This window comes from Nocardia sp., from assembly GCF_025465275.1.
In the GTDB taxonomy this organism is placed as follows: Bacteria; Actinomycetota; Actinomycetes; order Mycobacteriales; family Mycobacteriaceae; genus Nocardia.
The window spans coordinates 57,672-103,136 of the sequence record NZ_JAODNK010000144.1 but is presented as its reverse complement, the minus strand read 5'-3'; the positions used below and the strand labels follow the sequence as shown (position 1 = coordinate 103,136).

Annotated in this window: 46 protein-coding genes (1 of these 46 cut by a window edge); 15 read left to right on the top strand and 31 right to left on the bottom strand. The window is 67.1% G+C overall.

Annotation, left to right across the window (positions count from 1 at the left end; genetic code table 11):
- The 8 genes from JWN03_RS31570 to JWN03_RS31535 form a co-directional block, all read right to left on the bottom strand.
- Window positions 1-1,010, bottom strand: a 1,010-nt coding sequence (locus JWN03_RS31570; RefSeq protein ID WP_297622625.1) for an NAD-dependent epimerase/dehydratase family protein, incomplete at its 3' end; no start/stop codon positions are given.
- Between the two features lie 214 nt (window positions 1,011-1,224).
- Window positions 1,225-1,326 carry a 30S ribosomal protein bS22 gene (locus tag JWN03_RS31565; RefSeq protein WP_003402602.1) on the bottom strand — a complete coding sequence of 34 codons (102 nt, stop codon included), beginning with the start codon at window positions 1,324-1,326 and terminating at the stop codon, window positions 1,225-1,227.
- A gap of 329 nt (window positions 1,327-1,655) precedes the next feature.
- Complete coding sequence (locus tag JWN03_RS31560; RefSeq protein ID WP_405140104.1) at window positions 1,656-1,904, bottom strand: helix-turn-helix domain-containing protein; 249 nt, start codon at window positions 1,902-1,904, stop codon at window positions 1,656-1,658.
- Between the two features lie 175 nt (window positions 1,905-2,079).
- Window positions 2,080-2,901 carry a pyrroline-5-carboxylate reductase gene (gene proC / locus JWN03_RS31555; protein WP_297622597.1) on the bottom strand — a complete coding sequence of 274 codons (822 nt, stop codon included), beginning with the start codon at window positions 2,899-2,901 and terminating at the stop codon, window positions 2,080-2,082.
- Window positions 2,902-3,131: 230 nt separating this feature from the next.
- The gene (locus JWN03_RS31550; protein WP_297622593.1) at window positions 3,132-4,028 is read right to left on the bottom strand and encodes a thioesterase family protein; all 897 of its coding nucleotides are present in this window, start codon (window positions 4,026-4,028) and stop codon (window positions 3,132-3,134) included.
- A gap of 248 nt (window positions 4,029-4,276) precedes the next feature.
- Window positions 4,277-5,209, bottom strand: coding sequence for a sugar phosphate isomerase/epimerase family protein (locus JWN03_RS31545; protein ID WP_297622591.1), 933 nt, complete (start codon window positions 5,207-5,209; stop codon window positions 4,277-4,279).
- 13 nt (window positions 5,210-5,222) lie between these two features.
- Window positions 5,223-7,103 (bottom strand): hypothetical protein, encoded by a 1,881-nt coding sequence (locus JWN03_RS31540; protein WP_297622627.1) that lies wholly within the window; start codon window positions 7,101-7,103, stop codon window positions 5,223-5,225.
- Window positions 7,100-8,092 carry a Ppx/GppA phosphatase family protein gene (locus tag JWN03_RS31535; RefSeq protein WP_297622589.1) on the bottom strand — a complete coding sequence of 331 codons (993 nt, stop codon included), beginning with the start codon at window positions 8,090-8,092 and terminating at the stop codon, window positions 7,100-7,102. Before JWN03_RS31535 ends, JWN03_RS31540 begins: the two co-directional genes overlap by 4 nt.
- Before the next feature lie 65 nt (window positions 8,093-8,157).
- On the opposite strand from JWN03_RS31535, the gene JWN03_RS31530 reads away from it, so the two are divergent.
- From JWN03_RS31530 to JWN03_RS31505, 6 genes are all read left to right on the top strand, one after another.
- On the top strand, window positions 8,158-9,075 hold the full coding sequence (locus JWN03_RS31530) for a hypothetical protein (protein WP_297622587.1): 918 nt from the start codon (window positions 8,158-8,160) through the stop codon (window positions 9,073-9,075).
- Between the two features lie 102 nt (window positions 9,076-9,177).
- Window positions 9,178-9,795 (top strand): hypothetical protein, encoded by a 618-nt coding sequence (locus JWN03_RS31525; protein WP_297622585.1) that lies wholly within the window; start codon window positions 9,178-9,180, stop codon window positions 9,793-9,795.
- A 74-nt stretch (window positions 9,796-9,869) separates the two neighbouring features.
- Window positions 9,870-10,379, top strand: coding sequence for a hypothetical protein (locus JWN03_RS31520; protein ID WP_297622583.1), 510 nt, complete (start codon window positions 9,870-9,872; stop codon window positions 10,377-10,379).
- Between the two features lie 197 nt (window positions 10,380-10,576).
- A complete protein-coding gene (locus tag JWN03_RS31515; protein WP_297622582.1) occupies window positions 10,577-11,035 on the top strand; it encodes a hypothetical protein in 459 nt (152 codons plus the stop codon).
- A gap of 14 nt (window positions 11,036-11,049) precedes the next feature.
- The gene (locus JWN03_RS31510) at window positions 11,050-11,529 is read left to right on the top strand and encodes a hypothetical protein (protein ID WP_297622580.1); all 480 of its coding nucleotides are present in this window, start codon (window positions 11,050-11,052) and stop codon (window positions 11,527-11,529) included.
- Between the two features lie 280 nt (window positions 11,530-11,809).
- On the top strand, window positions 11,810-12,139 hold the full coding sequence (locus tag JWN03_RS31505; RefSeq protein ID WP_297622579.1) for a hypothetical protein: 330 nt from the start codon (window positions 11,810-11,812) through the stop codon (window positions 12,137-12,139).
- A 193-nt stretch (window positions 12,140-12,332) separates the two neighbouring features.
- Here the strand turns inward: JWN03_RS31505 and JWN03_RS31500 are convergent, their stop codons facing one another.
- The 10 genes from JWN03_RS31500 to JWN03_RS31455 form a co-directional block, all read right to left on the bottom strand.
- The gene (locus JWN03_RS31500; RefSeq protein ID WP_297622577.1) at window positions 12,333-13,022 is read right to left on the bottom strand and encodes a response regulator transcription factor; all 690 of its coding nucleotides are present in this window, start codon (window positions 13,020-13,022) and stop codon (window positions 12,333-12,335) included.
- Window positions 13,019-14,266 carry a sensor histidine kinase gene (locus tag JWN03_RS31495; RefSeq protein ID WP_297622621.1) on the bottom strand — a complete coding sequence of 416 codons (1,248 nt, stop codon included), beginning with the start codon at window positions 14,264-14,266 and terminating at the stop codon, window positions 13,019-13,021. The genes JWN03_RS31500 and JWN03_RS31495 overlap by 4 nt, the downstream gene beginning before the upstream one ends.
- 404 nt (window positions 14,267-14,670) lie before the next feature.
- A complete protein-coding gene (locus JWN03_RS31490; protein ID WP_297622575.1) occupies window positions 14,671-16,671 on the bottom strand; it encodes a CocE/NonD family hydrolase in 2,001 nt (666 codons plus the stop codon).
- A 195-nt stretch (window positions 16,672-16,866) separates the two neighbouring features.
- Window positions 16,867-18,918, bottom strand: a complete 2,052-nt coding sequence (locus tag JWN03_RS31485) for a CocE/NonD family hydrolase (RefSeq protein ID WP_297622573.1) — start codon at window positions 18,916-18,918, stop codon at window positions 16,867-16,869.
- 253 nt (window positions 18,919-19,171) lie between these two features.
- A complete protein-coding gene (locus tag JWN03_RS31480) occupies window positions 19,172-19,909 on the bottom strand; it encodes a phosphoglyceromutase (RefSeq protein ID WP_297622571.1) in 738 nt (245 codons plus the stop codon).
- Window positions 19,910-19,964: 55 nt separating this feature from the next.
- Window positions 19,965-20,144 carry a hypothetical protein gene (locus tag JWN03_RS31475; RefSeq protein WP_297622569.1) on the bottom strand — a complete coding sequence of 60 codons (180 nt, stop codon included), beginning with the start codon at window positions 20,142-20,144 and terminating at the stop codon, window positions 19,965-19,967.
- Between the two features lie 61 nt (window positions 20,145-20,205).
- Entirely contained in the window at window positions 20,206-21,090 is an 885-nt protein-coding gene (locus JWN03_RS31470) for an ROK family protein (protein WP_297622567.1), read from the bottom strand.
- Between the two features lie 56 nt (window positions 21,091-21,146).
- Window positions 21,147-21,668 carry a YbjN domain-containing protein gene (locus JWN03_RS31465; RefSeq protein WP_297622565.1) on the bottom strand — a complete coding sequence of 174 codons (522 nt, stop codon included), beginning with the start codon at window positions 21,666-21,668 and terminating at the stop codon, window positions 21,147-21,149.
- Window positions 21,665-23,080 (bottom strand): D-inositol-3-phosphate glycosyltransferase, encoded by a 1,416-nt coding sequence (gene mshA, locus JWN03_RS31460; protein WP_297622563.1) that lies wholly within the window; start codon window positions 23,078-23,080, stop codon window positions 21,665-21,667. The genes JWN03_RS31465 and mshA overlap by 4 nt, the downstream gene beginning before the upstream one ends.
- Before the next feature lie 81 nt (window positions 23,081-23,161).
- Window positions 23,162-23,986, bottom strand: a complete 825-nt coding sequence (locus tag JWN03_RS31455; protein WP_297622561.1) for an alpha/beta fold hydrolase — start codon at window positions 23,984-23,986, stop codon at window positions 23,162-23,164.
- Between the two features lie 156 nt (window positions 23,987-24,142).
- Here JWN03_RS31455 and JWN03_RS31450 point away from each other — a divergent pair, with 156 nt between their 5' ends.
- A complete protein-coding gene (locus tag JWN03_RS31450; RefSeq protein ID WP_297622559.1) occupies window positions 24,143-24,877 on the top strand; it encodes an SDR family NAD(P)-dependent oxidoreductase in 735 nt (244 codons plus the stop codon).
- Between the two features lie 86 nt (window positions 24,878-24,963).
- On the opposite strand, the gene JWN03_RS31445 is transcribed toward JWN03_RS31450, so the two are convergent.
- Window positions 24,964-26,184 (bottom strand): cytochrome P450, encoded by a 1,221-nt coding sequence (locus tag JWN03_RS31445; protein WP_297622557.1) that lies wholly within the window; start codon window positions 26,182-26,184, stop codon window positions 24,964-24,966.
- 127 nt (window positions 26,185-26,311) lie between these two features.
- On the opposite strand from JWN03_RS31445, the gene JWN03_RS31440 reads away from it, so the two are divergent.
- Together JWN03_RS31440 and JWN03_RS31435 are read left to right on the top strand one after the other, a co-directional pair.
- The gene (locus JWN03_RS31440; RefSeq protein ID WP_297622555.1) at window positions 26,312-27,064 is read left to right on the top strand and encodes a glycosyltransferase family 2 protein; all 753 of its coding nucleotides are present in this window, start codon (window positions 26,312-26,314) and stop codon (window positions 27,062-27,064) included.
- Window positions 27,061-28,593, top strand: coding sequence for a class I adenylate-forming enzyme family protein (locus JWN03_RS31435; RefSeq protein WP_297622553.1), 1,533 nt, complete (start codon window positions 27,061-27,063; stop codon window positions 28,591-28,593). Before JWN03_RS31440 ends, JWN03_RS31435 begins: the two co-directional genes overlap by 4 nt.
- A 16-nt stretch (window positions 28,594-28,609) precedes the next feature.
- Here JWN03_RS31435 and JWN03_RS31430 read toward each other — a convergent pair whose 3' ends face one another.
- The 3 genes from JWN03_RS31430 to JWN03_RS31420 all read right to left on the bottom strand — a co-directional run bounded on the left by JWN03_RS31430 (window position 28,610) and on the right by JWN03_RS31420 (window position 32,570).
- Window positions 28,610-29,992: a phthiocerol/phthiodiolone dimycocerosyl transferase family protein gene (locus JWN03_RS31430; RefSeq protein WP_297622551.1), complete on the bottom strand. Its 1,383-nt coding sequence runs from the start codon at window positions 29,990-29,992 to the stop codon at window positions 28,610-28,612.
- Between the two features lie 157 nt (window positions 29,993-30,149).
- Window positions 30,150-31,373, bottom strand: a complete 1,224-nt coding sequence (locus JWN03_RS31425; RefSeq protein ID WP_297622619.1) for a L,D-transpeptidase — start codon at window positions 31,371-31,373, stop codon at window positions 30,150-30,152.
- A gap of 105 nt (window positions 31,374-31,478) precedes the next feature.
- Window positions 31,479-32,570 carry a UDP-N-acetylmuramate dehydrogenase gene (locus JWN03_RS31420; protein ID WP_441343094.1) on the bottom strand — a complete coding sequence of 364 codons (1,092 nt, stop codon included), beginning with the start codon at window positions 32,568-32,570 and terminating at the stop codon, window positions 31,479-31,481.
- A 44-nt stretch (window positions 32,571-32,614) separates the two neighbouring features.
- Between JWN03_RS31420 and JWN03_RS31415 the strand changes: the two genes are divergently transcribed.
- Genes JWN03_RS31415 through JWN03_RS31405 form a run of 3 tightly spaced genes read left to right on the top strand, consistent with a single transcriptional unit; the run spans window position 32,615 to window position 34,420 of the window.
- Window positions 32,615-33,100, top strand: a complete 486-nt coding sequence (locus JWN03_RS31415; RefSeq protein WP_297622549.1) for a DUF2505 domain-containing protein — start codon at window positions 32,615-32,617, stop codon at window positions 33,098-33,100.
- 31 nt (window positions 33,101-33,131) lie between these two features.
- Complete coding sequence (locus JWN03_RS31410) at window positions 33,132-33,647, top strand: DUF2505 domain-containing protein (RefSeq protein WP_297622547.1); 516 nt, start codon at window positions 33,132-33,134, stop codon at window positions 33,645-33,647.
- Complete coding sequence (locus JWN03_RS31405; RefSeq protein ID WP_441343093.1) at window positions 33,644-34,420, top strand: class I SAM-dependent methyltransferase; 777 nt, start codon at window positions 33,644-33,646, stop codon at window positions 34,418-34,420. Before JWN03_RS31410 ends, JWN03_RS31405 begins: the two co-directional genes overlap by 4 nt.
- A 192-nt stretch (window positions 34,421-34,612) precedes the next feature.
- Here JWN03_RS31405 and JWN03_RS31400 read toward each other — a convergent pair whose 3' ends face one another.
- Both JWN03_RS31400 and JWN03_RS31395 read right to left on the bottom strand, forming a co-directional pair.
- Window positions 34,613-36,145 (bottom strand): hypothetical protein, encoded by a 1,533-nt coding sequence (locus JWN03_RS31400; protein ID WP_297622545.1) that lies wholly within the window; start codon window positions 36,143-36,145, stop codon window positions 34,613-34,615.
- An 87-nt stretch (window positions 36,146-36,232) separates the two neighbouring features.
- Entirely contained in the window at window positions 36,233-36,835 is a 603-nt protein-coding gene (locus tag JWN03_RS31395) for a type IV toxin-antitoxin system AbiEi family antitoxin domain-containing protein (RefSeq protein WP_297622543.1), read from the bottom strand.
- Between the two features lie 112 nt (window positions 36,836-36,947).
- On the opposite strand from JWN03_RS31395, the gene JWN03_RS45600 reads away from it, so the two are divergent.
- On the top strand, window positions 36,948-38,162 hold the full coding sequence (locus JWN03_RS45600) for an LmeA family phospholipid-binding protein (RefSeq protein WP_366914497.1): 1,215 nt from the start codon (window positions 36,948-36,950) through the stop codon (window positions 38,160-38,162).
- A 12-nt stretch (window positions 38,163-38,174) separates the two neighbouring features.
- Here JWN03_RS45600 and deoC read toward each other — a convergent pair whose 3' ends face one another.
- Complete coding sequence (gene deoC / locus JWN03_RS31385) at window positions 38,175-38,834, bottom strand: deoxyribose-phosphate aldolase (protein ID WP_297622541.1); 660 nt, start codon at window positions 38,832-38,834, stop codon at window positions 38,175-38,177.
- Window positions 38,835-38,906: 72 nt separating this feature from the next.
- Between deoC and JWN03_RS31380 the strand changes: the two genes are divergently transcribed.
- Together JWN03_RS31380 and purU are read left to right on the top strand one after the other, a co-directional pair.
- The gene (locus tag JWN03_RS31380) at window positions 38,907-39,470 is read left to right on the top strand and encodes a GNAT family N-acetyltransferase (protein ID WP_297622539.1); all 564 of its coding nucleotides are present in this window, start codon (window positions 38,907-38,909) and stop codon (window positions 39,468-39,470) included.
- 203 nt (window positions 39,471-39,673) lie between these two features.
- Window positions 39,674-40,564 (top strand): formyltetrahydrofolate deformylase, encoded by an 891-nt coding sequence (purU, locus tag JWN03_RS31375; RefSeq protein WP_297622537.1) that lies wholly within the window; start codon window positions 39,674-39,676, stop codon window positions 40,562-40,564.
- 79 nt (window positions 40,565-40,643) lie between these two features.
- Here purU and JWN03_RS31370 read toward each other — a convergent pair whose 3' ends face one another.
- The 6 genes from JWN03_RS31370 to JWN03_RS31345 all read right to left on the bottom strand — a co-directional run.
- Window positions 40,644-41,642: an alpha/beta fold hydrolase gene (locus JWN03_RS31370; protein ID WP_297622535.1), complete on the bottom strand. Its 999-nt coding sequence runs from the start codon at window positions 41,640-41,642 to the stop codon at window positions 40,644-40,646.
- A gap of 181 nt (window positions 41,643-41,823) precedes the next feature.
- Window positions 41,824-42,846 (bottom strand): alpha/beta fold hydrolase, encoded by a 1,023-nt coding sequence (locus JWN03_RS31365; protein ID WP_297622533.1) that lies wholly within the window; start codon window positions 42,844-42,846, stop codon window positions 41,824-41,826.
- Between the two features lie 185 nt (window positions 42,847-43,031).
- Complete coding sequence (locus JWN03_RS31360; RefSeq protein WP_297622611.1) at window positions 43,032-43,316, bottom strand: DUF2516 family protein; 285 nt, start codon at window positions 43,314-43,316, stop codon at window positions 43,032-43,034.
- A 248-nt stretch (window positions 43,317-43,564) separates the two neighbouring features.
- On the bottom strand, window positions 43,565-44,218 hold the full coding sequence (locus JWN03_RS31355) for a heparin-binding hemagglutinin (RefSeq protein WP_297622532.1): 654 nt from the start codon (window positions 44,216-44,218) through the stop codon (window positions 43,565-43,567).
- Window positions 44,215-44,772, bottom strand: a complete 558-nt coding sequence (locus JWN03_RS31350; RefSeq protein ID WP_297622531.1) for a helix-turn-helix domain-containing protein — start codon at window positions 44,770-44,772, stop codon at window positions 44,215-44,217. The genes JWN03_RS31355 and JWN03_RS31350 overlap by 4 nt, the downstream gene beginning before the upstream one ends.
- A 129-nt stretch (window positions 44,773-44,901) precedes the next feature.
- On the bottom strand, window positions 44,902-45,465 hold the final stretch of the coding sequence (locus tag JWN03_RS31345) for a DUF445 domain-containing protein (RefSeq protein WP_441343091.1). It continues 777 nt past the right edge of the window; 564 of the gene's 1,341 nt are visible here — the last part of the coding sequence; the start codon falls outside the window, past its right edge; it ends in the stop codon at window positions 44,902-44,904.

Below are 45,465 nucleotides of genomic sequence, written 5' to 3'. Positions count from 1 at the left end.
GCCCCGAGCAGGCCGAGAAGTTTGTTCTCTGCGGCGTCGATCCAGCGAGGATCGATCACGGGCCGCAACGCTGCGCCCCCTATGAAGTCGTCGAATGCCTGCACTGTGGTCCAGCGCGGCTGAAAACCCAGTTCGGTGCGCATCCTGGTGGTGTCCAGACCGCAACCGAAATGGAAATAGTCGATTTGTTCGGCGGTGAACTCCCGCATCACCGGACCCATCAGGGTGCGGCCGACAGTGCGGAACACGTTGTAGGGCACCGGCATTTCGATCCGGCCCGCCCGGCGGATCGCCTGCGACAATGCCATCGCGCCGTCACCCGCTACGTTGAACGTACCCCCTGGCGCCGCGATCGCGGCATGAGTCAGTGAAGCAATCGCATCTTCCTCGTGCAGCAGTTGCATTCGCGGATCCCGGCCCAAGATCGTCGGCGTCACCGGCGAACGGAAATACTGCACACCGCGATCGGCCAACTGCGGACCCACAATGGGCGGGAAACGCAATATCGCGGTACAGATATCGGGACGACGCCGCGCCAGGCCGCGCACAAATCCCTCCACCTCGATCATGTCGCGGGCGAACCAGCCCCGCGGCGGGGTACGCGCAGACATTTCCTCGGTGAATTTCACCGGATCCTTGGCGCTGCACCCGTAAACGGCGGAGGACGAACGCACCACCACGCGGCGCACGCTGGAAGCCTTGCGGCACACCGCGAACAACTGCATGGCGCCCAGCACGTTCATATCCTTCATCGCCGCCCGGCCCCCACCGGCCGGCGGCCGCGACAAAGCCGCGGGATGCACCACCGTGTCCACTTGATTGCCGTCGATAACTTTGCGTATCAACGGATTTCGAATGTCGGCGCGCACGAATTCGGCGCGGCCCATACGGCGCAGCAACTCCGGACTCGGTTGCTTCGCATCCACCGCGATGATGCGTTCGATGGCAGGGTCGGCTGCCAGCCTGGCCACTACATTGCCGCCGAAGAATCGGCTCGCGCCGGTCACCATCACGATCTTGGGCGCCGAACCGTCCCGGGCGCCTGAACCTGCCGCACCGGATCCCACTCGCAAGCCCCCATTTCTGTTATTCCCGCGTCCAGGGTAACCGGCGGACCAGTGCTCCCCGAAGGGTATTAACCAGGATCTAACGATGAGTTCTGTCACCCGTGACAAACAGAAAGCCCGCCACCGAGGTGACGGGCTTCCAGCTACGACGCAGCGCTTACTTGCCGAGTTTCCTGCGCTGAACGCGCGTGCGGCGAAGCAGCTTGCGGTGCTTCTTCTTCGACATGCGCTTGCGGCGCTTCTTGATCACAGAACCCATAGGGTTGTTCCTCGCGTTCTCTCGGGTCATCCCCGCCTTCGCGGAGAGCACACTTTCAACCCTGCACAGAGTCCTACCCGGTTCGGGCCGACATGGGCCCGGTTGCACCACCGGCCCGTACAGGATGCCGGTTCATGCTACCGGGCCACCGAGCAGCGAACGAAACGGGTGCGGCTGTACCGCCTCCCCGCACCTTCAGCGCCCGGCCAAGTGCCGCTGGCCGGCACGCATGCGTGCCGGCGGTCAGGCGCGACGACTATTTCGGCGGTACCCGGTGAGTTACCCGGACCGCACGAAATCAGTCGTCGCCCCTCGTACCTCGCGGGGTTTCACCCCGCGTCGAAGTAGGACGTCTCCAGGTAGTCGTGCACGGCTTTAGCGTGCACCCGGAACGAACGACCCACCCGCACTGCGGGCAGCTCTCCGGAATGCACCAACCGGTACACCGTCATTTTGGATACCCGCATCAGATTCGCCACCTCGGCGACGGTGAGGAACTGAGTTCCACCGCCGAGAACATTTCCGACTGCGCTGACTGGGGTGTTTGCGGACCTCGCTTGACTGTTTCCAGACATCATTGCGCCACTGACCTCCGGCACGCCCGCGCCGCCGGCTTCCCCACCGGCGGAACAGACACGCACGTGCTCCTTGAAGCTTAGCGGGACCAGTGGTGTTGCTGCGACGGGTGTGAGAAATCAGCCTTTGCTGTGGCGAGTCGGACCCCAGCAGCAAACAAGCTACTGGCGAGTTCGGCTAATCAGCGGTCCCGGCCAGCTCCACAGAACGGCGTTTAGCGGCGTTCAGCGCCTCGTGGAAAGCCGAGCGCACGGCGCCCCGCTCCAGTTCCCGCAATGCGGCCGCCGTGGTCCCGGCGGGCGAGGTGACGCCCGCGCGCAACTCCGCGGCACTCTGGCCCGATTCCTCCAGCAGCGCGGCCGAACCGAGCATGGTCTGCACCACCAGCGTGGTGGCCACGTCGCGCGAGAGTCCCAGGCCCACCGACGCATCGACCATGGCCTCGACCACGAGGAAGAAATACGCCGGACCGGAACCGGATACGGCGGTCACCGCATCCATCTGGGATTCGAGGACCGTCACGACCTTGCCGACCGACTCCAGCATCTCGGAGACCAGGGCCAGCTGCTCCTTGCGGGCATAGCGGCCGGGGGCGATGGCGCTCATGCCCTGGCCCACCAGCATCGGGGTGTTCGACATGACCCGCACCACCGGGAAACCGGCGGGCAGCTTCACCTCGATCCGGCCGGTCGGCACGCCCGCGGCCAGCGAGACCACCACGGCCTCCTGCTCCTGCTCGCCGAGCTCGGCCGTGGCCAGCTCGCTGACCACACCGTCCACATCCTGCGGCTTCACGGCGATCACGATCAGATCGGCGCCGACGGCGGCCTCGGCCACCGCATCGGTAACCCGCACCCCGAAACGCTGCGCCAGCAACTCCCCGCGGGCAGCTACCGGCTCGACCACCACCAGGTCCTTACTCGCCCGCCCGGATTCGAGAAGCCCTGCAATCAGCGCCTCCCCGATCCGGCCTCCACCGATCACCGCAATCCTCGTCATGGATTCAGGTTAGTAGGCCGGCCCACCGCCGAATAACTCCCACCGCCTCAAACTCCCGCCGCCTCGTCCCGCCCAGCTTTGCGAATTGGCGACAACTGATTTCGCAACTTTCGGGGTAACTCCCGGGGTACCCAGAAATGGTTCTGGCTCCCAACCGCCGGCACGCGTCGAGAACGGTCCACGGCCCCGATTGGGCGTTGAAGTTTCCGGGGAGGCGGGACAGCGCGCGGCTACTGCGCTTGCGGGATCAGGGCCAGTTGGCGGCTCTGGGCGACGATGGCTCCGGTGGAGTCGATGACCATTTGATCTTCGTCGAACATGCGGCCGCCTACTTCGCGGCTGTGCGCGATGACTCGGAGCCAGCCCGGGGCGGGGCGGCGGCGGAGGTAGGTGGTGAGTTGGACCGTTGGGGCCCAGCCGAATTGGCCGAGGTTCATCGGTACGGGCGGGGACATGTCGGCGGCCATGATGGCGAAGAAGGCGGCGACGTCCGGATCCTGCTCGTCACCGTCGAGGGGCCGAATCCACAGGCGCAGACGGGGTTCCGCGGTTTCACCGGCGAGGAAGCGGGCCCACTTCGGATCGATGGCCACCGAAGAGCCCTGTGCCACATGGACGATCTTGCCCATCGGGTTCCGGTCGTCGTAGGCGAGCGCGTCGGCCGGCGGCTCGGCGGGCATGTCCTGCGCGTGGTCGGCGGCATAGGCCGGTTCGGTGTCGTCGAGGTGCCCGAACGTGAATGCGGTGTGCACCAGAACGCGGCCGCCCTGGATGAGGCCGGCATCGATGAGGCAGATCTGGCGGCCGATCTTGCGGGTGCGGACCTCGTACTCGACCTCGCCCGGATCCGGGGCGCCGAGGAAGTCGGAGCTGGCGGCGATCGGGAACATATCCGCGCGCTCGGGGGCGGTGCGGCGCAGCCATTCGGTGGCGGCCGCGGCGCTGCCGGCGACCATGGTGCCGCCGTGCAGCTTCTTGCCGATGGTCCAGATGCGCTCGATGACACCGCGGTAGCGGCCGATGCCCGGGTCATCCGAGGGGAGCTCGGTCAGCGCACAGACGCGGCTGAAGGGCGCGTCGGCGGGGCTGCTCGCCTGTTCGGGTTCGACCGTCAACTCCGTTGTCATCTGATCCGCCTCCCCGGGACTTCAGCGCCCGGCTGAGTGCCGTCGCCGTTCTGCACGCGTACCAGCGATTGGGTTCCGAACCAATTTCGGAGGTACCCGGGGAGTTACCCCGAACCTCACGAAATCAGTTGCCGACTTACGAGACGCTGCTGGTCGCCCTGATTTTTATAGCGTACAAGCGAACGACTGGCGAACAAATGGCCGGTGGCATGGATCACCCCGGCGGGTGCAGACGTCTCCGACGCGCGTCAGCGGGTGCTGACGCCGGTGGGTGCGGGTTCCGGAACCGGCGGGGTGACGCCGTTGAGGTGGGTGCGGGCGAAGGTGAGGGCGCGATCGAGCATGGCCGCGCGGTCCATGGTGGTGCGGGCTGTCTGGGTATTGACCTCGATCACCGCCTGACCCTGGAAACCGTTGCCGACCAACATTTCACACAGTTCGGCGACCGGCTGGGTGCCCTCGCCGGGGATGAGGTGCTCATCGGTGGCGGCGCCGCGGCCGTCGGCGAGATGCAGGTGGGTGAGCCCGGATCCCATGCGGCGGGCCAGCAGCAGCGCATCCGTGCCCGCCGTCGCGGTGTGCGAGGTGTCGAGCGTGTAGTGGCGGTAACCGGTATCGGTCGGATCGAAGGACGGGCTGAAGGTGGTGATGGACGGACCCGGGCCGCCGCGCCGCTCCAGCCGCCGAATGGAACTGCCGCTGCGACCGAAGAGGGTGTCCACCCGCATGGGGAACATATTCTCCACCGCCACCGAAACCGGACTGTCGTTTTCCAATTCGGCCACCTGCTCGGCGAAACCGTCGGCATAGCGGCGCTGCCACCGGAACGGCGGATGCACCACCACGGTGGCCGCTCCGAGCGCCTCAGCGGTGTGCACGCTGCGTGTGAGCTTCGCGACGGGGTCCGACCCCCAGACCCGTTGCGAGATCAGCAGACACGGCGCATGGATCGCCAGTACCGGTATGTCGTATTTGTGCATGAAGGATTGCACGATGGAGATGCTCTGGCTGGCCGGTTCGGCCCACACCATCAATTCCACACCGTCGTAACCCAACTCGGCCGCATAGCGGAAAGCGGCCTCGGTGTTCTCCGGATACACGGACGCGGTGGACAGCCCGACTCGGACTTCCCTTCGCCCGACTCGATTTTCGATGTTCGCCCCCTGCGCGATATTCCCCACTGCCGCTCCCTGCTCAGTTCGTACTGAGTAGAAAGGCTAGCGGTCCGAGCGTCACAAAGACGCCTACGACGACGGCAATCACAGTGCTGAAAATATCGTCGGTCCGGCGCAGGACCCGGACAAGTGCCACCAAACCGAGAATCACGATCATCGCCAGGGCCAGGGCAACCCACGGGAGCATTTCCCACATGCGCTCGAAACCCTTGAACAGCAACATGCCCGCGACTGCTGCGCCGGCACTCTGCCCGGCCAGAATCAGCCATTGGCGGCGATTGTTCTCCTGCTCCGAGAGCTGCTTTCCACGCGACCGCGACGGTGCGGACACCCCGCGCGGGGCGGGCCGGGGTAATTTCGACGTGAGCGCCGAAAAACGTTCGGCCAGCGACATTCGCGGCTCGTCGTCGTAGTCGTCGTCATCGTCGTACTCGTCGTCATAGTCGTCGTCGAGCGGCTGGAAGACTTCGGTGAGGTGCTCGTCCGGATCGTGCTCCTCGACCGCACCGCGACGGCGCGAACCACCGGCGCGGCGTTTGCCACCGCGTCGCGAGTCCTGTTCCGCGCGTTGATCTTCGCGCTCGAGCGCGTTATGCAGCAGATCACCGGCAACCGTGCCGCCGGAGACCAGTTGCTGATCCTGGTCCGGAGAAGTCCAGGCGGCTGTCGGGATCGAACCTTGATCGCGGGAGTCCGGCTGCGGGGCGGACTCGGCGCCCGGACGTCTTCGCGCCGACCACGCGGGCAGACCGCCGACGGGGGCGCCGCGACCGGAATCGGGTTCCGGCCCACGGCGATTGTCGCGGCGCGGATCGTCCTGCCGCAGCGCAGCGGGCGGCCGCTGGCCGTCGAGTTGCCACTGGGGTTCGGGCTGGCGCTGCGCGTCCGGCTGCCAGGCCTGTGGCTGCCGCTGCGCCTCGTTCTGCCATTGGGGTTCGGGCTGCTGCGGCCAGGAGGGGGCGGCGGGCCGGCGCTCGGCCTCCGCCTCGCGCTGGGCCTCCGCATGCCTGCGGGCCGAACGCGACAGGGGCGGGGCGGCGGGCGCGGCCGCCTGCGCGGGGTCGAATCCGGGGGCGCGGTCCGCGCTCGGATTCCGCGGTAGGGGTTCCGGCGACCAGGTCGGGCCGTTGTCGAGATGTCGGGTGCGCGCGCCGTTTTCGAGGCCGCCCATAGCACTGTCGAGGCCGGCGTATCCGTTGCCCGGCTCGGGGGCCCGGCTGCCGCGGAAGGGCCGCACCTCGGTGGTCTCGTCGTCCGGATCGAAGCGGCGCCGGCGGCGGCCGGTCTCCCCGCGCAGCGGTGGCGGGGCGGACGGGTCTTCCAGCTCGGCCAGCGAGACGTCCGCGTCCAGCGGGTCGGGTTTCCGACGGCGCCCGCTGCGCGGCTGATCCGGACCGGGGGCGCTGTGGCCGCTGTACCGGTCGGAGCCGTCCGACCACTGGTAGCCGGACGGCTCGGGTAGCGAGGGCGCTCCGCCGGGGCGCTCGGTGGGCGCCAGCGGGTCGTAGAAGGAGATGGGCCCGGAGAGCGGGGAGTAGGCGGGCTCCGGATCGGGTACCGAGTACGGGGAGTAACCCGGCTGCGGTTCGGGCGAACTTGTGTAATCGGGAAAATTCGAATAGTTCGAAAAGTTTGAATAGTCCGTTTCGCCCGAATTAGGCTGGGGCGCTGCGGCGGCCGCGTGGTCGTCGTATGCCGTCTCGTCCGGCGCCGCCTCGTCGGAGGCCGCGTGCGAGGACGAGCCGTTCCGGACCATCGGTATATCGCCGGTCAGATCCGCGACCGACAGGCCACGACCGCTCCGGCGCCTGCGCCCGCCACCACCGGCGGAGGGCGCGCCCTGCTGCCCATTGCGCGCCAGAAGTTCGGCGACGGACAGTTGACTTACATCCTCGGTCATCGAGACACCGTTTCGATCGTGCCCGGCTGGCCACCGTTCGGTCCGCCAGTAATCGGTTCGCTATCCAGGTCGGTATCAAGTTTTCGCAGGATCAATCCCTCACGCAGTGCCCAGGGACAGATTTCCAGCGTATCCAGTGACAATGCCCGCATACTCGCCTCCGCGACCAGCGCGCCGGCCACCAATTGCTGTGACCGATCGGAACTTACGCCTTCCAATTCTGCCCGGTCCGCGGCTGTCATTCTCGAGATGAACGCAATCAACTGCCGCAGGCCGGAACTGGTGAGGGTACGCCGCACACGCACTCCCGCAACAGAGGGGGCCGCACCCGTCAATCGGGCCAATGATCGGAAAGTCTTCGATGTGCCAACGGCGAGATCGGGCTTGCCGACCTCGAGCAGCTGCTTCGACGGCACCACCAACTCGGCGTCCAGCCAATCGCGCAACACCGCCACCCGGCGCTTGCCCGGCGGATCGTGATGCAGCCAATCCCGGGTGAGTCGCCCCGCGCCCAATTGCAGCGACAGCGCCACATCCGGCTGTTCGTCGGCGCCGTTGCTCATCTCCAGCGAGCCACCGCCGATATCGAGATTGAGAATTCGCCCCGCGCTCCAGCCGTACCAGCGCCGCACCGCGAGGAAGGTGTGCCGGGCTTCTTCGGCTCCTGTCAAGACCTGGAGATTCACCCCGGTCTGGGAGCGCACCCGCGCCAGCACCTGTTCCGAATTGGTCGCCTCACGCACCGCGGAAGTAGCAAACGCCATCAACTCCACACATCCGGAAGTTTTTGCGATGCTTGCGAATTCGGCGACCGTGGTGGTCAGCCGAGCCGCGCCCGCGGGCGTGATGCGCCCCTGGTCATCCATGCTTTCCGAGAGGCGCAACGTCGCCTTCGTAGAGCTCATGGGCATCGGGTGGCCACCGCGATGCGCGTCCACCACCAGCAGATGGACGGTATTGCTTCCCACATCGAGTACACCGAGCCGCACATGAACACGGTACTGGGTGCGTCACGACTTCAGGCCAGGCGACCGAGCTGTTAGCGTTCCGCACTGTGACGTCAGGTGCATCCGCGAGTGGTCCGACCGGGCTGCGACCAGCGGCGAAGATCGACCCGGCCCCCGAAGTCGAACTCGACTTCCCCCGGGAGTGGATCGAATTTATTGATCCAGCAAATGATGAGCACCTGATTGCTGCCGATATGACCTGGCTATTGTCCCGGTGGACATGCGTTTTCGGCACTCCCGCGTGCCAGGGCATCATCGCCGGGCGCGAGGACGACGGCTGCTGTTCGCACGGCGCGTTCCTCTCCGACGAGGAGGACGGCAAGAAGCTGGCCAAGGCTGTGAAAATGCTCACACCCGAGGATTGGCAGCTCATGCCGGAGGCACAGGACGAGAACGGCAAGGTCCGCAAGAAGCTGTATCTGGAAGAAGACGACCTCGACGACGAGCCCGCGCTGCGCACCCGCCGGTTCGACGGCGCGTGCATCTTCCTCAATCGGCCCGGCTTCGCGAACGGCATCGGCTGCTCGCTGCACACCATGGCGCTGCGCAAGGGCCTGGAACCGCTGACCGTGAAGCCCGAGGTGTGCTGGCAGCTACCCATTCGCCGCACCCAGGACTGGGTGGACCGGCCGGACGGGGTGGAGATTCTGCGGACCGTCGTCGGCGAGTACGACCGGCGTGGCTGGGGGCCCGGCGGATTGGACCTGGACTGGTACTGCACCGGATCGCCGGACGCGCATGTCGGCACCCGGCCGGTATGGGAGGCGTACGCGCCGGAATTGATCGAACTGCTCGGCAAACCCGCTTACGACGAGCTGGCGCAGCACTGCCGGCGGCGGCAGGGACTGGGCATCGTGGCGGTGCATCCGGCGACGGTCATCGCTCAGGAGAAGGCTGCCGAGGATAAGCGGGCAACCGCCGCGGCCAAGCCCGCCGGTGGCGCGAAGAAGCCAGCGAAGAGTTAGCGACCCGCCGGTAACTTTCTGAAATTACCCAATTTCACATCTCCGCTCCCCTACTGTGCGACGGACCCACTCCCCCTCGTGGGTCGCAGCACAGGAGAACTCATGAGCAACACCCCGCCCAGCCGGCGCTACCTCGGCGCGGGCATCGCCGGGCTCGCCGTCGCGACGGGCGTCGTCGCCGTCCTCGCGGCGTCGCCGGCGCATGCGAGCGTCGACTCGATCAGCATTTCCGATTCGAATGTGGTCGTCGGCCACAACTACACCCTCGACGCCAACCTCAGCGGCGCGTCCATCGGACTGCTCGTCTACTGGAGTGACAACGGCAGCAGCCTCACTCCGGTCGGCAAGGTGCCGTGGCCGGTCGGCCATGCCAGCTTCGGCTGGACCCCGGGTACCACCGGGCAGCACGTGCTCACGGTCTCGCAGGGCAGCAGCACCAAGTCGCTGGTCGTGAACGTGACCGACGGGTCCACCCCGCCGACCACCACCACGCCGCCGCCGCCCACCACCACGGTCCCGCCGACCACCACCGTGCCGCCCACCACGACGGTGCCGCCGACCACGGTGCCGCCCACGACGACTCCGCCGGTGACCACCACCGACCCGCCCGTCACCACGGTGCCGCCGACGACCGTCCCGCCCACCACCACGCCGCCGGTGACCACGACACCCGGTGGCGGCGGTACCGGCAGTGCCAACGGCCTGCCCTTCGGCCTCTGACAGCAGGCCGGAAACTCTCGACATCAATTCCCCAGGGGCGCAATCTCTTTCCCCGGGGTGGCACAGGAGAACCCATGCGTAACAACAACACTCGACGTCATCTCGGCGCGGGCGCGGCCGGGCTCGCGATCGTCGCCGGAGCGGGCGTCGTGATCGCCATGTCGCCGACGGCGCAGGCCACGGTCGACACGATCACCCTCTCGGGATCGGATTTCCAGGTCGGCAGCACCTACACCGCCACCGCCGATCTGAGCGGCGCTTCGGTCGGCCTGCTCGTGTACTGGAGCGATAACGGCACCAGCCTCACCTCGGTCGGCAAGGTGCCGTGGCCGCCGGGACACGCCTCGCTCGACTGGACCCCGACCACCCCCGGCCAGCACATCCTGACCGTGTCGCAGGGCAGCAGCAGCCGGTCCGTGGTGTTGAACGTGGGCGGCGGGACGACCACTCCCCCGACCACTCCGCCTACGACTCCCCCGACCACGACGCCGCCCACCACGACCCCCAGCAGCGGCACCGGCAGCAGCGGCAGCGGCACCGGCAGTGCGGGCAAGCTGCTCGGCGGGCTCTTCGGTAGCTCCTAGGCCCTCGAGCGGCTCGCGGGCAGTGCGGGCCGGAACAGGTGGGTGCGGGAAATTCCCCGGGATATCGTGCACCCACCGAAACCAAGCGGACGCTTGCTTGATAATTTTTTCGAAACGCCTACATTTCACTCACTGGGTCACTTAGTGTGCGGATGCCCACACACGGCCCCCGTGGGCAGCAGCACAGGAGAAACAGCATGCGCAACGCATCACCGAGGATCACCGCCCGCACGGCCGGTGCCGGGATCACCGGTTTCGCAGCCCTCGCCGCGGTCGCCGTACTCACGGCCCCCACCGCGTGCGCGGCGGTCGACACCGTGTCCGTCAGCGGCTCGAGCTACCAGGTCGGTACCCAGTACACGATCTCGGCCGATCTCAGCGGCGCCTCGGTCGGACTGCTCGTGTACTTCAGCGACAACGGCAATTTCATCGGCGGCCCGAAGATTCCGTCGCCGCCCGGGCACTCCAGCATCAGCTGGACCCCGTCCGCCAAGGGCCAGCACATCATCACCGTCTCGCAGGGCAACAGCACGCAGTCCACGATCGTGAACGTCAGCGACGCGCCGATCGGCTCGGGCAGCTCCAGCTCCGGCAGCGGCTTCGGCCCGGCCGGACCGCTCGGCAGCGGCAGCAGCGGCACCACTCCGAACAACTGACAGGACCACCCGGCATGAACTCCCTTTCCCGCCGCATCGGCGCGGGTGTCGCCGGTGGCGCCATCGCCGCCGCCGTCGCCGTGTTCGCAGCGCCCCAGGCCGGCGCGACCGTCGACTCCGTGACCGTTTCCGGCAGCGACCCGTACAACATCAACACCCAGTACACGCTCACCGCCGCGCTGAGCGGCGCGGGCATCGGCCTGCTCGTGTACTGGACCGACAACGGCAACACCCTCACTCCGGCGGGCAAAGTGCCGTGGCCGGTCGGCTCCTCGACCCTGACCTGGACGCCCACCACCGCCGGGCAGCACCTGATCACGGCCTCGCAGGGCGGCAATGTGAAGACGATCGTCGTGAACGTCGTCGATCCGTCCCAGCCGGGCGGTGGCGGCGGCACCACCACGCCCCCTGGTGGCGGCACCGGCGGTAGCGGCAGCGCGAGCGGGTTGCTCGGCGGCCTCCTGGGCGGACTGACCGGCAGCGCCGGAAGCTAGAAGCCTGTCCCGCCGGCCGCCCACCCGCGGCCGGTGCTGGGCCGAACCGTCCCTCCGGCCCGGACATCGGGAGATGCGCTCACCTCGGATCGAGGTGAGCGCGTCTCTTTGTGTACGGCAGGTGAATTCGCCCTGACGGCAGCGACATTCCAATCAGGCTGCGCGGAAGTCTGTTTCGGAGTGCTACCCGGTCGGTGACCTCGGTGTGTGAGTTGCGGGAAGTGTGCGTGACATCGTTTCGCCACTGCGGGTTCACCGGAACGTGTTAGACATCCAGGCCATGATCAAGAAATCGCTCACCGTCGCCGCGCTGGCCGCCGGTGTTGTTCTCACCCTTGCGCCGCACGCCGGTGCCGATAGCGTCGATCCCACCAAATACGCCGACGTCACCGCCAATTTCGTCTCCTACACTGACCCAGCAGCCCTGAACGCCAAGGCCAACGGCAAACTGCTGATCATGACCCCGTACGGCGTCAACAACACGATCGCCTGCCGCGGCAACGGCCTGGACGTGGCCTGGTACGACTGCCAGCAGCAGGACGCCTACGGCTGGATCGTCCTGAAGCAGCTCGACACCCCCCTCGGCACCGCCTGGGCAGAACTGCCCTGACCGCCTCCCCGGAACTTTGGCGCACGGCTGAGAGCCGTTCGGACTTCTGCACGCGTGCAAGCGGTTAGGTGGGGAACCTATTTCGGGCGTACCCCCGGAGTTACCCTCGACTCACGAAATCAGTTGTCTCGCTACGTAAAAGACGCGCCCGCCTCGGAATCGAGGCGGGCGCGTTTTCTTCGTACGTCTTAACTCAAGCTTCGAGCTTGTAGCCGAGGCCTCGTACCGTCACTAGGTGTTCCGGCTTGGCCGGGTCGCCTTCGATCTTGGAGCGCAGGCGCTTGACGTGGACGTCGAGGGTTTTGGTGTCGCCGACGTAGTCGGCGCCCCAGACGCGGTCGATGAGCTGGCCCCGGGTGAGGACACGACCGGAGTTGCGGAGCAGGTACTCGAGGAGGTCGAACTCCTTGAGCGGCAAGGTGACCGGCTTGCCGTTCACCTGCACGGTGTGGCGGTCCACGTCCATGCGGACCGGGCCCGCCTCCAGGACGCTGGTCTCGCTGCCGCTGTCGGCCTCGTCGCCGACGCCGCGGCGCAGCACGGCGCGGATGCGGGCGATCAGCTCACGGGAGGAGTAGGGCTTGGTGACGTAGTCGTCGGCGCCCAGTTCCAGGCCGACCACCTTGTCGATCTCGCTGTCGCGAGCGGTCACCATGATGACCGGAACACTGCCGCGGGCACGGAGCTGCTTGCACACGTCGGTGCCGCTCATGCCGGGCAGCATCAGGTCGAGGAGGACGATGTCCGCGCCCGACCGGTCGTACTCTGCCAAGGCCGAAGGTCCGTCGCCCACCACGGTGACCTCGAACCCCTCCTTGCGCAGGAGGAATGCGAGCGGATCGGCCAGCGACTCCTCGTCCTCGACGATCAGCACACTCGTCATCGGGTTGCCTCCACACCGTTGGTTCTGGCCCGCCCGAGGGGGCGCGGGCCGGTTTCCTTCTTCGCCGCCGGAAGCCCGGCGGAAAGCCTCTTGTCGATGCCGTTGGTATCGGCGGGGTGGGACGGGATCCGCAAGGTGAATGTGGATCCGGTGCCCAGCTTGCTCCACAGGGTGACTTCACCGCTGTGGTTGGCGGCTACGTGCTTGACGATAGCCAGCCCGAGCCCGGTACCGCCGGTGGCGCGCGAGCGCGCCTTGTCGGCCCGGAAGAATCGTTCGAAGACGCGTTCCTGGTCTTCCTTGCCGATACCGATGCCACGGTCGGTCACGGCGATATTCACGTGGCCGCCGCGCAGCGCCCGGCTCACCGAGACCTGCGAACCCCGCGGCGAGTATGCGATGGCATTCTCCACCAGATTCGACAGCGCGGTGACCAGCAGTGTCTGATCGCCGATCACCTCGAGCCCGCTGGTGGCGTCGGTGCTCACCGTGATGCCGGCGGCTTCCGCGGCGGTCCGGGAGCGCTCGATGGCCTGGGTGACGACGCTGTCCACATCGACGGCTTCCAGTTCCGGCAGCTTCTCCGCGCCCTGCAGGCGGGACAGCGCGATCAGCTCGGTCACCATCTTGCCCATGCGGCGAGCCTCTCCGTGCAGGCGTTCACCGAAGTGCCGCACCGAATCCGGATCGTCGGCCGACTCCAGCAATGCCTCAGCCAACAGGCTCATGGCACTGACGGGGGTCTTGAGTTCGTGGCTGACGTTCGCGACGAAATCCCGGCGGGTGGCCTCCATGCGGGCCTGCTCGGAATCGTCGTCGGCGAAGAGCACCACGAAGTTCGGATTCTCCTGCGACAGCGGGCGGGCGACGCCGCGGACCGCGAGCCGCGCCCGGCCGGGCAGCGGAATCTTGGCGGTGAGCTCGAATTCGATGTCCTTGCCACCGCCGAGCACCTGCTGCACCGCGGACCAGGCGCGCTCGTCGAGCAGCCGATCGTGGACTATGCCCAGCTCCTCGGCCCGCGGATTGACCAGCACCACATCCCGGTACTGATCGACCACCGCGATTCCGCTCTCGGAGGCGAGCACGATGAGATCGAGTACCTGCGACATGGTCAGGCCCGAGTCGGTAGCGGCGCGCCGCTGTTCCTGCCGGGCATTCACATAGGGAATGAGCAATCCACCGACTGCCAGTCCAACGACGGCCGCCAGGACTGCCAACAGCACGGCCTGTGGAACGCTCACACTGTGAATCGTACGGTCGCCCGAGCCGGGTCCGACCCCGGGTACAGGAAGTTTCACGCAGGTCACAGCGGCTTCCACGGGTGTTAGCCTCGCGTTTACGCAATGTTCGGACAGCGCGGGGCTGGTCGCTGGCAGTTTTCCGGCAAACGCCGCGAATCGCCGCGATGCCCCCTCCGGCTCACCGTAGGGGGCATCGCGCACGAAATCACCGTGCCGGTCCGCCCACGCGCCGAGCGCGAGCATGGGCGTCAGCAGGTCGATGCCCGCCACGGTGAGCGCGTACTTCACGCGCGGCGGGGCTTCGGCGTAGCGGCGACGTTCCAGCAATCATCCGCTCCAGGTGTAGATGATCACCGTCAACCAGGAATTGCCGAACACATCCACGGCTCGCCGCGGCATACGACTCACCAGCCGGAATTACCTCGCACCGGGATATTGACGAAGCTGGGCTCGGCCGGATCCAGCAGCAGGTGCTGGGGGCGCAGGCCGCTGTCGACCATCATCGCGGTGGGCGGCAAGCCCTTCGGGAAGTTTCCGGCGTAGACATCCACGCGCAGGCGATGACCGGGTTGCAGGACAGCGTCGATGCCTGCGACCGAAATATCGAGTGCCACCGGCTGTCCCGGGACGACCGGCTCGCGGGTGTCGAGGGAGACGTTCGGCACCGGGTTCGTGTAGTCGCCGTTCGGGAGGCGAGTGCTGCGCGACTCGTCGATGCTGCGCATCGAGGCGACCAGCTGTCCGGACGACAGCGTAGTCGAAAGGCCATCGGGGGCAACATCATTGACGGTGGCGACCCAGTAGCCGTCGGTACCGTCGTGCACGGCGTTCAAATGCACGGCGATCGGCCCGGAGACGGTGGTCGGCTCGGCGACCGGCGCGCTGCTGAAGGTCAGCCCGTTGGATTCCTCGATGCGGGAGTCCTTGCCGCAGGCGTCGATGATCGACACGATGCCGATGAGCTCCTGCGCGGAATCGCGGGAGCACAGACCGGTCAGGCCGGGCGCGACGGTGAGCGTGTCCGTCCCGTCGGGCGCGGTGCGCAGCGAGCCGTCGTGCACGCTGTGCCCGCCGGTGCCGCTGGCCGCGCCGGACAGGTACATGCGCTGGTAGTCCATGCCGGGCTCCGGGAACGACGGGGCGGTGATCCAGCCGCCGCCCTGCTGCTTCATGGTGATCGGCCCGAAGTGATCGATGCCGTTGTCGATGCCCTTGAGCCACTTGTCGAACCACGCGCGCTGCAGCACGTCCATGCGCGGCGGCAGGCCCGGCCGACCGGATTCATTGCCGTTGGAGATGTGGTACCCATCGCCGATGAGCAGTTGTTTCTGCCCGGGCGGCAAGGGAATCCGGCGGTAGACATCGGCTTGCGAGGCGACGAATACATCGTGCCAGCCTCCGGAGATGAAGGTGGGCACGGTAATTCGCGACGGATCGGTCTCCAATGCCTGCCGCAGCGGGCTGCCCTCGTCGAGCAGTGACCGCACCTTGGGGCTCAAATCGGCGACATTCGGCTGCGTGAATATCTCCAGCAGCGCGTCCACGTAGGAGAACGGGTCGGCCAATCTGTCTGCGAGCCACTTCATATCGAAGCGTCCCTGCAGGAGCGCGGTCAGGTCGGGGACGAGCTTGCCGCCGTTGATCGCCGCCAGCCACAGCGGCATGAAGCCCGCGCCGATGGCGCCGCCGGGCGCGACCAGATCACGGAAAGGGTTGCGGCTGGGCACAACCGGGAAGATGGCCTTCAGCGCGGGCGGTTTCTTCGCCGCCACCTGGAGCTGGTTGAGCCCGGAATAGGAAATGCCGCTCATTCCGATATCGCCGGTGGACCAGGGCTGCTTCGATGCCCAGTCGATGGTCTCCACCGTGTCCTGCTGTTCCCGCTCCCCCAGCAGATTCCAATCACCCTGGGAGAAACCGGTTCCGCGCACATCGACCACGATCTGCGTGTATCCGGATTTGATGAGCTGCCGGTCGACACTGAAATTGCGCAGCAATCCGCCGCCGAGCGATTTGGTGAGATCGGTGATCCCCGAGAACGGGGTGCCGGAGAGATCGATATTGCGGAACATCTGCACGAGCAGATCGGACAGTCCGGGGACCGACAGCGCCGAATCGGCAATCATCGAGCCGAGTTTCGTATAGGGCGTGAAGTTCAGGATGCTCGGCGTCGGGTCGGTGACGGGTTGGCCGGCGGCATCGGCGGGGTGATAGACATTCGCCTTCAGCACGGTGCCGTCACTCATCGTGATGGGCACGTCCCAGTCGATATACACATTGGGATAAAGCTGTGGACCGTCCTCCGCCGCAGCCCATTCCGCACCGCTCGCGCCACCGTTCGGGCCGACCGGATCGGCGGTCGCCGCCGGTGCCAGGAACTGCGCTGCCGCAATGACAGCGGTCATCGCGACGACCGTCTTGACCAGGAATCGCATAGTGCCCCAACCACTCTCCACCCACAGGGAAACTCGCCCCAAGCTAATGCGAAGACAACTGTCCGGGACAGTCTTTCCCGAAGAATCGTGAAAGTGCACAAAAGAAAACCCCGGAGGTGTACGCCGTTGTACACATCCGGGGCGCTCAGGCCCGGTGGGGCGGAATCACCAGCCGGTGTTACCGCGAACCGGGATATTGACGAAGCTCGGACGATCCGGATCCAGCTGCACATGCTGCGGCTTGAAACCGGTATCGAGGAGCATCGGCAGAATCGGCAGGCCCTTGGGGAAATTGCCCGCGAACACGTCCACTCGCAACCGGTGACCGGGCTGGAGGATGCCCTCGGTGCCCGGCAGTGCGATATCGAGGGTGGTCGCCTCGCCCGGCACCGTCGGCTCGCGCTTGTCGAGCGAGGTGAAGGCACGTGGGTCGGTGTAGTCGCCATTGGCCGAGCGCGCACTGTTGGCGTCGTCGATCTGGCGCATCGAGGCCATGATCTGCCCCGAGCTCAGCACGGTGGACTGCCCGTCGGGCGCGACATCGTTGACGGTGACGGTCCAGTACCCGTCGGCCGCGTCCTGAACGGTATTGAGGTGCACCGCAACCGGACCGGAGACGGTGGTGGCCTCGGCGACCGGAGCGCTGGTGAAGGTCAGTCCGTTGGTCTCCGCGATTCGGGAGTCCCTGGCGCAACCGTCGATGAGGGACAGCACACCGGCGCTGCCCTGCGCGGCATCGTTGGAGCACAGGGTGGTCAGGCCCATCGACACGCTGAGGCGGTCGTTGTCGCCGTTGGCGGCGCTGGTCAGCGAGCCGTCGTACCGGCTGTTGGCGGTGCCGCTGCGCTGCGACGACAGGTACATGCGCTGGTAGCGGGACGCCTCCTCGGCGGGGGCGGATTCACCGAAACCGTTCTGGGTGATCCAGCCGCCGCCCTGCTGCCGCAGGGTCACCGGACCGTAGGTGTCGATCCCGTTGTCGATTCCCTTGAGCCACTTGTCGAACCAGGCGCGCTGCAGCACGTCCAGGCGCGGCGGCAGGCCGGGGAAGCCGGCCTCGGAGCCGGAGGTGACGTGATAGGTATTGCCCATCAGCAGCTGCTTCTGCCCGGGGGGCACCGAAATCGCGTTGTAGATCTTGGATTCCGAGTAGGTGAACAGGTCGTGCCAGCCGCCGGTGACGAACGTCGGGATGGTGATCTGGCTGGGATCGCCGATCCAGCCCGCACGATCGGCGGACATATCGTTGAGCATCGACTTGACCCGCGGGTCGAGGCTCTCGATATTCGGGCTGGTGTACGCGGACATCAGCACATCCAGGTAGCCGAACGGGTCGGCTTGGCGATCCTTCAGCCACTGGAAGTCGAACTTGCCCTGGGCAATCGAGGCCAGGTCCGGCACCCACTTGAGTCCGTTGACGGCGCTGAGCCACAGCGGAATGAAGTTGAAGCCGAAGCCGCCGCCGGGTGCGAGCACATCGTCGACGAGGTCATTGCCCGGAACGATCGGGAAGATGGCCTTCAGGGCGGGCGGGTGCTTCTCGGCGGCCTGCACCTGGTTGATGGCCGAGTACGAGAGGCCGCTCATTCCGATGCGGCCGTTGGACCAGTTCTGCTTGGACGCCCAGTCGATGGTCTCGACGGTGTCCTGCTGCTCGCGCTGGCGCAGAATGTCCCACTCGCCCTGCGAGAAACCGGTGCCGCGCACGTCAACGACGACCTGCGTGTAGCCGGACTTGATGAGCTGGCGGTCGACGCTGAAATTGCGGAGTTCGCCATTGCCGGCAGCATTCAGCAGTTCACCGAAGCCGGAGATCGGGGTGCCGTCGAGGTGGATATTGCGGAATACGTTGAGCAGCGCATCGCCCAGTCCCGGAATGGCGAAGGCGCTGTCGGCGACGTTGGACACCAATTTGGTGTACGGCGTCATGTTCAGCACGGTCGGCGTCGGGGTGTCGATCGGGCGGCCGGCGGCATCCGCCGGGTGATAGACGTTGCCCTTCAGCACGGTGCCGTCACTCATGGTGATCGGCACGTCCCATTCGACGAAGACGTTGGGGTATTGCTGCTGCCCGTCCTCGGTAGCGGTCCATGCCGTACCGGCCGCACCGCCGTCGGGGCCGGCCGAACTCGGGGCGGCGTCGGCGGCCATAGCGGTCATCGGAAGGAGCAGAGCGGCCGCAGTTGCGACAATTGTGGCCCGTAGCGCGTGCTTCATCGAACGTGATCTACCTCTCGCATTTGGTCGAACGCCCAGAGCATATCTACTCGGAAGTAAGTTGCAAACACCGGTTACAGTTACCGCTTTTAATGGGCAAAGCTTCGGCAAATTCGAAATGCATTGGCGTGGAATACCCTACGGTCCCGTAATGAGAGGTGAATCACAGTCGACTCGAATACGTTAAATGAAAAACGCGCCGTAGCCGAGTAATTCGGCTACAGCGCGTTGCGCGCATTGCGGGTTTCCAGGCTTACTTGGCGCCCTGATTCGCCACCGCGGCAGCGCCCGCGGCCGCCGCCTCCGGGTCCAGGTAGACGCCCGGGCCGAGCGGCAACAGGTTCTCGTCCAGCTCGTACTTGAGCGGAATACCGGTGGGAATGTTCAGCCCGGCGATGTCCTCGTCCGAGATGCCTTCCAGGTGCTTCACCAGCGCGCGCAGCGAATTACCATGCGCCGCAACCAGAACCGTCTTGCCGCCGCGCACGTCCTGAGCGATGGTGTCCTCCCAGTACGGCACCATGCGAGCGACGACATCCTTGAGGCATTCCGTCAACGGCACGTCGATACCGGCATAGCGCGGGTCGCCGTCCTGGCTGTATTCGCTGCCCGTCTCGATGGGCGGCGGCGGGGTGTCGTAGCTGCGGCGCCACAGCATGAACTGCTCGTCGCCGTACTCGGCCTTGGTCTGGGCCTTGTCCTTGCCCTGCAGCGCACCGTAGTGCCGCTCGTTGAGCCGCCAATCCCGGACCACCGGAATCCAATGGCGGTCACAGGCATCCAGCGCATTGTTCGCGGTGCTGATCGCACGCCGCAGCAGCGAGGTGTAAACAATATCCGGGAGAATCCCGGCCTCGGCCAGCAATTCACCGGCACGCTTGCCTTCGGCGACACCCTTGTCCGTGAGCCGGACATCCACCCAGCCGGTGAACAGGTTGAGGGCATTCCATTCGCTCTCGCCGTGGCGCAGCAGCACGAGGGTGTACGTCATGGGGGTCATCTTTCCACGCGCCGGTTCGCCGTCGGCTCCGGCCCTGCGGGCCCGGTCAGGCCCACTCCACCTCGTCGAATGTCATGGTCAGTCCGTGCCGCTGTTCGCCGACGGATACTTCGACACGTAGTTCGGAGCGGGCGGAGTCGACTTCCTGCACCACGGCGCAGACGCCCCTGAACGGTCCCTCCGGAACGTAGACGACGTCACCCGGCTCGAATTCGATTGACCCCACGTCCGCCACCGTAGTGGCAGCGTCGCGCGACACACCGAACCTATTTTCCCGACACGCGAATTCAGGGCCGGAGTGCGAGCAGGGCGGCGCCGGCGAGGGTCGCCTGATCGGTGAGTTCGGAGGGGACCACCCGGAGTTCACGCACGAAAACGAGGCGGGCGTGCGCCGCCGCCGCGTCGAGCAGGGGCCGCCACAGCAGGTCGCCCGATTGCGCGAAGCCGCCGCCGACAACCACCAGATCGGTATCCAGCAGCGCGGCCGCGGAAGCGATGGCGGTGCCCAGCGCCGTACCCGCACGCTCCAGTGCGGCGCGAGCGAGACCGTCACCGGCACGGGCGGATTCCGACAATTCGATGCCGGTGGTGCCGGTCCACCCCTGCCGGCGGGCCCAGCGCACGGAGGACTTCCCGCTGGCCACCGCCTCCACGCAGCCGAATCCACCGCAGGCGCAGGGTTCGGCATTGCCGGGGACCACGATGTGGCCGAGATGACCGGCATTTCCGGTGCGCCCCATGATGACTCGGCCATCGGAGATGATGCCGCCGCCGATACCCGAGGACACCGTCAGCGCGAGCACATCCGGGACGTCGCTAGCCGCACCCCAGCGCTGTTCGGCCAGGGCCAGGCAGACGCCGTCGAGGGCGAGGCGAATGGTGGCCTCCGGGAACAACTCCCGGACCGCTGCCACAATGCCGAAGCCGCTCGCCCACTCCGGAATATTGAGCGGACCGGTCGAACCGGAGCGCACATCCACCGGTCCCGCCGCGCCGATACCGACCGCGGTCACCCGCTCGGTTCCGGCAACCCGCAACAGCAGGTCGCGGCAGGCAGGCCAGACCTCGGCTGCCGGGACCTGGATACGCTCGGGCGACGGCACGCCGCCCTGCGAATCAATAAGTCCCGCAGCGAATTTCGTCGCGCCGATATCCAATGCCAACGCCACCATGGCCGCCGGTCTCCTTTGATTCGGGTGCTGCACAGCACAATTCCGCCGCCAGGAGGCTACGCCTTGTCGTCGGCGTCCACGAGATGTTCGAACGCGCGCAGATTCTTCAGCGATTCGCCGCGCGAGACCCGCCATTTCCATTCCTTGCGAATGGATTCCGCGAAACCGAGCTCGAGCAGGGTATTGAAATCGGCGTCCACGGCCTCGAGGACCTGACCGAACCAGCGGTCGAGTTCGTCGGACGTGACGGCGTGCGTGGACATGCGGCCGACCAGGTAGATATCGCCGACATTGTCCAGCGTGTAGGCCACCCCGTAGAGGCGGCGATTACGGCGCAGCAGGAATTTGTAGACGCCTTCGAAGTTCTCGTCCGGCTTGCGGCAGACGAAGGACTCCATCCGAATGCCGTGCTTGCCGACGGTGACGCCGAGCGCGGTCTTGAGCTTCCGCTCGCCCGGCAGGATGACGACGAAGGTGCCGTCGGCCTCACGGGTGTATTCGATCTCGCGGTCCCGCAGGGTGTCGTCGATCAGCTGCGCGGTGGCACGGGCGGTATCGCCCTGTGCGGCTTCGCTCATCGGCGTACGACTCCTATCCGGCGCCGCCATGTCGGCTCGACCTCGACCCGTATCGGTCTCGGACTACCGACTGGCCACGGTATCGACCTTGTATGAGGACTGTCGGCATGCACGCTACCGGTGCGGTTGCGGCCGGTGCGTGACTGGGCGAGCGCGGCGGAATAGCTGTCCAGCAGTCCGTCGGCGGTATGCGCCCAGGAGAAATTGGAGGCGTGCTCGACGGCGGCCACGCCCATCCGCTCCAGGCGGGCAGGGTTGTCGAGCAGAAGACGCAGTGCCGCAGCCCAATCGGCGGTCTGATGGCCGGGAACCAGCAGCCCGGTGGCACCGTCCCGCACCGCGGTACCCAGTCCGCCCACATCCGCGGCCAGCACCGGAGTGCCGCTGGCCTGCGCCTCGATGGCGACCAGCCCGAAAGATTCGTTGTAGCTGGGCACGGCCACCAGGTCCGCCGCGCGATACACCTGCACCAGACGGTGCGGCGGCTGCGGCGGCAGGAAGGTGACACGATCGGAAATGCCGAGCGCGGAAGCCAATTCGATCAGCGCGTCGGGCCGCTCCAGTCCGGTGCCGGACGGGCCGCCGACAATCAGCACCCGCAGCGGACGCTCCGCATCCAGCCCGGAATGCGCGGCTTCGTCGGCCAGCATCTGTGCGGCAGCGCGCACCAGGACATCCGGCGCCTTGAGCGGCTGGATGCGGCCGATGAAGGCCACGATCCGCTCATCGGCGGGCAGGCCCAGTTCGGCGCGGGCGGCCGCGCGATCGCCGGGACGGTAGCGGGTGAGGTCCGCGCCGGGAAGCACCACATCGATGTGCTCGGGGTCCGCGCCGTACAGCTCGACCAGCTGCCGCGCCTCCTCGGCGGTATTGGCGACCAGGCGGTCGGACTCCGCGACGATCTGCTTCTCACCGATGACGCGGGCGGCCGGTTCCGGGGTGTCGCCCTCGGCCAGGTAGAGGTTCTTCACCGCGGCGAGCGTGTGCGCGGTGTGCACCATGGGCACCCGCCAGCGGTCACGCGCCAGCCAGCCGACCTGACCGGAGAGCCAGTAGTTGGAGTGGATGAGGTCGTAGTGGCCGGGCAGATGCCGGGCCTCCTGCCGCAGCACCTCGGCCGCGAACGGGCACAGCTGCGTCGGCAGATCGTGTTTGTCCAGGCCCTCGAACGGTCCGGCGACCACATTGCGGACCAGCACGCCGGGGGCGGCCTCGACCAGTGGTTCGTCATTGGAGGAGGTGGCGCGGGTGAAGATCTCCACCTGGGTACCGCGGCGAGCCAATTCGATCGCCGTCTGCAGGACGTACACATTCATACCGCCGGCATCGCCGGTGCCCGGTTGGGCGAGGGGGGAGGTATGTACCGACAGCACGGCAATCCGATTGGGCCGTAGGTCGGAACGTTGACTCACTACACCAGTGTGCACGCCGCTGAAAGACGGAGAAACGTGGGTTACCCTACGAAGTGACTCTGCTCACACCAAAGCACCCGGTCAGGCCAGGGATTCGACGAAGGCCGTGAGCTCTGCCACGAAGCGTTCGGGGTCCTCGACGAACAGGCCGTGCTGCGCGCCCTCCCAGTAGGAGGTGCTCGAGTTCGGGACGGTGTCCGCGATATAGCGGCCGTTGTCCAGCTCGACCACCGGATCGGCCGTGCCGTGCATGACGAATACCGGAACATCCAGCGTGCGCAGGGTTTCGGTGTTGTCGACGGTGCGGTAGAACAGCGCCTTGCGCACCCGCGGCCGGGTGGCGAGACTGCCACCGAACAGACGCTGGGCATCAGCGCCCTTGTCGCGGCCGCGGCCGGTATTGGCACTGCCGAAGGCCCCGAAACCGCGGATGGCGTGCGCGGCGCTCTCCTCGAAGACATCCGGGATGGCCTTCTGCATGGCGGGGCCGGGCTGTGCACCCGGAACGCCCCTGCCGATGCTCGCCTGCGAACCGGTGTAGACGACGCCGGCGACCGCGCCGGTGCCGTAGGCGGCGAGGTAGTCGGTGAGCACGATGCCGCCGTAGGACCAGCCGAGCAGGACGGCACCCTCGGCGATGCTCTCGGCGGCCAGCACGGCGGCCACGTCGGCGGCCCAGTTCTTCGGGTCGTCGTATCCGGCCTCTGGGGCGTCGGAGTATCCGTGGCCGCGCAGATCCAGCGCGATCACCCGGAATCGCCCGGCCAGATCGTCCGCGGCGCGACCCCAGCACCGCAGGTTTCCGGACCAGCCGTGCAGCAGCACCAGCGGCCGCGCCGCCGCCGGACCGGTGACCCGGTAAACGATGGTGGTGCCGTCCGCGCTGACTACTTCCCGAATCGCCATACCCGCCAGGCTAACCGGCAGGAGGTGCGGGGAATCGCGCTCACCCTGACGCAAAAGCGGGGACGCGGGGTCGTAGCAGGGGGATCGCCCAGACTCGGGACGCCACAGCGGAACCTCGGCGGGGCGGGGCGGACACGCCGTGTTTAGGCTCTGAGCATGAGCATTCGTACCGCTGTCGTGACCGGGGCCAGTTCGGGGATCGGGGAGGCTACTGCCCGGGAGCTCGCGAAGCAGGGGTACCACGTCGTCGTGGGGGCGCGGCGGGTCGATCGGCTGGAGCAGCTGGCCGCCGAGATCGGCGGGACGGCGCTGCCGCTGGACGTGACCGACGAGGAGTCGGTGCGGGCCTTCACCGAGGCGATCGGTGAGGTGCATGTGCTGGTCAACAATGCCGGTGGCGCAAAGGGTTTGGCGTCGGTCGCCGACGCGGACCTGGACGACTGGCGCTGGATGTGGGAGACCAATGTGCTCGGCACCCTGCGCGTCACCAAGGCGCTGCTGCCGAAGCTCATCGCGTCCGGCGACGGGCTCATCGTCACCATCACCTCGGTAGCGGCATTCGTCCACTACGACAATGGTTCCGGCTACACCTCCGCCAAGCACGCCCAGGCGGTCCTGCACCGCACCCTGCGCGGCGAACTCCTCGGCCAGCCGGTGCGGCTCACCGAAATCGCCCCCGGCGCAGTCGAAACCGAGTTCTCCCTGGTCCGCTTCGAAGGTGACGCCGACCGCGCCGCCAAGGTCTACGAGGGCATCGACCCCCTGCTGGCCACCGATATCGCCGAGATCGTCGGCTTCGTCGCCTCCCGCCCACCCCACGTCAACCTCGACACCATTGTCGTGAAGCCCCGCGACCAGGCCGAAGCCGGCCGCTTCGCCCGCCGCAGCTGACCGGACCGGCACGGCAGCCCCGTCTCGGCACGGCAGCGGCCCCGTCATCCCGGCATGCTTTCGGCCGGGATGACGGGGCCCGAACGCTAATCGGTCAGGCGGATACAGAGCGTCTCGTATGTCGGGATGAAAACGTTTCTGCGGTAACGGCGTTCGACGATTTCCCACGGGCGGCCGTTAGCGGTCAGCGCCTCGAGGAGAGCCGTCAGCTCCGAATGGACGAGTTGTGCGCCCAGGCAGAGGTGGCGGCCGCCGCCGAACCAGAGTTGGCGGGTTTCGGGGTTGTAGTCACGGTGGATGCTGAAATTCCCGGCCGCATTGTTGATGGACCAGGTCAGGATTTTGACGTGTTCGCCCGCAATCAGTTGGCGGCCTGCGATTTCCACATCGGCGGTGACCGAGCGGCCCACCAGGTAGGCCGGACTGGTGACACGCAAGGTTTCGCGGACGGCGTCGGGGGTGCGCTCCGGTTCGGCCAGTAGCGCACGCTGGTCGCCGCTGTCGTGCAGCAGCGCGACCATGCGGCTCATGGCGCTGGCCAGGGTGTCGGTGCCCGCGACCGCCATGAGCATGGCCAGACCGGAGGCGTGGTTCTGTTCCAGGCCGAGTTCGCGGCAGCGGCCCAGAGTGGTCGTGCCATCGGCGCGCGCATAGGCGGCGGGTACGGAGCTGGAGAGTTTGCCGACGAGGGTGCGGGCGCGTTCCACCGCCACCGGGTCGAGCGTGGTGGAGGCCATGGTGCCCATGGCCAGGTTCACCAGCTCCTCGACGTGTTCGAAGAGAATGCGGAACGGCTCGTCCGGATCCCCGCTCGCACTACGGCCGTCATCGGCGAAGGTCGCGGAGATATCCTCCGGCGCCATGCCGACCAGGTCGGAGACGCTGCGGCCCACCAGCACCCGGGCCCGTTCCGCGATATCCACGGTCATACCTGCCGCCAGATCAGCGGTGAGCTGTTTGAGCGCGCTCCCGAGCACACCCTCCACCAGCGCATCCGTATGCGTGGCGGTGAAGAGATCGCGAGTTCTGGTGCGCAGTTCGGTATGGCCCGCGCCTTCGAACAGCGGTTCCACCCAGTCGCCGATGACCTGAGCCCACCAGTGCCCGGCCGCACCCTCGGAGACGATGCTGAAGTGTGTGCTGTCGTTGTAGATCTGGCGCGCCACCAGCGGATCCGCCACGAACCAGCCGAGTTTCGGGATCTTGCGAATGGGCTTGGCGGCACGGCCCGCGAGCAGGACGGCGGGCAACCAGGGCTGCCCGGCGGCGAGCAGCGTGAGCTCGTGGCGAGTGGCGGCATTGAACATGGGTGCTCCGGTCTATCGCTACGAGATGATGTGAATCAGCGAAATTTCATACCAGGATTCTGCGCGCTGCTACCGTCCCCGGCAACCGCGGGCAACCTGCGGCATAATCGACCCCGGAGGGAATTCGATGAGCAAACTCTGGGTGATCGTGCCTGCCTACAATGAAGAGCACGGCATTACCAAGACACTGGAAGCTCTTGCCGCACAGCAGGATCGGGATTTCACGCTGGTCGTGGTGGACAATGATTCCACCGACGGCACGGCCGCGGTGGTCAGCGCCTTCGCGCGCACGCACCCCGAAATGCGCATCGAGCTCGTCACCGAACTCCAGAAGGGCACCGGCGCGGCCGCCGATACCGGCATGCGGCATGCCATCGCGGCCGGAGCCGTGCGGCTGGCCCGCACCGATGCCGACTGCCTGCCGTTCCCGAATTGGACCGCACGCCTCACCGCCGGCTTCGAGTCCGGGCTGCGGCTGGTGAGCGGTCAGCTCATACCGCGCACCGACGAGGGTGTGAGCTGGCGCGATCGCACCATTATTCGGGTGGTTCTGGAGGTCGCCTCCACCTTCGGCAAATTCCGGCCGGGGAATCGGGACCCCCGATATCTGGGACCGTATGTGATGACGCCCGGCTGCAATATGGCCATTGCCGCCGAATTGTACGAAGCCGCAGGCGGATTCCCGCGTACCGCCATCGAAGATCTGCACGAGGATCGCGCACTGGTGAATGCGGTGCGCATGCTCACCACCGAATACGGTCTGCGCCGGGATGTCCGGGTGTACGGCTCCAATCGCCGCGTCCGCGCCTGGGGCGTGCGCAAAACCCTCGCCTGGTACGCCGACCACCGCTACAAGCCGGAGCTGGTGGATATTCGGTGAGCACCGACTTCCTGCACCTGTTCCGGGAACAGGTGCAGCGCAAGCCCGATGCGGCCGCGCTGGGAATGGCAGGCGAACGGCCACTCAGTTTCGCGGAGCTCGACGACCGCCTCACCACCGTCGCGGAACGACTGTGGCACAGTGGATTCCGGCCGGGCGACCGCATGCTTTTCTCCATCCGCCCGTGTGTGGATGCGGTCGTGCTCATTTTCGGGACCATGGCGGCGGGCGGGACCATCGTCTTCGTGGATCCGGGTGTCGGTCCGGAACTGTTCGCCCGGCGCATCGACCTGGTGCAACCCGCCTGGGCGGCAACGGAATCGCTGCTGTATCTCCTGAGTGGACCGTTGCGGCGGATCGGCCGCACACTGGGTTTGTCCCTCCCCGATTTCGGCAAACTGCCGGTCAGGCATATTCACAGTGGGCCGCGACTGCCGGGCACACCGGCGGCGTCGATCCCGCTGCACCGGCTGCTCGATGATGCCGCGGTCGCGGCGCATTCCCCGGCCGCACCCGCCGATCCGGCGGCCGAGGCGCTGATCGTCTTCACCTCCGGCACCACCGCCGCACCGAAAGCCGTTGTGCACACCCGCGGTTCGCTCGGCGCGGGCCTGGCCGCCATGGCCGGGCGCAGCCGCCTCGGACCCGGGCGGCATCTGCACACCGAGCAATTGATGATGGGCCTGCCCGCCCTGCTCGCGGGTGCGCAATGGTCCATGCCGCACTATCCGCGCTTCGGAACCCATATCGACCCACTGGCATTCGCACGCTCGCTCGACAGCGCGACCGACGCGTTCTTCACGCCCGCCGATCTGGCGGTGGTGCTCACCGCCATCGAATCCGGGCGGCTGAGTGCACCCGCGGGGCTGCGCGAGATCTCCCTGGGCGGTGCACCGGTGACGACCGCACTGCTGCGACGGGCCCGGAAAGCGCTGCCGGAATGCGAATTCCTCGCGATCTACGGCATGACCGAAATCCTGCCGGTGGCAGTCACTTCCGGCATCGCCAAACTGGAATTCGGCGGCGCGGGCGACCCGCTCGGCGCGCCCGTCCACGGTGTCACCGCGACAATCGCCGAGGACGGCGAACTGATTCTCTCCGGCCCCAATCTGTGCCGCGGCTATCTCGGTGAGCCGCCGCTGCCGGAAATCCGCACCGGTGATCTCGCCCGCTTCGACGGCGACACCCTGGTACTCATGGGCCGCAAGAAGGACATGATGCTGCGCGGCAAGACCAATATCTACCCGGGACTCTACGAACCGGCGATCACCGCCGTACCGGGTGTGGGCCAGGCCATAATGGTCGGCATACCGGATGAGATCGGTGATGAACGCATTGTGCTCGCAGTGGTGGCCGCTCCCGGCAGCGGCGATATCGCGGCCCGGCTGCGCCGCGAATTGCCTTCGCTCATAGATGTTTCCGCCCTGCCCGACGATATCGTCGTGGTAGACGATATTCCGGTCAGCGGCCGCACCAGCAAACCCGATCGCGCCGCCCTGCGCACCCTGCTCGGGAAACGGCTCGGCTGAGTCCGAACGAGATGAGTCACGACTCCGGATCGGGACGGGAAAGCAGTTCCGCGAGAACCTGATCGGCGAAGTTCTCCGGTTCCGCCAGCATCCCGTCGACATAGCAGAAGCCGATACACATTTCCTGGTGCGCCGTCACGATCGCCACCGTGACCGCACTGACGCAGGAGTTCGACGCCGTCAGCGTGAGATCCGAAATCCGCCAGGCGCCAACGTGTTCCGGGAAGTCGATACGACCCAGATTGGTTACCGACACATTCCACGGGGCCCGCCGATCCACCATATCGACAATGCGCCGACCGGATTCCACGGTGCGTGGCGTCCCGAATCGCATACCCGCCACTGTCGACAGATGCCGCTGCTGCCGGATGCCCCGCTGCAGCTGCCGATTCACCGATCGTGCGGCCGCCCACAGTGATTCACCCGGACCGAACCGCACGAATCCGGCCAGCACCGGCGCGTACACGCCCAGCTCCTCGGCATCCGGCTGCGGCTGCAGCAGGGGGCGGAAGTCCACCGGCGAACCGATCCCCGCCACCCCGTTCCCGTCCGGCCGCGCACTGTCCCCTATCGCCCGCGCCACCGCTGCGGCCAGCACCCCGTGCACCGTGACCCCGGCCCGGTGGCAGTCGGCCACCAGGGCGGCCAGCGGCTCGGCCGCCACCACCCGGTACACGACCCTCGTCCGCCGCTCGAGCAGCCCGACCGGCACGGGTCCACCCACTCGCCGGGGCCGCAGCACCAGCGCCGCCGCCTGATCGAACAGCGTCGAGTACACATAGCGCCAAAACCCCCGCGCGCCAGCGGGAATCAGGTCATCGGCGGGCGGGAACGCCGCCCGGCTCCCGACGCCGCCGGAGCGGTGATCAGCGCCGAGGTCCGCGGCCTCGGAACTGGTGCGGCGGCCGTCGGACGCGGCATAGTGCACGAGTTTGCGCAGCACGGTCATCAGCGATCGGCCGTCGAGAACGATGTGCGAGACAGTCAGGATCAGGTCGTGCTGCTCGTCCGCGGTACCCGGCTGCCGCGCGATATCGACGATGCGCGCCACTCCGGTGCGGGTATCGAACGGGTCGACCAGCTCGGCGTCGATTTCCCGCTGCCAAGCCTGCGGATCATCGGACAGCAGCTGCCGCACCGGGATTCGCGGGTCGCGCAACGGTGTCAGCCGAGGATCACCGGTGCCGGCATCCACCACACCCGCTCGCAGGAGCGGATATTCGGCAGTCAGCGCCGCTGCCGCGCGTTCGAGCTGCTCGACGCTGATCTGTCCGCGCACTCGTACCCGCGCGGTGCAATTCGACGGTGAAATACGGTCGATGATCCAGAACCAGCGCTCCGAAGGGCTCAGCGGCCGCCCGAAGTCTGTTGCCGTCGTTGCCGAAGTGCTCGCAACCACTGTCCAACCTCTCCGCAACGCTCCCTTCGACGCAGACTAATGCCATTCCGGAGGCTTCGCACCTCGCAATCACCTGATGCGTAATCACCCTGTGCCGACGCAAAACAGCGCAGGCACTCCGCGTATGGAGTGCCTGCGCTGTTCGGTGACTATGGGGTCAGCGAGCGCCCGGTGTGGTCGGGGCGGCGCCGCCGGGCGCCTGCGGGGCGACCGGAGCCGCGGAAACCACCGTGGCCGGATCGGCCTGCAGTGCCGACATGCTCTTCCAGGTATCCCAGTCCATGGTCCAGTCGTAGAGGTCACCGTCCGCCGCGGAGAGGTTGATGCGGGTGCCGGTCACCTCCACCGGATCGCCGTAGAGAGCGGTCGGGAAGAAGGCCTGGGCATCACTCGGACTGAGGTTGATGCAGCCGTTTGTGACATTCGAATTGCCCTGTGCGGAAATCGATTCCGGGTTCGCGTGGATGAACTCGCCATTATTGGAGATGCGAACCGCCCAGCGCTCCCGCGCATTCGTGTAGAACGGCGGATTCGACATGACGAAATCCTCGTACTTCTCGGTCACCACGTGGATGCCGGAGCGAGTCACATTGCGGTCCTCATTGCCCTCGCCGTAGCTGACGGGGATATCGACGACAACCTGCCCGTCGCGGATCACCTGCATGCGGTGGCTGGAGGCCACGGCCCGCACGATCTGCGAACGGCCGATCTTGAAGTCCGAGGTGATATCGGCGGTGCCGAAGGAACCCTCGCCCATATCGAGGCCGTAGAGCTTGGCGCCCACATGCACCGCGGTGCCGGTCTGCCAGTACTCGCGCGGCCGCCAGTGCGCGCGGGAGCCGCCGTTGGAATCGGGCAGCCAGGCCCACGAACCCTCGGCCGCGGGGGTGGTCGTGACGGTCAGCGCCTTCTCGACGGCGGCCTTGTTGTCGATATGCGAGTTGAACTGCAGGATGATCGGCGCGGCAATGCCGACCTGCTGGTTGTCGGCGATATTGATCGTCGCCGAGACCTCGGTCTTGGGAGTGACGGTGGTGAACTTGGATTCGATCGGCACCGGCTTGCCGTCGGTACCCGTCGCGGTACCGGACCAGCTGTAGGTGACGCCGTAGCCGAGCGGTTCGGTGACCGTGAACTTGCTGTGGTCAGGGGCGAGCTCGCCGGTGACCTGCTTACCGTTCGGGTTGGTCAGCGCCACCTGATCGATGCGGCCCTGCGTCACCGAGACCGAGACCGGGGCGGTGGGGTTGACGTTCTGTGTGCCGTCACCAGGGGTTGTGGTCACCTTGGCAGCGGGAACGGCCGGCTTGTCGGGGGTGCCGCCGCCCTTGTCGGACGTGCATCCGGCCACCAGCGCCACCACCGCCAGCAGCGCGGCCATGACAGCGGCTGCCCGCCGGACCGGGAATCCTCGATTGCTCACCCGCTCGAGGTTACCTGGGCAAACCGAGTCCTCCAGACGTCGAAACCGTGGTACCCGCCACCCCTACAGCGTGACTCCCACTGTGACAGGTTCCGGTTCCAGGTGAATTCGGAAACGTTCAGCAACTCCTTGGCGAACTGTCCGCGCCAAAGTCGCCAGGTCCGCGGCGGACGCCTCGCCCCGATTTGTCAGTGCCAAAGTGTGTTTGGTGGACAGCCGCGCCGGAGCCGTCGCGTCCGGATAGCCCTTGGCGAACCCCGCGCGCTCGATGAGCCAACCCGCGGAGAACTTCACACCACCGTCGACCGGCCAGGTGGGCACTGCCACATCGGGACCGACATGTGTGGCAATCGCCTCACGCACCGCCGCCGCGTCGATGTCCGGAACAATCGGATTGGTAAAGAACGACCCCGCACTCCAGGTGTCGTAGTCGTCCGGATCGAGCACCATGCCCTTGCTCGCGCGCAGCCGCAGCACTTCGGCCCGCACCAGGGCGGCCGGACGGGATTCGCCCTCCTGCGCACCCAGTGCGGCCGCCAGCTCCCGATAGCGCAGCGGCGCGCTGGAACCGTCCGGGCGCAGCGCGAATTCGACGGCCAGCACCACCGCCGCGGCATTGTGCTTCAACACCGAAGTGCGATAGCCGAATCCGAGTTCCTCCGGCTCGGCCCAGCGGATATCACCGCTCGCGCGATCCAGTAATCGCGCCCGGCGCAGCAGGGCTGCGACTTCTACGCCGTATGCGCCGACGTTCTGCACCGGTGTGGCGCCCGCGGAACCCGGTATGCCGGACAGGCATTCGAGACCGCCGTAGCCGGCCTCGACCGAAGTCGCCACCACCGCATCCCAATTCGCGCCCGCCTCAGCGGTCACGAAGCCGTCGCCGATCTCGACGGCGGTCGTGGCGATGCGGACGACGACGCCCGGGAAACCCTCGTCGGCGATCAGCAGATTCGAGCCACCGGCGATGAGCAGCACCGGAATTCCAGCCGCATCCAGCTCCCGCACGGTCGCCACGAGCGATTCGGTGCTCGCGCACTCGGCGACGATCGCGGGACCGCCCACGCGCAGCGTCGTCAGCTCCGCCAGCGGCACCGCGGCCCGCAGGCTCGCACCGGTCCCGGCGAGCCGGTCCCGCACGTCGTCGAAGGACACCACCCCAGTAGTACGCACAGGCACAGACGGTAGCCTGTCCGACCATGGCGACACCTCTGGCCTTCACTGGGCACTCGACCCATTCCACCGCCGCTGTGCGCGCTGCCTTCTCGGACGAGCAGTACTGGAAGGACCGGATCGAGGCCGTCGGCGGGCCCAATGCCCGCATCGAATCGCTCTCCATCTCCGGCGACCAGGTGCGCGTGGAGATGATCCAGGCGATTCCGGCCTCCGAACTGCCCGCTCAGGTCACCGCAGTGCGCCCGGGCGATCTGGTGATTCCGCGCACCGAGACCTGGAACGGCAGTGGCGGCACCGTCGAAGCGCGCGTGGACGGCGTACCGGCCAGCGTGAACGGCACCCTGACCGTCAGCGATTCGGGCACCGGGTCCGCCTACGTGGTGGACGCCGTGATCGAGGTGAAGATCCCGCTCTTCGGCCGCAAGATCGAAGCCGCCATCCAGGAACACCTCACCGAACTGCTCGCACGCGAAGCCGAGTTCACCGACAATTGGCTGAGTTCGCACTGACAGGGCCCGCACGGCAGTAACCTGACCGATCGTGCCCCGCCGACTCGACTATTCCGCGCGCTATCCGCTGCACACCACCAAAGAGGTGTACGCGGCGCTCATGAACCGCGACCTCTGGGACGCGCGGATCGAGGAGATGCGGAAACACTCGCCCAATGACCTCGTCCGCCTCGAATCCGGTGATTCCGGGATAGAGGTCGAAACCCGCCACGTGCTGCCGCGAGAGAGCCTCCCAGACCTCGCGCAGGCCGTCATGCGCAAGGACATGGTGATCACCCGCACCGAGAAGTACGGGGCCTTCGGACCCGAGGTGACCGGGGAATACACCACTTTCATGCCCGGCGGACCGGGCACCCTGGGCGGCACCATGCGCCTGTTCCCCACCGATACCGGCTGCACCCTGCGCACCTCCTCGGAGGCGCACGTGCAGCTCCCGTTCCTCGGACGCAAGCTCGAACAGCTCATGCTGGTGAACCTGATCGACCTGTTCCGAGCCGAGGCCGAGGTGACGAAGCTCTGGCTGGATCAGCAGCACCCCGTCGGCTGATCAAACCGATCGGCACCATCACCCGCGGCACTACCGGTATCAACCGGCTGCGCCGCGGGGATCGATGGCTTGTGCACGATACGACGGTCGCCGAACGATTGCTGAACGCGAATGACCCGCTCGTAGTCGACCTCGGCTACGGCGCGAGTCCGGTCACCACGCTGGAAATGGCGGCGCGACTACGCACCGTCCGCGCGGATCTGCGCGTGGTCGGCCTGGAAATCGATCCGGAACGCGTCGTCCCCGGACGCGACGGCGTCGTCTTCGCCCGCGGCGGTTTCGAATTGGCCGGACTGCGGCCGATCCTGGTGCGCGCCTTCAATGTGCTGCGCCAATACCCGGAATCGGCTGTCCCCGAAGCCTGGTCGACCATCCTGTCCGGCCTCGCCCCCGGTGGCCTGCTGCTCGACGGCACCTGCGATGAACTCGGCCGCCGCTGCGCCTGGATCCTGCTGGACCGCGCCGGCCCCCGCACCCTCACCCTGGCCTGGGACCCCTTCACCGTCGACCAGCCCTCGGACCTCGCCGAACGCCTCCCCAAAGCCCTCATCCACCGCAATATCCCCGGCGAACCCATCCACACCCTCCTCACCGCCGCCGACCGCGCCTGGTCCCACGCCGCTCCCCTGGCCCCCTACGGCCCCAGGGCGCGCTGGCGCCACGCCGCAGATCTGTTGCGCCAACACGGTTTCCCCCTCCGCCCCCAACGCCGCCGCCTCCGCGACAACCAGCTCACCATCCCTTGGTCAGCAGTCGCACCTCTCCCCGACTGACCTCGGCATTCGCAGCGCACCCCGCCACATCGCGAGCCCACCCGTCATCCCGGCATACGGCGCCCACCTCATCATCCCGGCGTGCTTTTGGCCGGGATCCACCAAGATGGGCTGATCACCTCGAGGTGTGGATCCCGGCCGAAAACGTGCCGGGATGACGGGGGGTGATCCGGCACAGAATGACAGGGTTGATCAGTCGTCGGGGTCGAGGGCGGAGCCGACGCGATCCCGGAGTGCTTGCAGGGAGCCGGATACGGCGGCGGGGGCCAGGAGGGAGCGGGGGGTGAAGGGTTGGCGCCAGAGGCCGCCGTGGGCTGCGCCGACGGTGAACAGGGTCTCCGGATTGGCTGGGCCGCCGGCGGTCTCGGGTGTGCCTGCGGCGGGCTCCACGGGTGTCATCAGGTCGGCGACGAGTTTCGCGGCCAGCAGTACGCGCGCGGTGGCGGGGTCGAAGACCTCAATGCCGAAGCGGGTGGCGGCCCGGTATGCGGCGGCGCGCCACGGGCTTTCGTGGACCGAGGAGTTCCAGGTGGGCGGGGCCACGGTGTAGGAGACGGTGTGGCCGGTCGAGTGGGCCAGGACCGCGCGCCAGCGTGGGAGGCGCTGGGCGAGGGCGTAATCCGGGCCGCTCAGGTAGGGCAGGTTGTCGAACAGGCCCCAGCGCGCGCCCTCCGCATCGAGGACGGGGCGCAGATAGTTCAAGCGGTACAGCGAGTTCGGGGCGAGCCGGTGCAGCACATCCTGGGTGGCGCCGCGAATTCCACGGCGGGCCAGCTGTTCCCGCGCGGCGAGCACGATCGATTCGGGGACGGCATAGCAGTCGGTCGGCGAGCCGAGCAGCGCCAGGGCGGCGTCCGGATGCTCGCGCAGCAGGGATTCAGCGAGCACATCGGAGGCGGCGGCAATGCGCAGCCCGGTCGCACCGGGCAGGCCCGCGTACAGGCCGAGCGCCGGACGGGCATCGGTGTGCGCGGCGATCCAGTGTGTCAGCGCCGGAAGATATCTGGTGATATCCACGCCCGGACCGGCGGCCGTCACCGGAAAGGACATGGCCCCCGCACCGGCGCGGGCCTGCGCACGCAGCCGATCCCAGCGCGCCCGCCCGGGCCGATCCACCGCGAGCACCTCGGCGCCCCAGGCCAGTAACGGTCGCAGCGGGCTCAATTCCGCCGCCGCCCCGACCGCGGTCAGCCGGAATCCGGGCAGCCGCAACCACTCCGGGTGGTCGATCACGCGGCGTACGGCGGCCACGAAACCCGGTTCGAAGATGCCGCGCTCTTCCCACGCGGCCAATTGCTGCCGCAATTCGTCCTCGGCCAGCAATCGCCCGTGCCAGGGCACTTCGAGTCGCGCTGCCGGCGTGGCGGTTCCGGCGACCGTCTCGGTATCCAGCCCGGCCCCGGCGGCATCCGTCATATCGGCGGCATCCAGCGAGGTGACGGTGCGCCCGGCGGCGAAGCGCAGCACGGTGCGCACCGAATGCAGCCCCTCCGTGGCGATTCCGAGCGAGACCCGGGGTGCGCTCACCGCCAGCGCGGTCATCCCCCGGAAGACGCGGCGATGCCCGTGCCGCCAATCCCGGCTGGTCTCCACCGATTGCGCGAGATCAGCGTCGTAGCGCCGCACGGCATCGGCGACCACCGCCGCCGACACCATCTCCGCCATTCTTTCGGGCGGTCCGGGTGGAAAAGCCAGATCCCACATGCCATCGCGGACCGTCCCCATGATCAGTCACCCTGCCACGAAACAGAGCCGCGCAAAACTCGAACCTCGCAGAACGAGGGCATGATCCGCGGTGCACACCGGCGGAATTCAGACGCGGGTGAGCGCACGGTGCAACCGCGCGGCGGTCACGGGCGGGAGTGCGGTACTGGCGGAACGGATTTCGGCGCGCGCACAGCGATGAATGGCCACCGCATCGGCGACGACCTCGTCGAGCGCGGCCTGGCCGATCCCGGCTTCGGCCAGATCCAGCACGGTGCGCAGCGGCGTGGTGACCAGGAAGGTGCCTGCGGACTCCACATCCTTACGGGCGAAACTGCGGCGCAGCACCACCAGGCGCGGGGAGAGCGGGAAGCGGCCGATACGCGCCGACATATGCACGAAGCGCGGCCGCAGCCGGCCCAATCCGTGCAGTTCAGCGGCACTGTGATGGGAAACGGCGGCCGCGCCGTCGAACCAGGCCGACCACATGGCGTACTCGTCGAGCGGCCCGTCCGGCCAGCGGCCCAGGCGCAGCAGACCCACACCGGCGCGGACCACCGAGCCGTCCCGCAGCCCGTCGCGGATATGGGCCTCGGAACCCGTGTGCAGCACCTGACGGGTGGTGAAGTACCCGGCGTGCCGACCGGCCAACTCTTGTAGCGCCTGCCAGCCGTGTTCCGGGTCCGGCTCCGCTGCGGGAATCCCAGCCATGCACTCAGGCTACGCCGACCGCTTGTGTGTTATGTCACATTCCGCCGGGTGTGTGCCGACACCTCATCAGAAGCACAGAACTCACACAGAAAGCTCGGGAAGAATCGCGGCCATGAGTTCGAACCCCACCTCGGACGACGCGAAGAACGTCGCCTCGGAATCAGACGCGGTCCGCACGGACGACGCCGCGGCCGAACACCCCGGCGCGGCCAATTACGGGATCCCCGGCGGCGCAGCCGAACTCGGCAAGCAGCCCGGTACACCGCAGGCCGGTGAACCTCCGACCGAGGTCATCGGCGGTGCGCCCTATCCGGCGGGTGCGGGCGGGTCGGCCGACGCCACCCAGGTCCTGCACGGCGGGAGCGCACCGCAAGGCCCCGGAGCCCAGCCGGCGGAGTGGTGGGAGGGCGACACCGCACACGTCGGAGCCCAGAACACCGGCCCTCAGCCGACCGCGGTCCTCGGCCACCACGGCACCGAGGCGCTCAGTCCGGGCGAGGCGGCCGCCTATGCGGCGGGTGCGGGCTCGATCCCGGGTGGATCGCAGCAGCCGCCGTTCACGCCGCCGCCCACCGCGAATGCGGGAGGCGGACAGGGTGGTTCGCCCGGTAATCGCCGCAGTCGCCGGACTCTCTTCATCGTGATCGGCCTGGTGCTGGCGCTGGTCGTGGTCGGCGCACTGGCCGGTGGCGAGGCGTATGCCCGCAACAAGGTGGAGAACTGCATCAGCTCGCAGTTCGAGCAGCAGATGGGCTCCAAGATCGACGTGTCGTTCGGCGCGAAACCCATGCTGCTCACCATGTTCGACAACAAGGTCGGCTCGGTGACGGTGGACAGCGACGACACCAAGTTCGGCCCGGCGGTCGGTATGACCGTGCATGCCACCTTCCACGACATCCAGTTGCAGGACGGCGGCAAGGCGGGCGGCACCGTCGGCAGCTCCGAAGCCGACGTCACCTGGAGCAATGACGGCATCATGAAGACGTTGGGCGGCTTGGTTTCCGGCGCTACCTCCGACCCCTCGGCCGGCACGCTGAGCTTCACCGTGCTGGGCGGACTGGCCCAATTGCAGGTCAAACCAAAGGTTGTCGGCGACAAGGTCGAGGTCGAGACCGTGTCGGCGTCGTTCCTCGGCATCGGCCTGCCCACCGACCTGGTCTCGGGCATCGTGGATCTCATGACGCAGAGCCTGCAGACCTACCCGATGGGCTTGAAGCCCACCAGTGTGACGGTCACCCAGGACGGACTGAAGGTCGGCCTGAAGGGCGGCCCCACCACCCTGCAGACCACCGACAGTAACGGCAAGACGCAGAACATCACCTGCTGAGCGGCGACCGGCTCAGGCCGGAAAGCCCTGCAGCACTTCACGAGAACGCGACAGTCCCAACCGGGTGGCGCCGGCGGCGATCATTTCCGCCGCCGCCGCCGCGGTGCGGATACCGCCGCTGGCCTTGACCCCGAGCCGCCCGCCGACCGTGTCCGCCATCAAACGCACCGCGTGCGCGCTGGCGCCGCCCGCCGGATGGAAACCGGTGGAGGTCTTCACGAAATTCGCGCCCGCCTGTTCGGCGACCCGGCACACACCCACGATCTGCTCATCGCTCAGCGCCGCCGATTCGAGGATCACCTTGAGCACGACCCGGTCCCCCATGGACTCGCGCACGGTGATGATGTCGGCGAGCACCGCGTTGTAGTCACCGGTGCGGGCCGCGGCCACATCGATCACCATGTCCACCTCGTTCGCGCCCTGATCAACCGCAAGCCGCGCCTCCGCGCCCTTCACCAGCGAATGATGTTTGCCGGACGGAAAACCCGCGACGGTAGCCACCACCAGGCCGGGTGCACGCACCGGCAGCATGGACGGCGAGACGCAGATCGCCAACACGCCCAGCTCACGGGCCTCTTCGATCAGCGCGTCGACATCCTGACGGGTCGCTTCCGGCGCCAAGAGGGTGTGATCGATTATCGCTGCCACGTCTCGACGAGAAATCTCTGTCATGAGCGGTGAGTTTGGCATACAGGTGGCGAATTTCGTTGCGGGCCGCCACCGCTGTCACGCACACTCGAACTTGTGCTGATCCGTCGTGAACGAACCGGCGACACCGCCGCGATCGACGCGGTGCATCGCAGCGCCTTCGCCGATCACCTGGCGAGCGCCGGCAGCGGGCATCGATCCGGTCCGGCCGTTCCCCTCCCCGACCCGCCCGAAGTCGATCTGGTCCGGCGGCTGCGCGACCACTCCGGCTGGATGCCGACGCTCACCATGGTGGCCGAACTACACAACGATATCGTCGGCCACGTCTGCCTCACCCGCGCCGCGGTCGGCCCCTTCCCCGTGCTCGCTCTCGGCCCGATCGGCGTCCGTACCGACGCACAGGCCAGGGGTGTCGGCTCCGCCCTCATGCACGCCGCCCTCGGCGCCGCCGACGCCCTCGACGAGCCGCTGATCGGCCTCGTAGGCCACCTCGATTACTACCCCCGCTTCGGCTTCGCCCCCGGCACCCGCCTCGGCATCGTCCCCGACCAGTCGGACTGGACCTCGCACTTCCAGATCCGCCCGCTCACCGCCTACGACTCCGAGATCAAGGGCGAATTCCGCTACGCCGATCCCTTCTACTGTCCCGCCTCTCCGTAACTTCGGCGCACAGCAGAGAGCCGTGCAAAGTTGTGCACGCGTAGCGGCGGTTGAGTGCGACACCAATTTTGGACGTCCCCCGGAGTTACCCGACCCGCACGAAATCAGTTGTCGCCTTTGCTGCCACCCGGCTGACGTTCCGAGGAAATGGCCGACCCCGGCCGGGCGCTACGGGCCAGGGGCGGCCGAATAGGCTGACCAGTATGAGCTCTGCCCCTGGCGACCCGGACGATCGTCGTTATGTGCTGACCCTGGGCTGCCCGGACCGTCCCGGCATCATTGCCCGCATCACCTCGTTCATCGCCGATTTCGGCGGTTCGATCGTGGAGGCCGGCTACCACTCCGATCCGGATATCGGCTGGTTCTTCACCCGGCAGGCCATCAAGGCCGGCACCGTTCCGTTCGGACTCGACGAGTTGCGCGCACGCTTCACCGCCGTCGCCGCCGAACTGGGCCCGGAAACCGAATGGCAGGTGCACGATTCGGGTGAGCGCCGCCGCGCGGTGCTGCTGGTCAGCAAGGACGGCCACTGCCTGCACGACCTGCTGGGCCGCGCGAGCAGCGGGGAACTGCCCGCCACCATCGAGGCCGTCATCGGCAACCACCCCGACCTCGCGGGCATGACCGAGGCGCACGGCGTCAAATTCCACTATGTGCCGTTCCCGAAGGATCCGGCCGAACGCGGACCCGCCTTCGAGCAGGTGCGTGCACTGGTCGACGTGCACGATCCGCACGCGGTTGTGCTGGCCCGCTTCATGCAGGTGCTGCCCGCGCAGCTGTGCGAGCACTGGGCGGGCAAGGCGCTCAATATCCACCACAGCTTCCTGCCGTCCTTCGTGGGCGCGCGCCCGTACCACCAGGCCTTCGCCCGCGGTGTGAAGCTGATCGGCGCGACCTGCCACTACGTGACCCCGGAGCTCGACGCGGGACCGATCCTCGAGCAGGACGTCACCCGCATCGACCACGCCGACACCGTGCACGACATGGTGCGTCAGGGCCGCGATATCGAACGCGTGGTGCTGGCCCGCGGACTGCGCTGGCATCTCGAGGGCCGCATTCTCGTGCACGGCCGCCGCACCGTCGTCTTCTCCTGACGCGGTTTCCCGGCCTAAGCCGAAGCGCCCCTTCCACGTCATTGGGGAAGGGGCGCTTCGGTTCTTCTGGAAATAGGTATCAGCCCGCGGCGGCGACCATGCTGCGGCGGCCCGCCCGGATCACCCGGGCGAGTTCGGCATTGAAGGCATCCTCGGCCTCGATGTTCACCAGGTGACCGGTGGGCAGGATGAGGTAGCGGTCGAGATACCCGGAATCGGCCAGGGTGTCGGCGATTTCGCGGGAGTGCTCCTCCGGCAGCAGCTTGTCGTACGAACCGGCGACCACGCTGGTCGGCACCGTCAAATTGGCTGCCGCACCGTGCAAGTCGAGGTGCAGCAGGCTGCGGGCGACCGCGGCGCGCGTAGCCGGACGGCACGAGCGGACGATCGCGGTACCGAAGGCGACCTGGTCGCCGGTTGCCGCGGCATTGAGCAGCCGGTGCTTGGCGATCACATTGACCGCCCGGCCGCCGGGCAGCGGAAGCGGGGTGCCGAAGAGCGCCAGCGACAGCCAGTCGGGTGCCGGAATCAGATCATTGAAGACCGGAAGTACGGTGGCGCGGTTGGGGATTCGCCGTGCCGCGGTGGTGGCCAGCAGTACCGAGGCGGCACGCTGGGCGACCTGCTGCGGATAACGCTGCGCCCAGGCCTGGATGGTCATGCCGCCCATGCTGTGACCGACGAGCGTCGCGCGCTGCCCCGGGCGCAGCACCGCGTCCAGGACATCGGAGAAGTCGTCGGCGAGCTGATCGGCTCCGAAAGCCCTGCGGCCGCTCTCGCTTTCGCCGTGGCCGCGCTGATCGTAGGCGTACACCCGGTACTCCCCGGCGAACGCATTGATCTGCGGGTTCCAGTATTCGATGGCACAGGACCAGCCGTGGGCGAGGACGATGACATCGCCGTCGGCGGGGCCGTACGCGTGTACTCGCAGCCGGGCGCCGTCACGGGTGGTGACCGGAATGATGTCGGACGGTCGCGGCGTATTCAGCGACTCGGTCTTGTAGATGCGGGACCGCAGTCCGGCACGGAATCGGGCGGTCACCATGTCAGTGCCCACCTCGGGCAGCTTCACCAGCATGAGCACTCCTTTGTGTTCCAGGGCACACTACCGCGCTAGCTGTAGTGCTTGCTAGTGCAAGCGGCAGATATTTTTCGATCCGCCGCCTGCGACCCTTCTTCCGGGATACCCGTTCCGTCGCAACGGCATTCACCGTCACCGCACCGAAGTCGGGTTATAGCTGTGTTCTACGACACATCCGTCAGGCGCCGACGACCTGCTGCGCCGCGCCGAACGCCGTACCGGCCACTCGCGCGAGTTCACCGTTGAACTCCCGATATGCCTCGACATTGCCGAGATGACCGGTCGGCAGGATGCGATAACCGTCCAGACTGCCCGCCTCGGTGAGCATTTCGACGATCCGATCCGCGTGCACCACCGGCGTCATATCGTCGGCCGAGCCCGCGATGATGGAGGTCGGCACGGTCAGATTCGCCGCACCGCGCCCCACGTCCAGATACGACAGCAGGGTGCCGAACCGCCCGCGCACCCGCGCCGGGCAGGACCGCACGATGTTCTGCGCGAATTCCGCGATATCGCCGGTCGTATCCAGGCTCATGATCTGCCGGCGCAGCAACCATCGCACCGGCGCGACCGGCGGGAACACAATCGGCAGGCTCAAACCGAGCAGCCCCGCCAGGAACGGCAGTCGCACGGCGCCGCGATTGAAGAACGGCAGCACGGTGGTCTCGGCAATGAGCTGTCCCGCAGCCGTATTGGTGAGCAGCACCGCGGCCGCGCGCTGCTGCACCTGCCGCGGATATCGCCCGGCCCACGCCTGCACGGTCATACCGCCGAGACTGTGGCCCACCAGAACTGCGCGCTGACCGGAGGCCAGCGTGGCATCCAGCACGGCTTCCAGATCCGCGGCGAGCTGATCGGTGGTGAGTGGGGCGGTGCCCGCTTCGCTCTCCCCGTGCCCGCGCACGTCGTAGGCGATGACGCGGTAGTCGTCGGCGAAGGCGTTGATCTGAGGGGTCCAGTACTCGAGGCAGCAGGTCCACCCGTGCACCAGCACCAGGACATTGCCGTCGGCAGGACCGTAGGCGTGCACCCGCAGATGCGCACCGTCGGTGGTGGTGACCGGAACGACCTCGTACGGACCGGCGGGCGGATTCAGATCCGCGTTCGCGTAGGTCCGAGTCCGCAGGTCGGCGCGGTGCGCTCGCACCCGGTTCTGGACCCACCGGGTGAGGTCCGCTCTATTAGGCAGCATTGCCCGCATTGGACACTCCTTTGTGTTACTGCTCGATACAGTAACTCTTGCCGGAGCGTGCTAGCTAGTGCAAGCACCCACAATTCTCGGATTCAGATGTATCTCGGAACCGGCGCGTCCCACACCGGAAAAAAGTCGGCCGCCACCCCCGACCAGCGGGAATGACGACCGTATAGGCGTCTTGGCGACAACCGCTACCAGCGCGGGCCGCGCTGGATCTCGTCCACTTTGGGCCGCACATCGGCCAGATAGACACCCGTGGCGACGATTGCGGCAATGCTCAAGATGTTCACCGGGTTCCGCGTCAGCAGCAATCCGCCGAGCGAGGCGACCAGAATCGCCAGCCACACCGGCTTGGTCAGCTTGTCCACGGCCGGGAAGGCATCCGAACGCTGGCGTATCGCATGTACCAGCGCGAACACCACCATGCCCAACTCGCACAGCAACAAAGCCGACAAAATGAATCCGGGAATTCCCATCACCTCGACAGTCTAATTGGCTGTATCTAATTTGCCTCCGCTGCGCTCCGGCTGTTCGCGGCCCCTGAAGTCTCGGTCTTCCCTCCTCCGCTCCTCCGCTTCGCTCCCCCACTCCGTCAGTCCAGACCGAGACGGGCCACTAACTCGGGGCGTTCCTTGTCCATGGTCCCCGACACACGACTGTGGCCCCGGCACAGTGAATGCACAGGGGCCACAGGGTGTTTCACGTTCACAGGGAACGCGCGACGTTACTTCTTGGCAGCAGGCGCGGCGGCCTTCTTGGCCGGGGCCTTCTTGGCGGGCGCCTTCTTGGCCGGCGCCGGAACGACAGCCTCGGCCTCGGTGGTCACGGCGACGACCTCGGCATCAACGGCCTCTTCGACCTCGTCGGCCGCGTCCTTGGCGACACCCAGCAGCGGGGCGACCTGGTCGGAGACCTTGCCGAAGACATCCTGGGCCTGGGTGACCAGGTCGGTGTAGAGGGTCTCGACCTGCTCGAAGCGCTCTTCGAAGGTCGGGTTGGCCTTCAGCTTCTCGACGGTCTCCTCGCCGCGGGCGGCAAGGTCGGCGTACAGGTCGATCAGCTGGTGGTAGTACTGATCGACGAGCTTGCGCAGCTCTTCGGGAGTGGCCTTCTCACGCAGCTCGGCCAGGTCCTCCGGCAGTTCGGACGGCAGCGCGGAGATGCGCTGGCGTACGACCTCGACCTGCTCCTGCAGGTCGGCGGGCAGGTTGGCGAAGCGCTCGCGGGCCTCTTCGACGCGGCCGGAGACATCAACGGCGGCAGCGCGGGTGCGGACCTTCTCGACGGTGTCGAGAACCGACGCGTAGATGGCGTCACCTGCGCCGACGGTCGCGTAGAGCGGCTTAGTCACGGTGGTGGTCAAGTTCGTTTCGGTCATGTGTTTTCGTTCTCCTGGCGTGGCGGAACTTCGGTTGTTCGGTGCGGAACCTCGTTGTCCCTAAGGGCAGTAGTGCCCTCATTTCCCCCCGGAACGCCCCCCATCGGGTCCGTCGCGTCCCCTCTGTCCTCGTTCGCCGCGTTTTCCCGGCGGAACGATTCATAGATGTCCAGGAGGACCTGCTTCTGCCGCTCGGTGATTTCCGTATCGGCGAGCAGTGCATCCCGGACCGGCCCGTGTGCCCTCTGCTCGAGGTACCCGGCCCGCATGTACAAGACCTCCGAGGAGAGCCGCAGACCCTTTGCGATCTGCGCCAATACCTCGGCGGACGGGTTCCGCAGTCCGCGCTCGATCTGGCTGAGATACGGATTGCTCACCCCCGCCAGTTGAGCCAACTGACGCAGCGAGACCTGTGCGATCTCGCGCTGCGCCCGGATGAAGCCCCCGATATCGTGCGCCGCGTTGGCTACGCGGCCCGGTCGTTCGTCGGTGGCGGACAACTCCGTTGCCTGCGTGCCGTCGAGCGTTTCGGGAACCTCGGGATCGTGTGTCATCACTGACCTTCCGGCGGTTGTGCGGTCAATTCTAAAGGGGGGTGCTAACTCTTGCAAGCGCTCTGCTAGCACAATTCGGGCAAACAGTCGGCGCCACGCCGAAATCCCGCATGGATCAACAGTTCAGCCTTAGAACAGAAGATTTGAAACGGTGTAGATCACCAGCCCGGCCAGCGAACCTACGACCGTGCCGTTGATGCGAATGAATTGCAGATCACGGCCCGCGGCCAATTCGATCTTGCGACTGGCCTCGTCCGCATCCCACCTGGCAACGGTATCGCTGACCAGGGTGGCGAACTCATCGCCGTAGTTGGCGACCAGATATCGGACGCCACGCTCCAGCCAGCTGTCCACTTTGTCGCGCATGCCGGCATCTGTCGAGAGCCGCTCACCCAGCTGCTGCACGTTCTCCGCCACCTTGCGGCGCAGCGTCGAATTCGGATCCTCGGCGGACTCCAGAATCATGCGCTTGGCCGCACGCCAGGTCGCGTGCGCCAGCCCGGTGATCTCCTCGCGGCCCATCAGCTCGGCCTTCACCCGCTCCGCCTTTTTGATCATGGCGTCGTCGAATTGCAGATCGTGCGCGAAATCCTCGAGGAAACGATTGGCCGCCATCCGGACTTCATGATCGGGCTGGGTGCGCACCTTCCAGGTGAATTCCACCAGTTCCCGGTAAATTCGTTCGGCCAGTAG

Bases quoted from the DNA above. Each gene is read 5' to 3' on its own strand.
- JWN03_RS31465 (WP_297622565.1), bottom strand. From the start codon at position 21,668: ATGAGCGAAGCCGCACAGGGCGATACCGCCCGTGCCACCGCGCAGCTG.
- JWN03_RS31515 (WP_297622582.1), top strand. From the start codon at position 10,577: ATGCGCAACGCATCACCGAGGATCACCGCCCGCACGGCCGGTGCCGGG.
- JWN03_RS31440 (WP_297622555.1), top strand. From the start codon at position 26,312: ATGAGCAAACTCTGGGTGATCGTGCCTGCCTACAATGAAGAGCACGGC.
- deoC (WP_297622541.1), bottom strand. From the start codon at position 38,834: ATGACAGAGATTTCTCGTCGAGACGTGGCAGCGATAATCGATCACACC.
- JWN03_RS31355 (WP_297622532.1), bottom strand. From the start codon at position 44,218: ATGACCGAAACGAACTTGACCACCACCGTGACTAAGCCGCTCTACGCG.
- JWN03_RS31490 (WP_297622575.1), bottom strand. From the start codon at position 16,671: ATGACCGCTGTCATTGCGGCAGCGCAGTTCCTGGCACCGGCGGCGACC.
- JWN03_RS31565 (WP_003402602.1), bottom strand. From the start codon at position 1,326: ATGGGTTCTGTGATCAAGAAGCGCCGCAAGCGCATGTCGAAGAAGAAG.
- JWN03_RS31425 (WP_297622619.1), bottom strand. From the start codon at position 31,373: ATGGCCGCGCTGCTGGCGGTGGTGGCGCTGGTGGCCGGATGCACGTCC.
- purU (WP_297622537.1), top strand. From the start codon at position 39,674: ATGAGCTCTGCCCCTGGCGACCCGGACGATCGTCGTTATGTGCTGACC.
- JWN03_RS31370 (WP_297622535.1), bottom strand. From the start codon at position 41,642: ATGCTGGTGAAGCTGCCCGAGGTGGGCACTGACATGGTGACCGCCCGA.
- JWN03_RS31445 (WP_297622557.1), bottom strand. From the start codon at position 26,184: ATGTTCAATGCCGCCACTCGCCACGAGCTCACGCTGCTCGCCGCCGGG.
- JWN03_RS31400 (WP_297622545.1), bottom strand. From the start codon at position 36,145: ATGGGGACGGTCCGCGATGGCATGTGGGATCTGGCTTTTCCACCCGGA.
- JWN03_RS31505 (WP_297622579.1), top strand. From the start codon at position 11,810: ATGATCAAGAAATCGCTCACCGTCGCCGCGCTGGCCGCCGGTGTTGTT.
- JWN03_RS31365 (WP_297622533.1), bottom strand. From the start codon at position 42,846: ATGCGGGCAATGCTGCCTAATAGAGCGGACCTCACCCGGTGGGTCCAG.
- JWN03_RS31450 (WP_297622559.1), top strand. From the start codon at position 24,143: ATGAGCATTCGTACCGCTGTCGTGACCGGGGCCAGTTCGGGGATCGGG.
- JWN03_RS31520 (WP_297622583.1), top strand. From the start codon at position 9,870: ATGCGTAACAACAACACTCGACGTCATCTCGGCGCGGGCGCGGCCGGG.
- JWN03_RS31470 (WP_297622567.1), bottom strand. From the start codon at position 21,090: ATGGTGGCGTTGGCATTGGATATCGGCGCGACGAAATTCGCTGCGGGA.
- JWN03_RS31395 (WP_297622543.1), bottom strand. From the start codon at position 36,835: ATGGCTGGGATTCCCGCAGCGGAGCCGGACCCGGAACACGGCTGGCAG.
- JWN03_RS31485 (WP_297622573.1), bottom strand. From the start codon at position 18,918: ATGAAGCACGCGCTACGGGCCACAATTGTCGCAACTGCGGCCGCTCTG.
- JWN03_RS31550 (WP_297622593.1), bottom strand. From the start codon at position 4,028: ATGACAACGGAGTTGACGGTCGAACCCGAACAGGCGAGCAGCCCCGCC.
- JWN03_RS31540 (WP_297622627.1), bottom strand. From the start codon at position 7,103: ATGACCGAGGATGTAAGTCAACTGTCCGTCGCCGAACTTCTGGCGCGC.
- JWN03_RS31360 (WP_297622611.1), bottom strand. From the start codon at position 43,316: ATGGGAATTCCCGGATTCATTTTGTCGGCTTTGTTGCTGTGCGAGTTG.
- JWN03_RS31455 (WP_297622561.1), bottom strand. From the start codon at position 23,986: ATGGCGATTCGGGAAGTAGTCAGCGCGGACGGCACCACCATCGTTTAC.
- JWN03_RS31480 (WP_297622571.1), bottom strand. From the start codon at position 19,909: ATGACGTACACCCTCGTGCTGCTGCGCCACGGCGAGAGCGAATGGAAT.
- proC (WP_297622597.1), bottom strand. From the start codon at position 2,901: ATGACGAGGATTGCGGTGATCGGTGGAGGCCGGATCGGGGAGGCGCTG.
- JWN03_RS31560 (WP_405140104.1), bottom strand. From the start codon at position 1,904: ATGATGTCTGGAAACAGTCAAGCGAGGTCCGCAAACACCCCAGTCAGC.
- JWN03_RS31525 (WP_297622585.1), top strand. From the start codon at position 9,178: ATGAGCAACACCCCGCCCAGCCGGCGCTACCTCGGCGCGGGCATCGCC.
- JWN03_RS31415 (WP_297622549.1), top strand. From the start codon at position 32,615: ATGGCGACACCTCTGGCCTTCACTGGGCACTCGACCCATTCCACCGCC.
- JWN03_RS45600 (WP_366914497.1), top strand. From the start codon at position 36,948: ATGAGTTCGAACCCCACCTCGGACGACGCGAAGAACGTCGCCTCGGAA.
- JWN03_RS31510 (WP_297622580.1), top strand. From the start codon at position 11,050: ATGAACTCCCTTTCCCGCCGCATCGGCGCGGGTGTCGCCGGTGGCGCC.
- JWN03_RS31350 (WP_297622531.1), bottom strand. From the start codon at position 44,772: ATGACACACGATCCCGAGGTTCCCGAAACGCTCGACGGCACGCAGGCA.
- JWN03_RS31500 (WP_297622577.1), bottom strand. From the start codon at position 13,022: ATGACGAGTGTGCTGATCGTCGAGGACGAGGAGTCGCTGGCCGATCCG.